Raw genomic sequence first — 54,861 nt, forward strand, 5'->3', positions numbered from 1 at the left:
TGATCCCTCTTGTTTTTTAAACGGAACATTCTCTTTTTTTAGAAATCAAAAAAGTGAGGCAACAATCAGATGTATTTCTGACTATTGTCCCACTCTCCTTATAGAACGTTTAAAAGTTAGGATCAAAACAACATTTTTCTTACTTTACAGAAATGAAATGATTTCGAGTCAACTACTTTTTTCTTTTAAAAAGGAAACGTCTTTTTAATTTATTTCTCTTTTAGTGTCTCCAAATAGTCCAAAGCATCTTGAACTGTTTTTACGGGTACAATTTTCATGGTAGTATTAATTTTTGCGGCCGCTTCTTTAGCCTCTTGATAATTTGTTTTGATTTTCGGTTCTTCTTTTTTCATTTCTTTAGTAATTTCATCATCTGGGGCAAAAAAGATTTCTGCGCCATTTTCGCTAGCAGTAACTACTTTTTTATCGATACCACCAATTCGTCCAACGATCCCTTGACTGTTGATCGTTCCTGTCCCAGCGATGTCATGCCCTTTTCGAATCCCTTTACCTGTTAACTGTTCATAAGTCTCTAAAGTAAACATCAGACCTGCTGATGGACCACCAATATCCCCTGCATTAATTTCTACCGGAATTGAAGGTTTTATCTCAGTATGGTCAGTTAAGCCTATACCAATCCCAGCCTTTTTGTCTGTAGGTAGTTCTATTAATTTTCCTGTTGCTTCTTTTTCGATGCCGTCTTGTAAAAAGCTAATCGTCACTTCTTGTCCAATTTTTTGACTTTTTACGTAATCCATAAATTCTTCACTGCTCTTAAAGTTTTTTCCATCTACACTAATGACCGTATCTCCAACCGAAATTTTCCCATAAAAGTTGGAACTTTTATCGATTCCCAACACATAGACTCCTTTAAAATCCATTTTGTAGGGAACGTCAGCTAACTTCAAAGCTTGTTCAATCGCAGCATTTTTAGAAGAATCCATATAATATTGTTGAATTCGATTGTACTCACTATTTGAGCTAGAGCCCATCAACTCTTCTTTACTAATTAAATCTTCAAATTTTGATAGTTTTGCTTTCGCTGCTGTAAATAATGTTGCTCGTCTCACACTAACTGTCGTTAAGTAAAACGCCCCTGACTGGGTATCCTGTTTATTATCCACTGTAACAAACTGCTTCAAGTTTTCTGTTGTACCTGGCCCTTCTATGTAGTAAGGAAGAGGAATTAATATCCCCCCGATTACTAATAGCGTAAATAATAAGGGCAGCATTGCTTTAATTGACAGCTTTTCTTTGCGATTTTCCATTATTTTTTCATCTCACGATTCTTCTGATTTAGAGCTTCACTGACTACCAAAGGAAGATAAGTCGAAACATCTCCTCCAAATTGTAATACTTCTTTTAATAAACTGGAACTAATATGCGTATATTTTTCATCAGCTAATAGAAAAACCGTTTCTAATTCTGGCGCAAGGTGATGATTCATTGTAGCAATATCTCTCTCATATTCATAATCTTTTACACTACGAATACCACGAATCAGAAAGCTCGCACCTAATTTTTTCGCTGCTTCCACCGTCAAAGTTGATTCTTGTGCAACAACCTCGACATTCGTTAAAAAACTAGTTGCTTGTTTAATCAGCAACATTTTCTCTTCCAAAGAAAACAATGATTTTTTATTTGTATTAACAAAAACACCAATGATCACTTTATCAAATAATTTCGAACTTCTTTCAATTGTATTTAAATGACCATTCGTCAAAGGATCAAAGCTTCCCGGAAATAGAGCAATTCTAGTCATCATTGTCCTCCATTTCATAGATTGTTATTTGAGTAATACCATAGACTGTTTCACGATATTTTTTCAATTGACCGATTTTTTCTGGCAAAACAACTTGCTTGTCGGTTTCACAAACAACGGTAGCTTGCTTTGTTAACAAATCTAGCGTCAACATTTTACTTAGTTGCTTTTCTATTTCCTGTTTCGCATAAGGAGGATCTAAAAGAACTAAATCGAAAGTATAACCATCCAGCTTTAATTGATCTATTGCTTTGTTGGCATCCATTTTTTTTACAATAAACTTTTCTGTTTCTTTAGTCATTAATATATTTTCTTTAATCACTTTAATGGCTGCAAAGTTTTTTTCAATGCAAATAGCTAAATCCATCCCTCTTGACACTGCTTCAATGGCCAAACCACCACTTCCCGCATAAAGATCTAACACCTTACCTCCATCAAAATAAGGACCAATCATGTTATAAATTGATTCTTTCACTTTATCTGTTGTAGGCCGAGTGTTTTCACCATCTAAGGCTTTTAATCTTCGACCTCCATATTCCCCTGAAATAACACGCATCGTATCACGCTCCTTTAAACTGCTCTTAGTATATCAAATATAATGAAAAAAAAGATGAAAAATGTTTGAATTTCTCTAACATTTTTCATCTTTACGTTTATACATTTTCTGCTAAACGAATCTGAGTACCGATCTCTTCCACTTCAAATCCTTCATCTTCGTATTGATAAGCAGCTTTGGTGCCAATTTTTTCCGCAAAATTCATTTCAACATCTGGACGATAAGAACGCTCTACTTTACGAACAAAGTGTAACCCGTTAATTTTTGTTTCTGCCATCTCAATTTCTTCTTCATTCATATAAATCATGACATATTTCATTCTTCGAGAAATATATTGAATTAAACCATAACGTTTCAGCACTTTCAATTGTTTCAAACTATATACCCAAACGACTAGACAGCGTCGCTTTTGAATGACAAATTCCTTTTCTTCATTAACTTGCATGACAATTTCCTCCACAACCATGGTTTCCTTTTTCAAAAAAAGGATTACCGACATCCACTTTGATTTCTTCAGAGATATTCTTAGCAATATTTAAACTAATAGCATCTAAGACTGATTGAACAGCCGTTTCAGAAAAACGAAACTCAGCTACTTCTTCCGTCATGTCCAATGCTCGTTTCGCTTGCCTAACTGCTCGTTGCTTCTTTCGGAAATCAGGTGCATGGTTTCCATAGGCTTCAATTTTTTCAAAATCTTCTTTTGCAGATAAGAAGTCAGCTTGTTTTTTGATAACTTCCGGTGATGCATACATGTTTCTGCGGTTTTTTTTATATGTTTTAAACGTATTGCTTGTCAAAAGGGTCTCTACAAGCTTTTCCGCCTGATCTTCTAATTCAAAAAGTTGTTCTGTAACTATCATGCTATTCACTTTCCTCTGTTGTTTGTGTCTTTTTATTTTCAGCCTCTTGTAATAAGACTAACACACTTTCTTTGGAAAATGCAACGCCGATGTTCTCATTTTCTTGATGAGCGAATCGAGAGTGATATAAAGAATCTGAGAACCAGTAAAGAGCTGTGAAAGAGGGATCAAAAACAGGTTCTGTAAAAATCCCAGTTGCTTTTCTTTGATCTATAGGGCTCATTTTTAGTAACTTCTGATATTCCTCATTTGTTAAAGTAAAGGAAACCGTCGCAAGATTTTCTTGTTGACTTTGATTCCAGTTTTCTAAACGGTCACTTGAAATAATTGATTTTTGATCTTTTTGTAACAGCTCGTATAACATTTTAGCATTTTTTTGACTTTCTGTATTAACGTAATAGGAAGGTAAGCCTTCTCTCATTTTTATAAGGTTAATTACTCGAATTAATTGCTGGCTTTTTTCTGAATTAAGCGACTCATCTGACTTAATTACTTGAACCGATAGCGGCTCTCCTTCGTATAATTGATAAGGCATCAAAGTTAGCAACATTTCATCGTTTAAATAGACTGTTGCAGTTAACTCACCACTACCTTGATTAAAAAATAAAATGGCAAATGTATCGTTATCAAATGCTATCAATGGCCGATAGTTCATATCTTCTTCGGTTAACTCTATATCATATTTTTGACTTTCATATGTAAAAGCAAAGTTGGAATAAATTGTTGTTAGTTCCGATACTTCTGATAAAGTCATATCAAGATTGAAGGGTTTTGTATGTTCCGTCTCATTAAACGCCTTAATAGCTAAAATTCGTTCACTGCGTACATTCACTTCAAGATACTCGCTATCCTGTGTACCATAAATCCAAAGTTCATAGTCAAAATTGGTTGCTTTTTTTTCTTTAGGTTCTCCAAATTTTTCAATGAACTCAGAAGTCTTTCCCTCAACATAAACAGCATATCCCGATGTTCTAATTTTTTCATAAGGTAAAGCATTGTGAGCGGTATCCCGCCCACTGCTTTGTATTTTTGGTTGTTCTTTTTCAGCAGGGAAAAAGACTGGCTGTAAGTAGCCAATCACTAAAACTGTAAAGAATACGGTTATGAAAGCTAAAAGTCGTTTCATCTTTTTCCCCACTTTAGATTATTTTTCTTTCACTTCAATTAACAAGTCTCCAGAACTAATTGCTTCTTCTTCAATAACATAGATATGTTCAATTACCCCATCAAATCTAGCTTCGATGGTCGTTTCCATTTTCATCGCTTCAGTAACCAACAGTGCTTGGCCTTTTTTAACTTTATCCCCTTTTTTAACTAATACTTGAAGGATCGAGCCTGACATAGTTGCACCAATTTGTTCTTTATTGGTTGGTTCAGCTTTACGTTTTGTTTGAACCGTTGATTTAATGGACATATCTTTAATTGAAATTTCCCGTCGTTGTCCATTTAGGTTAAAGAACAACACTCTATTCCCTTCGATATCAGGATCTCCAACTTCATCTAAACGAATAATTAGATTTTTTCCTTTTTCGATTTGAACTTCAACAATTTCTCCTTGACGAATCCCATTAAAGAATGTCGGTGTATCAAGAAGCGTTACATCCCCAAACATTTGATAAGATTTTTGATAATCTAAAAAGACTTGAGGATACATTAAATAACTTAAAACTTCTTCAAATTTTGGCTCAAAACCGATTTTTTCTGCTAATTCTTCTTTCACTTTATCAAATTTAACTGGGGCTGCCAAACTTCCAGGTCGTTCTGTGAATGCTGGTCGACCTTTTAATATGATTTTTTGTAATTCTTTAGGGAAACCACCTACCGGCTGACCTAAATCTCCTTGGAAGAATGTTACAACCGATTCTGGGAAGCTTAATTCATCTCCATGATTGAATATATCCTCTTCAGTTAAATCATTTTGTACCATAAATAGCGCCATATCTCCAACCACTTTAGAAGAAGGAGTTACTTTTACGATATCCCCGAACATCAGGTTGACAGTGTGATACATCTTCTTAATATCATCCCACTTGTTACCAAGCCCAACTGCTTTTGCTTGTTGCTGAAGGTTTGTATACTGTCCTCCTGGCATCTCGTGCATGTATACTTCCGTTTGTGGTGCATTCAAGCCATTTTCAAATGGTTTGTAATACATCCGCACATCTTCCCAGTAATGATTGATTTTTTGGACATTATCAACATTAATATCTGGTGTACGTGCGCCATTTACTAAAGCGTAATACAAACTACTCATACTAGGCTGAGCAGTTGCTCCGCTCATTGCACTAGTTGCTACATCGACAATATCTACTCCTGCTTTAGTCGCTGCAGAGTATGTGATGATACCATTTCCACTTGTATCATGTGTATGCAAATGAATAGGTAAATCGGTGGTCGCTTTCAACTCACTAATTAGTCGATACGCAGCTTGAGGCATTAATAAGCCCGCCATATCTTTAATTGCAATAATATGAGCACCCATTTTTTCAAGTTCTTTCGCCATATTTATATAGTACTGGACGTTATATTTCGCTCTTGTTGGGTCATTAATATCACCAGTATAACAAATTGCCGCTTCAGCAATCTTACCAGTATCTCTGACAGACTGGATGCTTTTCTCCATTTGAGGCAGCCAATTTAAGCTATCAAAAATACGGAAAACATCAATTCCTTGTTTAGCAGATTCTTTAATAAACTCTTCGATAACATTGTCAGGATAGTTTTGATAACCAACTGCGTTTGAGCCTCTAAACAGCATTTGTAACAGTGTATTAGGCATTAAACGACGAATTTTTCTAAGTCTTTGCCAAGGGTCTTCATTTAAGAAACGATACGCCACATCAAAGGTTGCTCCACCCCACATTTCGCTAGAAAATAGTTCTGGAATTCCTTCGTCAGTTAAACGTGCAATTTCTTTGAAATCTTGTGTTCTCACTCTAGTTGCTAACAAGCTTTGATGAGCATCACGGAAAGTTGTATCTGTCAGTAGAACATTTTCTTGTTCTTTTATCCAATTAACAACACCTTGTGCGCCAGATTTATCTAAGATATTTTTTGCTGTAACATAATCTTTACGAAGCTCTAAATCGGTTGGAATTCTAGGAACCTCAAAATATTTTTTCGTTGTTTTTTCAATTCCAGGGAAACCATTTACAGTAACTTCCCCAATGTATTTCATCGTTTTGTTGCCACGATCTCTTACTCTAGGAAATTCGAACAATTGTGGCGTACTATCAATAAAGGTTGTTTTTGCTTCCCCTGTTTCAAATTGACGATGACTGACAACATTTTGTAAAAACGGTACATTGGTTTTTACACCACGAATTCTAAACTCTTTTAAGCAACGTTGCATTTTTTGGATAGCTTTTTCAAAGGTGTGACCATGTGTACATACTTTTACTAGTAAAGAATCAAAATAGGGGGTCACTACTGCCCCTGAATACGCATTCCCCACATCTAATCGAACCCCAAAACCACCTGGCGAACGATACGTATCAATTTTACCTGTATCAGGCATAAAATGATTTAATGGATCTTCTGTCGTAATCCGACACTGAATTGCCGCTCCATTTAACATAATATCGTCTTGTTGTGGAATTTTCATATCCTTATGCAAATCCAACCCTTGAGCGATTTGTAGCTGAGAAACAACAATATCAATATCTGTAATCATTTCTGTAATGGTATGCTCTACTTGAACACGAGGATTAACTTCAATAAAGTAAAAATGATCTCCCTCAACTAAAAACTCTACTGTTCCAGCATTTATATAACCGACATGTTTCATTAATTGAACAGCTGCATCGCAAATTTCTTTTCGTTGCCTCTCATCCATTGAAACACAAGGCGCTACTTCTACGACTTTTTGGTGACGGCGTTGCACAGAGCAATCACGTTCAAACAAATGAATCACATTTCCATGTTTATCTCCTAAAATCTGAACTTCAATATGTTTAGGATTGGAAATATATTTTTCAACATAAACTTCATCAGAACCAAAGGCTGCTTTTGCTTCACTTTTCGCCCGTTCATAGCCATCTCTTGCTTCTTTTTCATCATAAGCAACACGCATCCCTCGACCGCCACCGCCTAAAGCAGCTTTAATCATAATCGGGAATCCATGAGTACTTCCAAAAGCCAACACGTCTTCTACGGAATCAACAGGTCCATCTGATCCTGGGATGGATGCAATACCTGCTGCAACGGCTGCTTCTTTCGCTTTAATCTTATCCCCAAAAATATCTAAATGATGTAACGTTGGACCAACAAAAGTAAGTCCTTCTTGTTCACATCGCTTAGCAAACTCCAAATTCTCAGAAAGGAAACCATAACCAGGATGAATTGCATCTGCACCAGATTTTTTGGCAATTCTAATGATATCATCCATGTCTAAATAAGCCTCAATTGGTTTCTTTCCTTTACCAACTAAATACGATTCATCCGCTTTAAAACGATGAACAGAATATTCATCTTCAGCTGCGTAGATTGCAACTGTCCCGATATGCATTTCTGTGCAGGCTCTAAAAATACGAATGGCAATTTCTCCACGATTTGCTACTAAAACTTTTTTCATTCTTTCACTCCTACCAGTTATTTAACCTTCAATTTATTTTTTTATTGCATTGTTAACATGTGATATTCTTGCTCCATTTTTTGCCTTTTCTCATCGGCACTGATGTTTAGGACAAAACCAACAGAAATTGATGTTATAAGCAAACTATTGCCTCCATGACTTAAGAACGGAAAAGTGATTCCAGTTAATGGAATTATTCCTGTCAGACCTCCTAAGTTAATAAAAACTTGTAACAACATCATTGTACCTATTCCAATACACATTAGTGCATTAAATGGACGTTTTGAACGAACACCTACTAAAATAATACGAGCGATTAAAAACATTAAAATTGCTAAGATAACCAATGCGCCTACTAAACCTAACTCTTCCATAGTAATAGAAAAAATAAAATCAGAATACGCCTCAGGTAAAAAACCTTTTTTCTGGATACTATTTCCCAATCCCTTACCAAACCAACCGCCATTGCTCATCGCATAATATGAATTCGCTAATTGATGCCCTAAATTTCTCTCATCCACAAATGGATTAGTAAATATGGCAAAACGGTTGTAAATATACTTATATTTAGCCGGAATAAAATTACCACCTGACAATATCAATAATTCGATTGCAGCAATACTACCTATAATTCCTACCCCACCTGCAATATACGTATACATATAATTAATGCCACTTGCTAATATAATAACGATCGCAATCAATGTGATAATTGCCGCATTACCAAAGTCAGGTTGAATAGCAACTAAAAAAATTAACGAACCAACTAGAAGCATTGGTCGAAAAACTGCTTTTTTAAATTCTTTATCAATATATCGCTGCCTTCTGGCAAGGATATAAGACAAATACCAAATCACCATGATTTTTAAATACTCCGCCGGCTGCATATTGAAGCTACCAATTGAAATCCACCCATCAGCTCCATTGATATTTGAACCTAACGGAGTAAATTTAACAAGTAACAACAATACAGATACAACTGTAATTGCAAACATAATAAATCCTTTATTTTGAAAGACACTTGTCTTCATCTTATAAATAAAAAATATGGCTATGAGGCTAACTATCCAGAATAAAAATTGATTCGTAACCATTGAAGCCGCTGATTTACCTTGTTTCAGTGCATAGGTTGAAGTTGAACTATAAACCATAATTAATCCAATAATACTCAATAAAATATATGGTATTCCGATACTATAATCTAACAAATGTCGCTTATTAACTTTTTTTGGCAAAGTTTAAACCTCCTTGCCAAGTTCTTTTTTATCTTGTGTTTCTTCATATACATCACTATATAATTGATTCAATTGCTTTTCTAACCTACTAAGCAACTGATGTCCATCCTCTGAACTTAATATTCCAATTCGTATTGCATAAGTAACTTGACGTGAAAAACCATACATTTGGGTATCCACTACTTCCTCAAAAGCTTTACATTGTGAGATACACATACTATTTTTCTGGTTCTTGATCAACATCATAATTCTTTCTGCATCATCATTTAATAGTTGAACGGCAAACTCTTTTGAAATAGATTCCATTTGCACTCAACCTCCCATCTTAATTATGTAATTATAGCATAATTCTTAATCTTATTCACAAAAATTTTCTGAAAAAAATTTGTTTTAAAAATTTCTAACATTCCTACTATCTGATTCTTTTTTGTCTATTTATTTTTTAAAAAGACCGATTTCAGTTATTTCATCTGTCATCAGTCTTCTCATTTTCAATTATTAATTTTTATAAAGGAAATGGAACCGTCACCGATAACTTTCACCAGTCATCTTCCTGTCTTTGACTTCTAGTATTCTTAGCAGTACTTGTAAATCTTTAAGCATAACGTTCTTAACTATCTTCGGAGATATCTACTTTTGTCTTGTCCGTCATTGTGCATTCTTCCTCTTTCTTCTATGGAATACAATCAATCCTTGAAGGTTTTAAGCTTTAAACTAAAAAAATAAGCTTCCGAAACAATTACATTCTATTGTTCTATCATAAAAAAGCACTTTTTCGAGATCCATTTATATTCTAACAGTAATTATCTGCGTTATCTATATTTTATACAAAAAACGATGAGCAAGAGTTACTCATCGCCACTTTCTGGTATTTCAAACTCCTTGATTGCATTCAAAAACTGCTCTCCATATTTATCTAACTTATTTTGTCCAACACCTTTAATTTGCAATAACTGAATGGAATTTTCTGGTAATTTTTCACACATTTCTTTTAAGGTACTATCTGAAAAAATAAGATACGGAGGGACTCCCGCTTCTTGGGCTAAGTCCATCCTCAATGCTCTTAATAGTTCAAAAAGCGCATCATTCAACGCTGTAACTTTTTTGACTTTTCGATCTTCTTTACGAGAAACGGTTTGTTCTCCCTTTAGAACTTTAACCCCTAGAGGAGATACCGACAATAAAGGAAATTGCCCATCTGAAGGAACGAGAAATCTTTCTGCCGTTAAATAATCAATTAATTGATTGACTTCTTTTTGAGTACGATCTTTCATTAGACCGTATGTTGGCAATTTATTAAACTGCCACTGTTCAATTTTTTGATCTTTAGAGCCGGTTAACACTTTACCAACAAGCCCTTTTCCAAATTTTTCTCCCATACGTTTTACACAAGATAAGACTTTTTGAGTATCTACGGTAATATCTACCAAATCTCGATCATCTAAACAATTAGAGCAGCGACCGCAGTTGACGCCCGTTTCGCCAAAGTAGCGTAAGATGTATTTTTGTAAACACATTTGTGCGTTGGCATACTGAGACATTTCTCTAAGTTTCAGATACTCTTTTTGCTTATAATCAATCGTCATCTCCGATTGATCGATAAAATATTGTTGGATTTGTAAATCCTGTGGCGCATAAAGTAAAATGGCATCACTTGGTAATCCATCTCTTCCTGCACGTCCTGCCTCTTGGTAATAAGATTCTATGTTCCCTGGAATTTGCGCATGGATTACAAAACGGACATTACTTTTATTAATTCCCATTCCAAAAGCATTCGTAGCTACCATAACTTGTACTCGATCGAAAAGAAACTGTTCTTGGTTTTCACTCCGCTTTTTTTCAGCCATTCCGCCATGATACATCCCAACAGAGATATTCTTACTTTTTAATAAATGGTAAATTCTTTCCACTTCTTTACGAGTACTGGCATAAACAATTCCTGATTGGTTTTGATTCATTTTTAAATATTCTAATAAAAATACATCTCTATTTTGATCCTTGATTGCTTGAAAAGAAAGATTTTCTCGAGCGAAGCCTGTTTGTACTCGATTATTTTCAGGGATATGCAGTTGCTTCACAATGTCTTCTGCAACGTGCGGTGTCGCTGTAGCAGTTAAAGCAATTACTGTTGGTTTTTGTTGAAACTCTTCAATAATTTCTGCTAATCTTAAATAACTTGGACGAAAATCATGACCCCATTGTGAAATACAGTGAGCCTCATCAACAGCTAACAAATCTATCGGAACATGTAATAGTAATTGCTGAAAATCAAAAGACTCTAATCTTTCTGGCGCTACGTATAGTAGTTTTATTTCTTGGTTGACGGCTTGTTGTATTCGAAGGTTCATTTCTTGTTGCGAAATACTACTATTGATAAATGCAGCTGGTATACCCATCATATTCAAAGCATCCACTTGATCCTTCATTAACGAAATCAACGGCGAAATCACTAACGTCAAGTTTTCTAAAATCAACGCTGGTAGTTGATAACAAATAGATTTCCCGCCACCTGTAGGCATGACACCTAAAACATTCTCTTTATTCAGCACATGATTGATGATTTCTTCTTGTCCTTGACGAAACTCGTCATAACCAAATTTTTCTTTTAATAGTTGTTTCATATCAACCATGAAATAGTCTCCATTCATTTACTCTGTTTGCTATTCTAACATGCAAGTTTCTTGCGTTCAAGTCAATCTCCATCTTATATTCGTGAAACATCTACTCTCTTGTGGAACATCAATTGAACGAACGAAATAATAAATGCCTGTTTAACAAGGTTTCTAATAATAGATTACGCATTTATGTGGATAAGCTATTGAAAGTTATCCACATAACCAATAAAATGAGGTTTTAATCCCAAAATTATCAATGAGGTTCCCCACCGATTATAGGAAGTTTGATTATTGGTTTTTACATATATAATCTCCTTTTTAAATAAGAAACTTATATTTTCTCCCAGATGCTGGCATCAAACAATACTGAACGAGAATAGACAGAACATTAATATAGAAGCTTTTTAATTGATTCCAACAAATTTAGAAAAAAAATCACGGTAAAAAACCTCCAATTAATTTTCATTAGCTCCATTGGATCTCTTTTATCTACTTCCTTTAATGCAAAAAAAGATTGAAACAAAACTAGATCTAGTTTTGTTTCAATCTTTTTCAAAGTGTAGATGACAATTAATCTACGTTCTTTTTCTTTTTACTAGCTTTTTCACGTTCATTTTTATTTAGAATTTGTTTTCTTAGACGAATACTTTCTGGTGTAACTTCACAATACTCATCATCATTTAAGAATTCTAAAGACTCTTCTAACGTCAAAATTTTTGCTTTTTTAATGACAGAAGTTTGATCTTTATTCGCTGAACGAACGTTAGTCATTTGTTTTGCTTTTGTAATATTTACTGTTAAATCATTATCACGATTGTTTTCGCCAACGATCATTCCTTCGTATACATCGGTTGTTGGCTCTACAAATACTGTTCCACGTTCTTCAACACTCATAATACTATACATCGTAGCTTTACCTGTATCAATAGAAACAAGCGCTCCTTGATGACGGCCGCCAATTGTTCCTTTAATCATTGGTAGATATTGATCAAAAGTATGGTGCATAATACCGTAACCACGAGTCATTGATAAGAAATCTGTTGTATACCCAATTAATCCTCGAGCAGGAGCTAAGAAAATCAAACGAATTTGTCCGTTTCCAGTATGAATCATATCTTGCATCTCACCTTTACGTAAGCTCAATGATTCAATTACGCTACCCATATACTCTTCTGGAGTGTCAATTTGAACACGTTCAAAAGGTTCACATTTAATTCCTTCAATATCACGTTCAATTACTTCTGGACGAGATACTTGCAGTTCAAAACCTTCACGACGCATATTCTCAATCAAGATAGACAAATGTAGCTCTCCACGACCGGATACAGTCCAAGCATCTGGGGCAATTGGTTCTACACGAAGTGAAACGTCTGTTTGCAACTCTGCCATCAAACGCTCTTCGATTTTACGCGCAGTAACAAATTTACCTTCGCGCCCTGCAAATGGCGAATTATTTACTAAAAATGTCATTTGTAATGTTGGTTCATCAATGTGCAAGATTGGTAACGCTTCTTGGTGAGCAACGTCAGCAACTGTTTCTCCCACAAAGATATCTTCCATACCAGAAACAGCAATTAAATCGCCAGCTTTAGCTTCATTGATTTCAACGCGTTGTAAACCAAAGAAACCAAAAATTTTAGTAACACGGAAGTTTTTAACACTACCATCTAATTTCATTAAGGCAACTTGATCTCCGACTTTCATTGTTCCACGGAAAACACGACCAATACCGATACGTCCTACATAATCATTGTAGTCTAATAGTGATACTTGGAATTGCAATGGCTCATCTGAATTATCAACTGGCGCTGGCACATGCTGAATGATTTGGTCAAAAATAAACGCCATTGTAGGCTCTTGGTCTTCTGGATTATCAGAATCACTTGAAGTTCCATTTAATGCTGACGCATAAACAACTGGGAAATCCAACTGATCATCATCTGCACCTAATTCAATAAATAATTCTAGAACTTCATCAACAACGTGTTCAGGACGAGCAGATGGTTTGTCAATTTTATTTACGACAACGATTGGTGTCACTTTTTGTTCTAATGCTTTTTTTAATACAAAACGTGTTTGAGGCATGGTTCCTTCATAGGCATCAACAACTAAAACTACACCGTCTACCATTTTCATAATACGTTCTACTTCACCACCGAAATCCGCATGTCCTGGTGTATCTAAAATATTTATACGGGTTCCTTTGTAATCAACGGCTGTATTTTTCGCCAAGATTGTAATTCCACGTTCACTTTCAATGGCGTTTGAATCCATTGCACGCTCTTGTAATTGTGTGTGTCCTTCTAATGTATCAGACTGTTTCAATAATTCATCTACTAATGTTGTTTTTCCGTGGTCAACGTGAGCGATGATTGCTACGTTGCGGATATCTTCTCTGAATTTCAATGTAATTGCTCCTTATCCTTTTGCCTTGCGTCACTTGCTCATTAAATCCGACTGTTTATTATAGCAAATTTTTTTCATGAAATATAGTCTAAAGCATGTAAAAATGATGAAAATTTTACATTTTGTCATTATTTTCATGAAAAACAGCTGATTTTCAAGTGCTTTTTTACTTAAATTATTAAATATTATAGAGGAAAAAATCCCCCTACTAGTATATGTAATAGTATCTCAACTGTTCTTTTTCATAAAAAGCTGAGTGTTAATTTTTTTCATGCCCCATTAACTAACACATAGTGTAAAATTTCTTCATAGGTTTCTGGTGAACCTGCTAAAAAATATTCTCTACCATCAAATGACAGCGGTGTTCCTTTTAAATTAGAATACTTAAACCCAAACTCTTCAAGTAAAACAATTCCCGCAGCATAATCCCACGGACTTAAGTTAGAAAGATAGCCGTTATGATTTCCTTTCAGCATCGCAATCATCTCAAGACCTGCACAACCACTGATTCGAACACCCATGCTTTTATTTCCAAGAACTCTTGCAAAATGGGTATTTTCGCCATACATATGTGCATTTAAACCAAGTAATCCTTCCGATAGCTTTCCGAATGCTGGTTGAGTTAGTCGCGTTTCATTTAAGTAGACCCCTAGTTTTTTGCCACCCCAGTAAAGCTCATTTTTCATTACGTCATAGATAAATCCCAATTGTCCGATACCATTCTCAAAAATCCCTAGCATGATGCAAAAATTTTCTTGTTCCATTACAAAGTTCATCGTACCATCAATTGGATCGATAATCCACACCCGACCCTCCAAAGAATCAATCGTGTTGTACCCTTTTTCTTCTCCTAATATTTTGTCTTCAGGATAATGGCTACGTATTTTATTCATTAAAAATTCTTGCGTCTCTTCATCGATGTTTGTGACTAAATCTGTCCGACCTGATTTCTCCACTACAGTCATAGTGTGATCTAAACTTTCACGAATAAACTGAGCTGCTTCTTCCAGCCACACTCGTACTTCACTTACCATTCTTTTATCTATTGCCATTTCTTTCAGCCCCTATTTTTAAGATGCCTTTTTCTTGTTTCCGTGCTTGTTGAACCGTGCGATATAATGAATAACCAGATGCCTTTTCAAATTCATTTCCTAAACGTTTTTCCTCACCAATACTTTTAACTACTTCTTTAAATAGTTTATATTTTTCTATAAAAGTAGTAATAGGAATCCCCTTCTCGTTGGCTTCCTCCACTGCTGTCCACATATTGGTTACAATCACCATTTCTTCTGTTGTCCAATCCAAATCAATTGGGTATTGATATTCTTTCATTTCACTTCACCTCATGTAAACTAGTTTATCATAGCTTTTCAAAGAATCCTTCATTCTAGCTATTTTCTTTTTTATTTTTTTAACTTTGACCACAAAGGTAAGAAGACTATTCCCTTTTCCACCTCTATTTTTTGAGCTGAGTAAATGCCAGAATTTCCTGAACACATATAACTTATTACACAAATCATAAATAAGAAAACCGCTGCATCACTGCCAAATAGTTCTATTCCCATAATGAAACAAGCTATTGGTGTGTTTGTCGCTCCTGAAAATACTCCGATAAATCCTAAACCTGCTAAAAAAGGAACAGACACATTGAGTAGTAAAGCCAAGCTGCTACCTAAACTAGCCCCAATTTCAAACAACGGAGTGACTTCGCCACCTTGAAACCCAGCACCTAAAGACAACGCTGTAAAAACTAACTTCCCAAGAAAATCAAATAGATAGCCACTTCCGTCAAAAGCTTCTTTTAATAAAGGTAAACTCAAACCTAAATAACGGCTATTTTGCAAAATTACTGCAAGAGTAACAACAACAGCACCTCCAACAAAAGTTTTTACTACTGGATTTTCAAAATAATTGCTATACATTTTCTTTACAAAAACAATCGAACGACTAAACACCCACCCCATAAGTCCAAAACAAATGCCAGCAATAAATATCTTTAAAAATAACAAAACTGTCCAGTCAGGAATAACTCCCATTCCATAATGAGTATGAGTAACACCATAAGACTCTGTCACAAAATTAGCAAAAAAAGCTGCAAAAAAACTAGGAAAAATCGCTTCTCCTCTTAAACGACCTAAAGCTAAAACTTCCAACCCAAAAATAGTACCTGCTAAAGGGGTCCCAAAAACTGAACTAAAGCCAGCACTAATTCCAGTAATAATAACTATTTCGCGTTCTTCCTTTTCTAAACGAAAAATTTTTCCCACAGCACTTGCAATCGCTCCACCCATTTGAACTGCGGTTCCTTCCCGACCAACGGAACCCCCAAATAAATGTGTAGTGATTGTACCAAACAACGTTAAAGGAATCATTTGCAAAGGAATTCTTTCTTCTGCTCCATTTGCCTGATCCAATACTAAATTATTCCCTTTTATTGCTGTATCTCCATATTTTTTGTATAAAAAAGCAAATAGCGCCCCGCTAAAAGGCAAGCCAATTAAAAGCCAAGGATTTTCTATCCGTAGCTTAGTTACAAATTCTAGACTAGTTAAGAAAAACGCTGACAAACTTCCCATGAATAAACTAATAATTGCCGTAATTACCAACCATTTTCCCATATAGATACTCATTTTTATTGGCATAAGCCCTTCTTTTTTCATCCTCATGTCACTCCCCAGTTTTCTAGATAAATAAATAGTTCCAATTCAAAAAGCCTATTGAAGGGACACTTATCCCCTTCAATAGGCGTCATTAATCTATTGTTATTCAATAAATAGTTATCGGCGAACACCATCGCCCTCAGATTATTTAGTTAAAAAAAATATAGCATTACTCTTTTAAAAGTGCAAGAAAAACTCTTAATTTACTCGTAAAAAGATAAAAAAACGCTTAGAAGGAACATTTTAGGTTCCACTAAGCGTCCTATTTTTTACAATCATTAAGCAGATTGCTTTCTGCCAAAAAAATGATTCCATTTTGTCCTTACTGAAGAAGTCATTGGTTCTGACGCTTCTTTAATTGCACAATATTTATCTACCATTGTTACAATATAGCTTTCTTTGTATTTCGGCGGGGCAATTGTTGCTCCCCACATATGTTTGATAATTATATCACGTTCTAAATCTGACAGTTCAGTAATTTTTTCTGCATTTTTTGCAGCAATTCTCGGGTGCATATAGGCATGAGTACCCTCATCAAACTTAGTCGTTCTCCAATCGTAATAGAACAAATCGTGTAACAAGCCTGCACGAGCCGTAGCTTTTGCATTCCCATTCCATTTTTTAGCTAATTTATAACTGTAATAGGAAACACTGATTGAATGATCTAAACGAGTCGAGTGAACATGTTGCGTATAGTCGCCTAAACGCTGAACTTCTTCTGTTGCCAACAAATCTTCTACATAAGACATATATTCTTGATCTTCACGCCATTTTTCAGTCATTAATTCTGGTTCCACCTTTTCTTTAGAAAAGCTAATTTTTAATCTTGACATGAGTATAGCACTTTGATTTCGCAAATACTAGGGGTTCGATCTTGTCGTAAAGAAACTTTAATAATTGACTCTAAGAAAATTATACATGTAAAAAACAAGTAATGATCCCATTTAATAAAGACCATTACTTGTCATTTGTTCATATGAAATTGCTCTAAAGAAAATTTAGATTTATTTACATTTCATTTGGAGCATGTAGACCTAACAAGCGTAAATCTTCTTTTAGAATTGTTGCCATAGCATAAACTAAAGCTAAACGATTTTCCTTTTGTGGGTCCTCAGCTAAAATTTTCACATGAGCATAATATTTGTTAAAAGCTTGTGCTAACTGAATCGCATGCTTAGCGATAACAGATGGTTCATATTTCTCAGCTGCTTGAAGAACAACTTCTGGGAATTTTTGTAGTAACTTAATGACTTCCCAGCTATCTTTGTCATCAAGTACATATTCAGCTTTTTCATCCATTGTGAAATCAGCTTTTCGCAAAATACTCATGGCACGAGCGTGGGTGTATTGAACGTAAGGTCCTGTTTCTCCTTCAAAACGAACAACATCTTCCAAGACAAAGTCAAAATTATTTAACCGATCATTTTTCAAATCGTGGAAAATAACAGAGCCAATCCCTACTTGCTTAGCTACTTCTTCACGGTTGGCTAAATCAGGATTTTTTTCAATAATTTGATTTTCAGCTAATTGAACCGCTTCGTTTAAGACTTCTTCTAACAGAACAATTTTTCCTTTTCGCGTTGATAATTTTTTACCACCTTGAGTAATCAGCCCAAAAGGTACATGCGTCATATCTTGCGACCATTCAAAACCTAATTCATTGATTACCGCTTTTAATTGTTTAAAATGATTGCTTTGTTCATTTCCCACAACATAAATTGCTTTGGCAAAGTCATAGGTCCGTTTACGATAAAGGGCTGCCGCCAAATCACGAGTAATATAAAGTGTAGCTCCATCAGATTTGCGAATCAAGGCCGGGTTCAAATTGTATTCTGTTAAATCAACAATTTCTGCTCCTTGATTTTCTTTTAATAGATGCTTTTCTTCTAGTAAAGTAACAACTTCATCCATTTTGTCATTGTAAAATGCTTCGCCATTGTAAGAATCAAAGCCCACTTCCAACATGGCATATATTTTATCGAATTCTTTTAGGGACTCTTCTCGGAACCATTTCCAAAGTTCAGTCGCTTCTTGGTCGCCTTCTTCTAATTTTTTAAACCATGCCCGAGCTTCGTCGTCCAACTCTGGTTTTTCTTCTGCTTCTTCATGGAAATGAACATACAATCTTAGTAGCTCATTAATCGGTTCCGACTGAACAGCTTCTTCTGAACCCCACTTCTTATAAGCCACAATTAGTTTGCCAAACTGGGTACCCCAATCACCTAGATGGTTGATACGAATAGGTTCATAACCGATTTTTTCTAAAATAAACGCAATTGAGTTACCAATAACTGTTGAGCGAAGATGCCCCATTGAAATTGGTTTCGCAATATTTGGTGAAGACATATCAATAGGAACTGTTCTACCTGCGCCAAGAGTTGTATCTCCATAATGGTTCTTCTCTTGTAAAACTTGTCCAATAATCGCTTGACTCACAACTTTTTTATCCATAAAGAAATTCAGATAAGGACCTACTACTTCAATTTTTTTAAAGTTTCTGTTTTCGATTTTGTCAGCTAGATCTGCGGCGATTTGCTGCGGTGCTTTTCTATAAACTTTTGCTAAAGAAAAAGCTGGAAAAGCGACATCCCCATGATCTACAGATTTAGGATTTTCCAATAATTGTTCCACTTGTTCTAACGATAAATCATCTTTTACAACGTCATAAATAGCTTTGGCTACGATTTCTTTGTTGTTCATCTTTTCATCCTCCTGATAATAAATTACTTGAACGACTTGTCTTGACCAATAAAAAAAGTCTCTAATGTCCTAAGACATCAGAGACGAGATCTTCCCGCGGTACCACTCTTTTTGCTTACTATTAGTAATAATAAGCCTACTTTATCTGATAACGGTAGATAACCGTCTGCCTAAGCAAATTCTATAAAGCGCGTTTCCTTGTGCTATTCACTCTCGGCTTACACCCTCCCGAAATCGCTAAACTGATAGGTAACAAGTACTTTCTCTTTTTTATGAATCGTTCATTAAACTGGGTACATTATAACAAATTTTTTTCAATCTGCCTAGTATTATTCCATCAAATTGTCGTGAAGGATAGACTTGGATCAGCATTCAAGGAGTAGTTAGCAAAATGCTCTTTTTCGGCTTCAACAAAAGCAGCAGCTCCAATCATCGCTGCATTGTCACCACAAAGTTTCAATGGTGGGACAATTAATGTCGTTTCTGGTAAGTCAGTCAAAACCCTTTCACTAAGAGCTGCTCTTAACCCTTGATTTGCTGCTACACCACCAGCAAGAACAAGTTGCTTCACTGGATATTCTTTACATGCTCGTACTGTTTTTTCCACTAATACATCAATCACACTCGCTTGGAAACTAGCAGCTAAATCTTCCTTTACCAACGGTTCGTTTCGTTGCTCCGCATTATGAACGGTATTAATAAAAGAACTCTTTAATCCACTAAAACTGAAATCATAGTTTGCTTCCTTTATCATTGCTCTTGGGAAATGATAGGTGTCGCTACCAATGTTGGCTAATTCATCAATTTCTTTGCCGCTTGGATAACTTAACCCTAGCACACGCCCTACTTTATCATAAGCTTCTCCTGCGGCATCATCTCGGGTCTCTCCAATAATTTCAAAAGCGCCTGATTCTTTCATGTAGACTAATTCAGTATGTCCACCACTCACTAAAAGCGCTAATAAAGGAAACGTCAATGGTTGAACAAACGCAGCAGCATAAATGTGTCCTGCCATGTGATTAACTGGAATCAACGGCAATCCATGTGCCCAAGCAAAAGCTTTCGCTGCCGAAATACCGATTAATAACGCACCAACCAATCCTGGACCAAAAGTGACGGCAACGCCACTTAATTCCTCTGGCTCTACTTGTGCTTCTGCTAATGCATCGTCAATACAGAGGGTGATTTGTTCTACATGGTGACGACTAGCAACTTCAGGTACAACACCGCCAAAACGGCGATGACTTTTCACCTGAGAAGCAACAATATTTGACAGAATTTGATCTCCATTTTCAATAATTGCAACACTGGTTTCATCACAACTACTTTCAATCGCTAATAGTAACTTTCGCTCTTTTTTAAAAAAAGACATTTCCTTCACTTCCTTATTCTATAGCACATAATTAAAGCATCTTCTTTAGGATGCTGATAGTAATTTTTTCTGGTACTGATTTTTTCAAACCCAAACGCTTCATATGCTCTGATTGCTGCAAGATTAGTAGGTCTCACTTCTAAAAAAAGAGTTGTTTTTCCTTTATTCGTTAGTCTGGCCACTAATTCTTCAAGTAATTTTCTACCATAACCACGATGCTGGTAATCTTTCTCAATCACAACATGAGTGATATCTACTTCCTCTAAAACAGAGTAATAGCCAATAAAACCAATCATTTGATTTCCTTCTAAGAGAAAAAGATAGTAACTATTTTCTTGAAAAAGATCACTTTCAAATTGTTCTAGCGACCAAGGTGAACCATAAAAATAACTATTTTCGCTTAACTGCCAAATCTTTTCTGGCAGAGTCAACAGATTCATTTCTTCTTTTTCACAAAACATTATTCACACTTCTTTTAAATAGAGAATCATATCTAACGCATCCTCTTTATTTTCGTCATAATACCCTCGTTTAATCGCATTGGAAACAAATCCCATTCTTCGATAAACACGTTGCGCATTTTTATTACTCATTCGAACTTCTAAAGACATCGTTTCACACTGATGCTTTTCAGCAAATGTTCTTGTCTCATTTAAAAGAAAAGAACCTATTCCTTTCCCTTGATATTTGTTTAAAACAGCTACATTTGTAATATGAGCATCCTTTTCTAATACGCGGCAACCAATAAATCCTATCACCTGTTTGTTGTCTTGAATCAGCAAATATAAATTTTGCGAACTTGCTCTCAGTTCATTCAAAAAAGCAGATTTCGTCCAAGGCAACTCTCCAGCATAGACTTCTCGTTCAATCGCTAGAACATCTTTTATGTCAGAAGGAGTCATTCTTCGTACCAAATAAGATTGATTTGAAATGAGTACTGATTGCATTGAATAATTGTGTTTTTTCAATCGGAAAATAATGCTATTAACAAAAAAGCTAAACTTTTTCCACATAATTTTCTTCCTCAGGAGTATGGTTCTTTAGCCAATTTTCTTCAGCTTCCACTTTTTTCAAATAATTAGGTAAAAAATTATGAACTTCCTTCACAACTTCTGCCGTCCGTCCTAACTGTGCAAGAGCAGCTCCATTAGGTATTTGCCATTGTGAAATATCATTTAATTTTGCTTGCGGAAGTACATCTTCAATTTGACTTCTAAACTTCTCAATATCCTCTCCTACAAAGTAAAGTGCTGGATATTCTTTTAATTGTCCTAACCAATCTTCTAATGAACTATGTTGGTCTTTTATTTGATTAACTAGTGTTCCATTCCTATACTCATACGCACCGGTGTATACATTGTTTCTTCTGGCATCAAAAATCGGAATAATTAATCCCTCAATACCAACACAATTAGCAGCCAACGTTGCTAAACTTGAAATACCGACAAGCTCTTTTTTCAACGTATACGCAAGCGTCTTAGCTGTAGTTACCCCTATTCTCAACCCCGTATAAGAGCCAGGTCCTTCAGCAACAACAAACCGATCAATCTCTTTTGGTGTTAACTCAAGGTTTTTCATTAACTCTGTTACAGCGGGCATTAACGTTAAACTATGGTTTTTCTTTACGGTTGTTGTATATTGTCCTAAAATTTTATTGTCTTCACAAACACCAATACTTAGTGTTTGATTGGATGTATCAATGGCTAAAATTCGCACAAAAAATCCCTATCCTTCCAATCTATAGTCGGTTTATTGTAGCATATTTTTCTGTTTACGTAAAAAAAGACTATTGCATTTCTCCTGACCTAGAAACACAATAGTCTTATAATTATTTCACATTCGCTTCTAAGTAGTCAATTAAAGGCTTACTAATATTAGTTGCGGTATCATTTGCTCTAGAATCTTCTACCATAATAATGGTTAAAAATTGATTGTTACTTCGATCCATCGTCAAAAGAAAACTATTTTCTTTTCCAACTGTATCTTGCTTTTCTTTAATTTCAGCCGTTCCAGTTTTGGCAGCCAAAGAAAAATTAGGATTATACATATTATGAACATAGCCCTCTGCATCTTCTACACTTCCCAAAAGGTCATTCACAATGGTGTTTGCTGCATTTCCGCTAATCACTGCATCTTTTTCTTTCTTTTCTTTTTCTAACTGAATTTTAGGGTATACCAACTTACCATCATTTTGAAAAACGCTGTACATCATTGCCTGTTGAATCGGTGTAATCAACAGTTGTCCTTGCCCGTAGCCGGTATCAGCTAACAAAATATCTGAATGAAAGGTATCTTCATTAGAAATTTGAGCTGGTTTCATCGGAATTGGCAAATCCAACTTCTCATTAAAGGCAAAATTGTTTAAGCCTTTTCTAAAGGTTTCCTCTCCCATACGAAGTGTCTGTTCTGCAAAATAGATGTTATCCGAATTAACTAATGCAGTTCTTAAGTTTACCGGACTCGCTTCCTTGACTCTCGTTACAAAATAATCGCCCCAAGAGGCATCTTTTTGCCATTTCAACCCATTAATTGCTAATTCCTCTTCAGGTTTTAATGTTCCAGCATCTAACCCAATGGCTCCAGTGATTGTTTTAAAAGTTGAACCTGGCGCATAACCTGTTGCAAATCTTGCAGTGAAAGGTAAATTTTTATCATTAGCATATGAATCATATTCTGCTTGAGAAATTCCGTGAGCCATTTTATTCGGATCAAAGGATGGGGAACTAACTGTTGCTAATAAGTCTCCATCTTTAGGTTTCGTGACAACAGCGCTCCCTGGTTTATTTTGGAAAATAGCAAATGCTTCCCCTTGAACATTTTTATCGATTGTTAGTTGAATTTTTTGCCCGTCTTTTTTCTCTATATTTTGTAGTTCACTTTTTATTGTTCCCTTTTCATCAACAATATTTAAGCTACCTCCATCTTGTCCACGCAACTCTTTATCATAGGTTTGTTCCAAACCAACCTTTCCAACAATTCCTGTACTACTTAATTCAGGATTCTTTTCAATGTCTTCAGCAGTAACGGAACCCGTATAGCCAATCAATTGAGCTGCTGCTTCTTTTAACGGATAATAGCGAATAGCGGTTTCCTTTGTAGCTGCTCCTGTCGGTACACTAGTAACCGGCTCATAAGATATTTTAATCGGAACAAAAGAATCTGGTTGAACCCAGCTTTGACCTAATTTTTGATTAATTTCTTTTTCAGAAACACCAAATTGCTCGCTAAAAACTTTAATATTTTGCACTTTTTCGGCTTCAGAACCAAGCTTTCCTGGCACAATCCCAACCTCATCAAATGCTTGATTTACTGCAAGTCCTTCGCCGTTTCGATCTACAATTTCGCCCCTAACTGCTTTCTCTGTTTGAAATGAAACTTTATCATTCCCACTCATTCCAGGAAAGATCAAATTTGGAGCCCACTGAATTTTAAACTTATCATCCATTTTTTTAATCGTAGTTTTGTAGCTTAAATTTTTTAATTCACCTAATGAAGTTGTCATGCTCAATTGATAGGTGAACATAAAGACATCTTTTTCTTTTTTGGACACTGATACTTTATTGCTTTTTATGCCTTCTGCCCCGATACTTGGAAAAATATTTTGATATTTCTCTACAACAGATTGTTTATCATACCCATTTGTTTTAAAAGAAGCTTCATCTAAATTCTCAGGTAATTTGTCAAATTCTTGCTTTGACAAGTGTTTTAAAAAAGCTGTCGCTGTCTTTTTAGCATCTTTAAGTTCCTGTCCTTCCTGCCATTTAGCATATGAATAATAGCCTCCTACAACTAAAACAATCAGAATAACACTAGAGATAATAACGATACTTGTTTTTTTTGAATTTTTTTGCTGTTTCCTTGTCTCCACAAACTTTCTCCTCCATCTATTTGCTCATATTTCTCTACCATTTTATTATAACCAATAGGAAGCACAAAAACGATTAATTTATTCGCAATTAAAAAAATTTAAATTTTTCCTTAGCTAGTTTGACTTTTCTCTTATTATTATGTCATTGGTTTTATTAATCCATGCTTTATTAACTGCTTAATTCACTATTATTTTCTAGCTCTCGTTGACTAATTTTTTCTCCCCAAAAATCATATGAAAAAAAGTCGAAAGAAACACGCGTAGGTGTTTATCTCGACCTTTTCTCCAGTTATTCTTCTACTCATCATCTCTTTAATTCTTCGTCTACCTCATCCAATGTTTTTTATTCAAAAATAACAATACACTTCCTAATAAGAATACAAATACACCAAGTAATGGCGAAAGATACTTTTCTCCAGTTTTAGGTAAGACAGTACGCGTCCCAGATGATTCACTCTTTACTTTCTCATCTGACTTACTGGTTGAGTGATTGTCTTCTGGTGTTACTGGTTTAACAGGAGTGAGCGGATTAGTTGGATTTACTGGTTTTTTAGGGTCTGAATTTTCTTCCCATTGAGCATATAAAGTTACATCGTTCGCAGACATTGCTGTTGTTGCAAAATCCCAAATCAGGCCATTTCCATTTTTTGCTGTGTTCCACCCTTTAAAAATGTAGTTTTTTCTACTTGGATCTGTTGGCTTAATTGCAAGTTGGTCTTTTTCAATTTTTTGAGTTTCAGGTACGACGCCATCCCCACCATTTAAATCAAAGTTTAAATGGTAAAAATAAGCTAGATTGAAATTTTCTGTCCATTGGGCATATAAAGTTACATCATTTGCAGGCATCGCTGTTGCTGTAAAATCCCAGTCTATGCCACTTCCGTCTTGTGCTGTATTCCAACCCAAAAATCTATTCCCTTCTCTGGTCGGCGTTTCAACTGAAGCCGCCAGTTCTCCTTCGGTTAAAAATTGCGTTGCAGGAACTATTCCTGATCCACCATTTAAATCAAACGATAACCCAAATTGATTTGTCTCGAAATTTAACTGAACCGATTCTGTCGTTAAAGCATTATCGCTACTATTCGGAAACAGCCCTTCTCCAGTAACTCTTACTTGGGCATAAACAACACCAGATTTTTTTACTACACCATTTTGAAGATAATCATTTATGTCAACTGCTTGCATGGATTCATCAAGATAATTTTCAAATTGATAAACATGCCCCTCTGATAACCGCTGAGTATAACGTGACCTGATAAAAGTAGTGAAGTCAATAGTATCCATGTCTTGCTGGCTACTGATTTTTATACTTGTTGGTTGACTAAGAAGCACCGATTCTTGCGGATTTCTCATTACTGTAATCCCTAATAATTCGCTCAATAGCAAATCATAGTCGCTAGGTAAAAAATTACTTTGTGCATTAAAATAAGTCATATTAACTAGATTTACCATACTAACTGGTAAACTTGTCAATTGATTGTTATAGACCTCAAATGTTTTCAGAGCGGTTAAATCTCCAATTCTCTCTGGTAACCTTATAAGGCTATTGACACCTATATCAAGATAGATTAGTCCAAACAAATTTCCAATACTTTCAGGAATCACCACTAATCCATTCCTACTTGCATCAAGATACTGTAATTTTGTCAATGCAAATAATCCTTCAGGAAGATTCACTATTTGGTTACTGCTAATATCCAAGTATGTTAAATTAGAAAATATGTCTATCCCATCAATGTTCGTCAAATTGGTTGAATACAAATCTAAGCTAGTTATTGCTATGTCGGCGGAAGTCATTTCATCACTTGGGACTTTATTAAATTGTCTGGCAATAACACTTGCTGTTTGAGCATTTGGAAACTGCTGTTCAAAAGTAATTCCAGGACCCACATACGGAAGAATTGATTCTGCTGATACTTGATTGATCCCTAAATTACTTATGCCAATAAAGACTCCTAAAAACAATAAAACACTTGCTATCATATATCTAAATTTCCCGAAAAATTTCATACTAAGCATACATCCTCCTTTTTATATCAATATTATATATTTAAACAAAAATAAAGTAAATATATATTTCGTATATTATTAATATATAAAATATTAATAACTAAAAATCCTTTACAAGTCAACAAATATTTCTTAGTAGTCAAAAAAATACTCTTAAAATAAAAATAAAAAAACACAATATATATTCATTCCAACTGCTTAATTAGTTTTAATAACATGCTGTATCTACCTATTTATCTTATCTTTTTGTACCTTATCTAACTTAGCATCCAAATAGCTCTATGGTATAATGTTTTCATAAAATACTTTTTTAGGAGGAATTCTATTAATGGGAATTATAAAAGCAGCAACTAGCGCTATCAGCGGTAGTTTAGCGGATCAATGGCTTGAAGTTATTGAACCAAATAATATGAGCGATAATACGGTGATGACAAAAGGTGTGCTTGTTAGACGAGATGCTAAGCGCAGTTCTAATCGAAAAGGAACAGAAGATGTTATTACAGACGGCTCTGTTGTTCATGTATACCCAAATATGATGATGATTCTCGTTGATGGAGGGAAAATTATTGATTACACGGCGGAAGAAGGCTATTATACTGTCCAAAATAATTCTGCTCCTTCTATGTTTAACGGCTCTCTAAATGAAGCGATTTCAGAAAGTTTCGACCGCTTTAAATACGGCGGTATTACACCACAAAAACAACAAGTTTTCTATATCAATTTGCAAGAAATAAAAGGAATTAAATTCGGGACTTCTACACCATTGAATTATTTTGATAATTTTTACAATGCTGAATTGTTTTTGCGCGCTCACGGAAATTATTCAATAAGAATTACTGATCCCTTATTATTCTTTTCAAATGCCATTCCCAGAAACAAGTCACAAGTAACTATTAGCGATATTAATGAACAATATTTAGCTGAATTTTTAACGGCTTTACAAGCAGCCATTAATCAAATGTCGGCAGATGGAGAAAGAATTTCTTATGTCCCTTCAAAAAGCTTAGAACTAAGCAAATACATGTCAAATGTACTTGACGACAATTGGCGTGAATTACGGGGAATGGAAATCGAATCAGTTGCAGTAGCCAGTATTTCTTATACAGATGACTCAACTAAACTAATTAACATGAGAAACCAAGGGGCAATGCTTAGCGATGCAAGTGTTCGTGAAGGCTATGTACAAGGAGCTATGGCTCGTGGTATGGAAGCTGCTGGAAGTAATGAAAGTGGTGCTATGTCTGGCTTTATGGGTGTTGGAATGGGCATGAATACTAGTGGGAATTATTTTGCTCAAGCCTCTCAAACAAATCAACAGCAAATGCACGACAAGCAACAGCAACAGAATATTCAAGCTGTTGGAAATACTTGGATATGTCCAGAGTGTGGGAATGAAAATAATGGGAAGTTTTGCTCGAATTGTGGAACACCCAAACCAACAAGTGACAAACCAAAACTTGAAATGAAATGTACCGAATGCGGAGAAACCGTTGATTTATCAAATGGCATTCCAAAATTCTGTCCTCACTGCGGAAAACCGTTCCAAGGTATCCCTTTATAAAAATTATTCTGTAGCTAGTACAATCCAACCCTTTTACAATATATATAGAGAGAGTTGAAAGCAATAGGAAATTTCTTGTCTATTTCTATTGTGTACTAGCTATCTTTATATTTTTTGGATACAAGTTTTCAATTTACAACTATCATAGTTTCAAAGAAAGGAATTTTTAATTGGATACATTTACACATAAATGCCCAAATTGTGATGGCCCGTTGTTATTTGATCCTAAAGACCAGCAATTTCACTGCGAATATTGTTTAAATATCTATGCAGAAGCTGAGATTTCTAATTACGAGCAAATACAACGGGACGCTCATTTAGAAGATACTTCTAGTTCTAACGAAAACTTGACACTTACTACTGACAACATAAAAAAGGAAGACCATCAAGAAAGCACGCAAAAAAACACTATGGATCTTTTTTTGTGTTCTAGTTGTGGTGCTGAAATTGTTACAGATTCAACTACAGCCGCTACTTACTGCTATTATTGCCACAATCCAGTCGTTCTTTCAGGACGATTGTCAGGAAAATTTTTACCTGATAAGGTCTTGCCTTTTACGGTAGAAAAAGAACAAGCGGTAGAAAAATTTCTCTCTTGGACTAAGAGAAAACGCTTTATTCCAAAAGGATTTTTTGCCAAAGAACAGATTGAAAAGATAACTGGTGTGTATTTCCCTTATTGGGTAGTAGATGTTGAATTTGAAGGTCAGATAAATGCCGTTGGTACTAATTTTCGTATTTGGCGTGCAGGTGATATTGAATATACAGAAACAAAGCAATTTGACATTACGAGAGAGGCAAAAATGACTTTTAAAGAAATCATCAAAAATGCTTTATCAAAAAATACTCAACAAAAGATGATTGAGGATGTTCAACCATATTTATTAGATAAAGCGATTCCATTTAAAAGTCAATACTTAGCGGGGTTTCAAGCAGAAAAAAGAGACATAGAATATAAATCATTCAAAGAAAGCATTGAAACAGAATTAAAAAATTATTCTGAATTACTTTTAAGTGAAACTATCTCTGGATACACTAGATTAACAAAAATTCAAAAAAATGTTTCACTTGCTAATGAACAAATTAATTATATGCTCTTACCTATATGGTTGGTAACCTATCGTAACAAGGATAAAAGTGGAACAACATACTATTATGCAATGAATGGTCAAACAGGAAAAGTAAGCGGTGAGCTCCCAATTGATTATCATAAATTAGGAATCTTCACTTTTGCTATTTTTGTTATTCTAGCAGCCATCTTCTTATTTGGAGGTTGGTTGATATGAAAAAATTCACTTTTAGTATTCTTCTTCTATTTAGCCTACTCTTTTGTTTTGCAGTAAATGTCCAAGCCGCTAGTGATTCTGTAGAAGATTATGCAGGCCTATTTAAACCAGAAGAAATTAGTCAATTTAAGGAACTTATTGCGCCCATTGAAAAAAAATCGAAAGCTAGAGTATTTATTCTAACAACCTATCAAAACAATCAAACTGCCCAAAAATTTGCTGATTTATTTATGTTAGGAAAAATAGGTAAAGATGCTAATGGAGTTACGTTCCTAATTGATATGGATAACCGTGAGTTTTACATCTCCACCTCTGGAAATATGATCGATTACATGGATGATAGCCGAATTGATCAAGCCTTAGATATCATTGAGCCGAACATCAAAAATGGCGATTATTTCCAGGCTGGCACAGTGTTTTTAAAAAGCGTACAAAAAAATTTCGATGCTGGTGTTCCCGGCGGTCACTATCGAGTCGATACGGAGACCGGCAAAATCATCAGATATAAAGTACTTACTGGAAGAGAAATAGACATAGCTTTATTTATGGCTGGTATAATAACTATTATTGTTGTGATAGGGACTGTTTCAAGTTATAACTTAAAATCAGTAATCCATAAATATCCTTTCCGTGAGAAATCTTCTTTAAACTTAATAACAAAAACCGATCATCTATCAAATTCATTTGTAACGACTCGCCGAATTACCAAAAGTAGCTCTAATAGTAGTCATCAGAGCAGCTCTAATAGCAGTAGTAAAAATAGGAGTAAAAGTAGCGTCAAACGTAAAGGTGGCGGTTCAACTCATAAAACTAATGGTGGAACATTTGGTGGAGGTGGCCGCAAATTTTAATCTTTCAAAAATCACTTTATTTATAAACCAGCACTAAAAAAGCAAAATCATATTCAACAATGATGAACATGTCTAAAATGGGCATTTATGATCAATTAATCTCAGAATACGGAGAAAAATTTTCACCTGAAGCAGCCCAATATGCCATTGATAACCTTAAAGCAGATTGGAATGCTAATGCTCTAGCTAAAGCAAAAAGCTATCAAGAATCTATGGCTATGTCTCCTGAAGCTATTAGAGATCAATTAATATCTGAACATGGTGAAAAATTCACACCAGAAGAAGCTGACTACGCCATACAAAACCTAAACTAATAATTAATTAAGTAAAAAATAGCGATTCGAATGGTCTTTAAAACTATTCGAGTTGCTGTTTTTTCTTAAAACAAAAAACGTCTCTACAGTATGTAGAAACGTTGATATTATAAGGTTTTATTCAGACACATGGCGGCACCTACTTAGTGCTGCTTCCTTCCAGATCTGACACGCTTCGTAAGCCCACCATTGTCCTAGCCTTTCGGCAAGATTTAGTATACCGCATTTTCATTCATTTGGCTAGTCTTTCAAAGAACTTTTTTCAAGATTTTTCTTTTTCTGTTTTTCTACTCTTAACTTTCTAAAAAAATTAGTCAGCAACGCTCCACATTCTTCCTCTAAAATACCAGATTCCACATAGGCAACATGGTTAAATCGCTCATCTTGCAAAAGATTCATTAACGTTCCAGCAGTTCCACCTTTCGGATCTGCTGCTCCATAATATACTTCTGCCACTCTAGACAGCATCATCGCACCACTACACATTGGGCATGGTTCTAAGGTTACAAATACTTGTGCTCTTGCTAGCCGCCAATTTTCTAAGGTTTGACAGGCCTCTTTAATAGCGAACATTTCCGCATGAGCAGTGGACTGCAGCGTAGATTCCCTTAGATTGTGTCCTCTGCCAATAATTTTCCCATCTAAAACAACTACCGCACCAATTGGCACTTCAAGCATCGCTTCTGCTTTTTTGGCTTCCTTGATTGCTTCCAACATAAAAAATTCTTTTCCCTCTTGATTTAAAATATCTATTTTTTTGTCCATAGACGGTCACCTTTCATTTTTAACTACCAACGAAACACTTTTTACTCTTTTCATGGTACAATATCTTCGTGAGGTGTGTCTATGACTATTGAAGAATTATTAGAAATATATCCAACTGGTTTCATTTCTGAATCAAAAGCAGCCGGTGATTTTCTGTCCCTTCCCGTTGATAATCGCTATTTCATTCTTTCAAAAGAAATACTTCAAAAAACTGAAATTGCTCTTTTAAGCAAGATGTTTACTAAAAAAAATGGACATATAAGCATTGAACGTCATCCTTGGTATGGCTACTTATTTAAACAAGTTGACATTGATATAGACGGTTCATTTCGAATTATTCACTTTCAACTGCAAAAACCCATCGATTTTATGGAAAAAGAATGGCAGAATAGTATCAAAGAAATGTTTCCTCTCTCCGTTGATTTTTTCTTTCTTACGGAAAATGAAGGTCTTTTGGTTGAGCCTTATAGCAAAAGTCATTATTCCTTAGATGAACTGGAAGGTATCTTTTTAACCTTAGACACTGATTTTGATTCTTCAACTATTGCCTTTATCGGAAAATTTTTCTCTACAAAAGATGAGTTCATCAAGCTATTTCACGAGGAACAACAAATTTTCCACGAGGAACTCTCCTATATCAAGGGGAAATCTGCTTTTTCTTTAACTGATGTTGCGTTACATTATTTTACTAAAGAAAGCCTGAAAAAAAGTTCACTTGTACAAAATTTTAGCAAACAACTAACTTTAAATGATGATATGAAAGAGATTATTCACGCCCTTTGGCATAACCAGGGAAATATCAGTTCCACAGCAAAAGCATTATTCATGCATCGAAATACCTTGCAATATCGCTTAGAAAAATTTTATGAACAAACTGGCTTGTCCTTAAAAAAAATGGACGATTTAATTTTTTGCTACTTATTGATTTCTAAGTAAAAGTAAAACCAGACAGAAACGAGTCAGGTCTCTGTCTGGTTATATTTATTAAATTAATTCTTCAAAAAAGGTCATCAAGCGTCCTTTAGTATTTTCAGCGTTCTCTTTTAAAGATTCTCCATATTCAGAAATCTTTTTACGACTGTCTTTAACTTTTCCTAAAATATTTACTACTGAATCCAATTCATCATCCGATAAATCATCAACAATCGTTAATAATTTTTCATTGCCTGCAAATTTTTCGTTAACAAAACGTTTTGCTTTACAACGATTAGACATGTGGGCAACTTTCTTAATGATTTTTTCTGATGCAACGACAGTCACAGCTACTCCAGCAACCGCCATCACACCTAAACCTAATCCAATTTTTGTAGATGTTTTCATTCGTATCAGCTCCCTCTCTTTTCTAATTTAATCATAACATATCCTAGAAATTACAGGTAATAAAAACTAATTAGTAAAGCTATCCTATCAACTAGCCATCCTTTTAATTGCGACGATTATTACCACCAAATAAAATAATAAGACGTAGTAATTGTAAAAACGTCGCTAATGCTGCTGCAACATAGGTTAGTGCTGCTGCAAAAAGGACTTTTTTTGCCATTGGAACTTCTTCCGCTGTTAACAAATTACCCTCAGATAAAATCTTTATTGCTCGTCGTGAAGCATTGAATTCTACTGGTAGTGTCACTAATTGGAAAAGTAACGCAAAAGAAAATGCAAAGATTCCAACATTAATTAATGTTTGGTTCCAACTAAACAAAACACCCAATAGTATTAGAGGAAATGCTGCAGTTGAACCAATATTAGCAACTGGAACAATCGCTGCTCTAATTTTTAGTGGAATATAGTTTTTATCATCTTGGACGGCGTGTCCACATTCGTGAGCTGCCACACCAATTGCTGCAACAGAAGTTGATTGTCCTGTTGATTGCGATAAGCTTAACATTTTGTCTCTTGAATTGTAGTTATCTGTTAAATCACCAGCAATTTGTTGCACACCAACATCATGAATGTTTTCTTTTTTTAGAATATATTGCGCTGCTTGTGTACCTGTTACATTATTTTTCGTTTTCACTTCATCATATCTATTAAACGTACTTTTTACATATGCTGAAGCAGCCATTGAAATAAGCAAGCCCACAATCACTAGTATGTAAGTTGGATCAAAAATTGGATAAAAAGGTATCATCAAAAACTCCTCCATTCTTTCCTTTATTGTAACATGAGAAGATAAAAAAAGTATAAACGAGCTTTGACTATTCTGTGAATTTTCTTTTTTCTAAAAAGCAAATACAACTCTGACTAACAAAACTGTCACTTTATTTTAAGACGTTTAAATGGAATTTCGTAGATAATTATTGCATACTTATAACACGAGGTGAAAAGATATGAAAAAAATATTATATTTCCTAATTCCATTTCTTTTATTGAGTGGTGGCGTTTGGTTTGGCTATAATTATTACTACGGAGGCACCGATTACTATACAAAAATTGTCACTCCTGGTGAAGTTTCTACAGAGGTTTTAGATTCCGGCGAAAAAGTAACCAAGTACAATTATACTCAAACGGCTTATAGCGCTAAAGGAAAAAAAACGACACAAGAAATGAATGAATTTCGAGATAAACCATTAAAAATGAATGCTTTTATAAAATTAAAAGTGAATGATCGAAAAGGAATAATTAGTTGGGAAGAAGTCCAAGAAAATGAAGTCCCAGCTAAAGCGTTAGAACCATTGAATAAAGAATAATTTTGATAACTTCTCTCTCTCTCAAAGGGAATGTAAAAAAATAAACCGTGTAAGTGACTTTTATCTTTTTGATAGGTTACTTTACGGTTTTTTTGACTGTTCGTTCTTGTTAGTATTCCGAGAAAATCATTGAATGACCAAGTGCCGTTGGAAATATATGAGAATTGTATGTATAAGGACAATTCATCCAACTTAGTTTCTCGAATGAGAAGACTAAAAAATAGCTTTCAAAATTTTTTAGAAGTATTCGCTCCAACTAAAATTCAATATTTTCTACCTATAAAATAGCTTTATATAGAAAAAAGATGCTTAATTAGCATCTTTTTGAGGTATTTAATTAAATTATTTCCAATTCTTTAAAGTCACTTAAAATTTCAACATCTTGAGATACACTAACAAAAGCAGAAGGATCAATCACTTTCATGATTTCCTTTAAAATTTCCATTTCATAGCGGGTAATCACAGTAATTAGTATTGCTTGGTCTTTTTGCTGATAGGCTCCTTTAGCATGATATATTACTGTAATTCCTCGTGATAATTTTTCCTGTAATTTTTCAATAACAAGTTCAGGTTTTTGAGTGATGATCATTACTTGAACTTTTTTATGTTTTACATAAACCAAGTCAGTCGCCTTAGCACCAACAAAGATTGATAGAAGGCTATAAAAAGCATGAGGCCAACCAAAAATAAACCCCGCAGTCAATACAATAATGCCATTAATAATCATCGAAATCCGACCGACACTTTTGCCTGTCAGTTTTCTTAGACTAAGCAAAACAATGTCCATTCCACCAGTTGATAGGCCGTTTTTTAAAGCTAGACCTAAAGAATAGCCACTTATTGCTCCACCAAAAACAGCACAAATAATCGGATCATTCGTTAATTGAATGACTGGCATAATTTCAATCGCAAAAGATGCAAAAGTAACGCCGATAACAGTAAACAAAACAAATTTACGATCCACCACAAACCAACCTAGTAAAAAAAGTGGGATATTTAAGACATAATACACTATAGCAATCGGAATTGGCTGTCCAGTAATATTTTCTAAAACGGTGGTTATGATTTGTGAAATCCCTGTAATTCCGCCTGCATAAATGTTGCCATTTCGCCAGAATATATTCAATGCCACTGAATACATAAAAGCATAAATGACTAGAATAAACAATTTTGTTCCATAATCTTGAATCTGCTTTTTACTTCCTAATACCCAATCTATCATTCGTCATCACTCAATCTATAAATTAATCATTGTAGAATATATACTTAAAAAATCTTCTCTAACTTTCGTTAACAAGAAATACTTTTCTTTACCTGTTCTCATATTTTTGATTTTTATTTTTCCCGAACCTAGTTCATCTTTGCCAACAATCATGACTAGGGAAGCATTCAGCTTAGCCGCTTGTCTCATGTGAGAGTGAATACTTCGGGCAGAATAATCACATTTAGCGCTCAATGTGTTTTTTCGAGCCAAATGTGCTAACTCTAAACTAACAGTTCCCGATTCATTAGTCAAATCTGCAATGTAAAAATCTGGATTCTCCGAGCTTGCTAACAACCCATTTTCAGCTGCCATCGCAATCAAAGTACGCTCAATACCAATAGCAAAACCAAAACCATTATCGACTTCTTCTGGTCCTTCAAATTCACGAATGAGACCATCATAACGTCCCCCAGCACAAATAGTTGTTTGGACACCACCAAAACCAGGTGCTTCACTCATGATTTCAAAAACCGTATGATTATAATAATCCAACCCCCTTACCATAAAAGGGTCCACAACAAATGGAATATTAAGATGTACGAGCAACTTTTGTATTTCTTTAAAGAAAATCTGACTCTCTTCATCTAAATAGTCAAGTATTGACGGTGCATGTTTTATAATTTCCTGATCTTCCGAATCTTTACTGTCTAAAATTCTTAATGGATTTTGAAGCAAGCGTCTTTTTGAATTTTCACTTAACTTGCTTTCAAACGGCAGTAAATAATCAATTAAGGCTTGACGGTATTGTTGTCGATTCTCACGACTTCCTAATGAATTAATAACCAACTTAGTTTCTGTAATATTTAGATTTTTAAAAAAATCTAGTGCCATTGAAATTGTTTCAACATCACTAATTGGTCGTTGACTCCCAATAACCTCAACACCGATTTGGTGAAATTGACGTAAGCGACCAGATTGTGGTCGTTCGTATCGAAACATCGGACCTATATAATAGGTTTTAAAAGGATGCTGATGCTCTGGGCCATAGAGTTTATTTTCAACATAACTTCTAACCACCGGTGCTGTCGCTTCTGGTCTAAGCGTAATGTGACGTCCACCTTTGTCATAAAAATCATACATTTCTTTAGAAACAATATCTGTCGATTCTCCAACACCTCTTGAAATAACTTCAAAATGTTCAAAAATAGGTGTTCTAATTTCATGAAAATCATATCTTTTAAAAATGTTCCTAGCCGTCTTTTCGATGTACTGCCAATAAATTATTTCATTTGGTAGTATATCTGTCGTTCCTTTTGGTCTCTGATAGCTCATCTCAACTTCCTCCTGTAATCGTTCTTTTAAAAACAAATAGAACTATATTTTTCACATTTCTTACTGTCAAAAAAATTACTTGTATAGTCTTCAACTTTTAATCTATTGTCTTTATCGACAGGCTAAGAAACATGTCATAATCAGTCACAAAGAATCTTTTTCTCAGTAACTAATCTTCTATTCCATAAAAAATATGAAATCTTTGCTCGATAGAAAAAAATATTCACCCTCGTTACTCAAATTCCTACCAAACTAACTAGTTTAGTTAAAATAAGTGCCTAGGGTGAACAGTTCATACTATTTTGAAATCTGATAAATTAACGTTAAACTAACTTATTGATATTGAATGTCTAAAGGAACTTGATTTTCAACTTCTTTTAAGAAATCTCCTTTAATTAGGACTTCTGTAGCTTTTTCTAGTTCATCATACATTTCAATCTCTTTATCATTTTCTAAAAATTTTACTTGCTGACGGAATGCTTCATAAGCAATTTTTGTCCCCTCTCCTAAAGAACCTCGATCTAAAATAAAATCAATTGCTTGGCAAGCTGCCATGATCTCCGTTGCTAAGATTCGACGAGAATTTTTCACAATTTCTCGAGCAGTTCTAGCAGCTGTAGTTCCCATACTAACAAAGTCTTCTTGATTCTCACAGGAAGTGATGGAATCCACACTGGCTGGATGAGCCAAAATTTTATTTTCTGAAGCTAGTGAAGCAGCAGCATATTGCGTAATCATAAAACCTGAGTTTACGCCAGGATGTTTCACTAAAAATGACGGCAAGCCACTTAAATTTGTATTTACTAATCGCTCTACCCGTCTTTCCGATACGTTCCCAATTTCGGCAACGCCAATTCCTAAAAAGTCAAAGGGTTGCGCTAATGGTTCCCCGTGGAAGTTACCACCCGAAATGACATCGCCACTTCTTGTTATGATTGGATTATCTGTAACTGAATTCAATTCAATGTCTACTTTTTCTTTCACATAAGCAATGGTGTCTTTGCTTGCCCCATGAATTTGTGGCATACAACGTAAAGTATAGGGATCTTGTACACGATCTGCTGTAGCAGGTGTTGTTAAGGTGCTACCTTTTAATAAATGGCGAATATTTCTAGCGGTTGCCAACTGCCCATTTTGTGGACGAATAATATGCAACTCTTCATCAAAAGCACTGATAATTCCATTATGAACTTCTAATGACAGAGCGCCAGCAATATCCGATAATTTTAACAATTCAATGGCATCGTAGGTTGCTAACGCACCGATCCCAGTCAAAACTGTTGTCCCATTGATTAAAGCTAACCCCTCTTTTGCTTCCAAATGGATTGTAGGAATTCCTGCTTGTTCCATGGCTTTGCGTCCAGCCATCAGCTCACCACGAAAATATGCTTTTCCTAAACCAAGCATTGGCAAGACCATGTGAGATAATTGAGCCAAGTCACCAGAAGCTCCCAAAGAACCTTTTTCTGGAATAAAAGGTACAACCCTATTGTTTAACATACTCATGAGTGTTTCAATAGTTGATAATCGTATTCCTGAATATCCTTTCAACAAAGAATTGATTCTTATCAACATGATTGCTCGAACTTCTTCTTCTTTTAAAGGATCACCAAAACCACTTGAATGAGTGCGTATCAAATTTTCTTGTAATTGCCTAGTTTCCTCTTGTGGAATACTAACTTTAACCAACGAACCAAATCCTGTATTGACTCCATATGTTACTTTTTTACTTGCTACAATATCATCAACGATTTTTCTTGAAGCTTTCACTGCATCAACCGCATGATCAGAAATTGTAACTTGAGTATGATTTCTTGCTACTTCTACCACCTGATCTAATGTCAAGTTTTTACCATCTAAAATAATCTGTCTATTCAATGTCTATCAGACCTTTCCTAAAGCTACGCTCTCTTATCCTCTTAATTTGTTGCTTTTTTATTTCCGTTTAGAACAAAATATAGTATACCTGCTACGACAATACCTACACCTCCAGCAATTAAGCTGACTGCATTAGCACCCGTTAGCAACATCCAGACACTTACTGTAATCGCTAATATTGGAATGAACGGACCAAAAGGCAATTTAAAGGCTGGAACAGAATCCATATCTTTTTTACGTAGCCAAATAACTGCTAACGCTGTAGGTATATACTGGATAAAGCGGAAAACCACACTAAGTTCTGCTAGTTGTTCAAAACTACCGCTTAATAATAATAAACTCGTTAAGATACAAGAAATAATGATTGAAATGTAAGGAGCTTTCTTTTTATTTTTTTTAGCAATTACTTTTGGTAATAAGCCTTCATCAGAAATGGAGGCTCCATAACGTGGTATCATCATTGAATCACCAACATTTAAGCCGAGGATTGAAATTAATGCTCCAATTGAAATAATCCACTTCCCAGCGGGTCCAATCATCAGTGCAAAAGCATCCTGAACAGGAGCATCTGTTTCTAAGATACCAACGCCTAGCATTGCAATTGTTCCTGCAATAATAATAAAATATAAAATTGAGACAATACTAATTGATCCAATAATTGCTTTAGGTACATTTTTCTTTGCGTTTCGCATTTCCCCGGCAACTACAGGTAATGCTTCAAACCCAATAAAAGCATAGAAAATTGTTAACGATGTTGAAGCCATTGCCTTTGAAAGAGTCATTCCTTCTTTTAATTGTAGAAACGGCGTGAAATGACCAGCATTAAATCCATGTTTAATAAAGAAAATACTACATAAAGTAAACGCAACGATTGGGATCAATTTAGCAATAGTAATAGAAATCGTAAAAATTTTAGATGTTTTTAAGCCAGTGCTATTAATAACTGACAAAGCAACAACTAAAGCAATACTAATTAAGGTGTTATTTCCTTCCAATGAGGGGAACGTCACGATTAAAAGTTTTGCAAAACCAGCTGCCATTGCAGACCAAGCTATGATTGTTACAAACCAACCTAAAAGACCTACAATAAATCCTACAAAGTCACCAAATGCCGATTTAGAATACTGAAACGCACCTCCATTTTTATTAAAATAACAGGCAACTTCAGCAAAACAGACTGCTAGCAACAATACTAAAATGGCATCAAAAATCATTGCTAATAAGGAGGCTGGACCTAAATCTTGATAAATTGTTCTAGGTAACAGAAATATTCCTGATCCAATAACAGCATTGATTCCATAAAGCGTGGCACCACTCAAACTAAATTTCGATTTTTCATTTACATCATGCAAATCAGTTACCTCTAACTTTTTTTCCATGAGTTTCTCCTTTCGATAATAACCTATCTAACTATTTACCCACCAAAAGAAAGCGATTACAAAATAGTTAAAATCATCAAATTTAAACAACACTTGCCACGACTGCTATTGGTATCTCTGCTCTTTCTTGCCCAATTAATAGTAATTGATACCTCTTGGCAACCTTTTCTAACACAATTGTATCGTTATTATACAAATGACAACTTTTTACTTTTTCTACTCCTTGATAAAAATCAATAATCAGTTCTTTTAGTGCAAAAATGATATATTTCTGATTAGAAGAGATACTTAATGATTCTTTATGTCGATATGCTTTTAGCTCTCCTGCCAGTTCTTCTTTATAAATCAAATTAAAATCCGTACATTTACCTATTGATTCTGTCTGTTCTTTCCCTAAAAAATAATGGGATTCAAAAGGAATCAACAATACTTTTTCTCGACGCTGATTGTGTATATGATTTAATGTCAATGGTTGATCTAATGACATAATTAATCTTTTATATCCTGGTAACACAGTGAAAACAGTTTTTTCTAATTGAACGTTGGCAGTTGATACTCTAAAATCAAATTTTCCAATGTCATAAGTCCCCTGAATAGGGAAGAGATAAATTTCCGTTGTCTCTCCCCCACTCCAAGTAGACATTTTATAATTATTTTTATGCAACTTAGTTAATTTCATCGTCATAAATTAAAATAATCCAGAAATAACACCTTGCTCATCGACATCAATTCTTTCAGCTGCAGGAGATTTTGGTAACCCAGGCATTGTCATAACTGTACCTGTTAAAGCAACAATAAAGCCTGCACCTGCTGATATTTTCATATTTCTAATCGTTACTGTAAAATCTTTTGGTGCTCCAATCAAAGTTGCGTCGTCCGAAAACGAATATTGTGTTTTAGCCATACAAATCGGATAATTTCCAAAGCCCAAGCGTTCTAAATCTTGCATTTCTCGACGAGCTGCCTTAGTTATTTCAACACCTTTACCACCGTATACTTTTTGCACAATTTTAGTTAATTTTTCCTCAATACTATCTTCTAAGTCATAAACATAGCTGAAACTATTTGGTTGCTCTGCTAATTCAATCACTTTTTCTGCCAGTGAAATAGCTCCTTCGCCTCCTTTTTCCCAAACTTCAGAAAGAACTACTTCGACGTTACGTTTTTTGCACGCCTCTTCAACTGCAGTTAGTTCAGCCTGTGTGTCAGTTGGAAACTTATTGATTGCAACCACAACAGGTAATCCATATACTTCTTGAATATTAATCAAGTGTTTTTCTAAATTTGGAAACCCATCTATCACAGCTTTTACATTTTCATCCCCAAGAGCATTTTTAGGAACACCGCCATGCATTTTCAATGCTCGGATCGTTGCAACTAACACAACTGCATCTGGCTTAATATCTGCTAATCGACATTTAATATCAATAAATTTTTCCGCACCTAAATCCGCACCAAAACCGGCTTCGGTAATCGTATAGTCAGCATACTTCATGGACATTTTAGTTGCTAATACACTATTACAACCATGAGCAATATTTGCAAAAGGCCCACCATGAATAAGCGCTGGCGTATGTTCTAATGTCTGAACTAAATTAGGATGAATAGCCTCTTTCAACAATGCTGTTAACGCACCTTCAGCTTTTAAATCTCCTGCTGTTACAGGATCGCCTGCAAAATTGTACGCCACAATAATTTTTCTTAACTTTTCTTTTAAATCAATAATATTATTGGCTAGACACAAGATAGCCATGATCTCTGAAGCAACAGTAATATCATACCCATCTTCACGTGGTACACCGTTGACTTTTCCTTGCAAGCCATCGACAATATAACGTAATTGACGATCATTCATATCCACTACTCGTTTCCAAGTAATTCTGCGACTGTCAATTTGTAAAGTGTTGCCATGATGAATATGGTTATCCAATAAAGCTGCTAACAGATTATTGGCAGCCCCAATTGCATGAAAATCTCCTGTGAAATGTAAGTTGATATCTTCCATCGGAACAACTTGAGCATAGCCACCACCCGCAGCCCCTCCTTTAACCCCAAATACCGGACCTAAAGAAGGTTCTCGCAAAGCAAGCATTGCTTTCTTACCAATTTTTGTTAGCCCGTCTGCTAAGCCAACAGAAGTGGTTGTTTTTCCTTCCCCAGCTGGTGTAGGGGTGATAGCTGTTACTAAGATCAATTTCCCATCTTGACGATCTTTCATTTTTTCTAGCTCATGAGCATCTAATTTTGCTTTAAATTTTCCATATAACTCATAATCGTCTTCAGTTAAGTTTAGTGACTCTGCTACCTCTTTAATTGGTTTCATTGTCACTTGGTTTGCAATTTCAATATCTGATAAATAGGCCATAATAACTAATTAACTTCCTTTCTATTTAAGCTTTATTTAAACTAGGGTCAATATTTCCTCATAAATACTATCAGCTAATTCACAACCATCTTTTAATAGTTCCTCTCCTTTAGCACGGTATACTTCTACAAAGCCTTGATCTTTAATACCTGAAAGGTTAATTAAGACATTTAGCCAAGCGCCTTGTAAACCAGATTTTAGATTTAATGCCGCGACTCCTAGATCACTTGCGGCGTTAAGATTTGACTTGCCAACCGCTTTTTTAGTTATTTTTAGCGCCTGAATAATTGTTTCCATCATTTCATACGGAGAAACTGCTGCTCCTTTCAAAGCCTGTTGCATTGCATCACGTCTAGCTGCTTTTTCCTCTTCAGTTTCTTTTGGCATAGAAAAGACAGCTGAAACTACGTTAAAGGCTTCTGTGTCCTTATCAATGGCTTCCAGCAACTCAATTTGTAATCGACTGGCCTCAGATAATACCCCTTGAATCAGATTCTCATGTTCAGCATACTTCTTTTTACCAGTTGTCAGTTCTGCTACCATTTTCACTAAGGAAATACCCATTGCAGCGGCTAATGCTGATGCTGAACCACCACCCGGAGCTGGCTCATCCGAACCTAATACTGTCATAAATTCATTGACTTTCAGTTCAACTAATTTCATTTTCTTTCCTCCACTTTTATTTACTTTTCTATAATCGGCATTTATATAAATTTTTCTTTCTGACTATCTTTTTGCACAATCATAAAATGATTCATCCAATTGGAATGTTTAGTTTAACAGGTGGTTTTCCAATACTTGTTTGCCATAATCAAATGCTTCAATTTGCAAGTAATATTCAGCCGTATCAATTAAGGCTTTTGCTGGTGTTAAACCAATCACTTCACTACCAATAATGTTTACACCATAACGTTTTGCTTCAAAACGAATCGTTTCAAATGCCCGATAAAGTGGGGTTCCTTCAAAATTAACCATATTCATAGAAACTTGGGCAATATTTCGATCTTCTAACATAACTCCGATACCTTTACAATACTTGAACCCGCCACCAGAACCACGAACAATCTTCGCTATCTTATTTGCAATCGTAATATCGGAAGTATCTAAGTTCACATTAAAAGCAACTAATGGCATTCTCGCACCAACAGCAGTTACCCCAGCTGTTGGATGAATTTTTCTTTCGCCAAAATCTGGTGCCCATTCTTCTAGTTGTAGTTTTTCAGACATTCCTTCAAATTGACCTTTTCTAACACGCGCCAAATTTACTCGATCTGGTGATGATGCCGACTCTTCATATAAAAAGATTGGAATATTCAACTCATCGTTAATTCTTTTTGCTACTTTTTTAGATATTTCAACACATTCTTCAGTTGTGATATCTTTGATTGGTACAAAAGGAACTACATCCGTCGCCCCCATTCGAGGATGTTCCCCTGTTTGTTTTGTCATATCAATGTGTTCACTTGCATAACGAACCAATTTGAAAGCCACTTCTTGAATTCCATCAACATCACCGACTAAAGTAAAAACACTACGATTGTGATTAGAATCAGAAGAATAATCAAGCAAGGTTACTCCATTGACACTTTTAGCCACTTCAACTAACCCGTTGATAACGTTCTCATTTCTACCTTCACTAAAATTTGGAATACATTCTACTAATTTTGCCATTTGACTACATCCTTTCAATCCATATAATAATATTTATCATTCATCTTGCTAGACAACAATCATGCTTTCGCTAAGATGTATAATTCTTATTTACTCATTTCCATTACGCTTACTAACGAAGTTTTATTAAATAGGTAATGACTTAACAAAATATTGAGAGGTAATAACACACTCTCTTTTAACAAACGGACAGGTAATAATTCAATAATAGGTATTTTAAACAGCATATTCAGCCAAATTGGGGTTAAAAAAAGACTAATGGAAAGTGCAATGAGTAATTGAGCTGTAATATTTCGTTTAAGCGTGATGTCTTTTTTATAAAAAAAGCAGCCATAAATAAACGGAATTAAAAAAGCATTTAATGTAAATCCGGGGAAAAACATTGCCTTGGGAAAAATCATCATCCCAATTAGGTCACCAGCCACTCCCCCTAACCCGGCCAACCAAGGTCCAAATAGATGCCCCATCAACATTAATGGAAGAAATGAAAAACTGATTCTAATAAATGAATTTTCAATTGCAAAAAAACGAGTAATAATAACCTCTACTGCAATTAACACACCCAATAAAGCAATATCTTTCGTATGAATTTTTAGAACATGTTTTTGTTTCAAAAGATTCTTTCCCTCCTTTTATTCTTTGTGCGCTTGGCACCTTGATGAGTTATTTGATTCGTAAATAATTCCATCAAATTTCTTAGTTCTACTAAAAGTTAACATCCTTCTACACCCCTGTCAAACCCCGTTAAATCAAGCTTTTTAGAGTGTTTTAGTTGTTTTTTCGACTATCTAATTTACCTCTACAATTGCTACTAGTTGGCTGGAGTAAATTCATTTGACACTTATTTGACTCAGAAATTTTATACTATTAGGCGTCGGTGTTCGACAACTTGAATTTAGCAATAAATATGGACTGATCAACACTTAATTTAAAGTACTTGGTCTTTTTTTATGGCTAAAAAGCAGATGCCCTTAAAAAAGGAGTTTAACTTGATAAATACATATTGAAATCTATCCTATGAAATAAGACACTATTTTTTACTTATTTTGATTCAAAAAATGGGAATTTGACGTTTAATAGATTTGTATAATTCATTTTTGACTATCAAATTTTATCAAAAACCAATTGTTTATTCATCTAATTTTAATCTAGAAAGAGAGGCTATGTACCTATGTCGAATAATATCTTACTACTAGACTTTGGCAGCACTTATACAAAAGCAAATTTGATTGACTTAAAAAATGAGGTGGTCCAGAGTCAAGCTATTGTTAAAACTAGTATTAAAACAGACTTGATGGATAGTTACCAGGAAGTTACAAAGATAATAAAAACGAATCTTGGTGTTAAGACACTGACAATTGACAAAACATTTGTTTGTTCTTCAGCATTTGGAGGATTTAAGATGGTTGCGATTGGTTTGACTCACAGCCTAACTGCTTCAGCTGCAAAAAAAGCCGCTTTAGGGGCAGGAACTAGAATATTAAAAACCTACGCCTATGACTTAACTTCAAACGATGTTGACGAAATCAATAAGTTGGAGCCCGATGTGATTTTGTTAACTGGTGGAACAGACGGAGGAAACAGTCACTTCATTTTAAACTGCGTTTCTCAGTTGGTAGAATTAGAAAAAGATATTCCCGTAATTGTTGCAGGAAATAACCAAGTAGTCCCTTCAATTAAACGCCTTTTCCCACCTGATAAAACCTACTATATTACTGAAAATGTGATGCCTAAAATTAATCTACTAAAAACAGACGAGATTCGGAAGATTCTTCGACAAATATTTTTTGAAAAAATAATTTACGCCAAAGGATTAGAACGAGTGGCAGAACTAACCGATTATCCTATCATCCCAACCCCCACAGCTGTATTGTCTGCAGCAAATTTACTTTCTAAAGGAACAAAAAAAGTAACTGGTCTTGGCGATTTAGTCGTGATTGATGTCGGTGGGGCAACAACGGACATTCACTCTATTTCTGAAAGCGTTTCAGGGAAGCAAGAAGTTATCTATGAAGGCTTGGAAGAACCTTTATTAAAAAGAACAGTTGAAGGTGATTTAGGTATGCGTTATTCAGCCATCAGTTTATATGAAGCAGCGACTACAGCACTTTTTAACCACTACTCACTAAAAAAATTAGACGATAAAACAATTGTGTCTTCTTGTGAAAGACGAGTGACTAATCCAGAATTTATTCCTACTTCTTCAAATGAGAAAAACTTTGATACTGTTATGGCAAAAATAGCTATTGATCTCGCAATAGAGCGACATGCAGGGAAGTTGAGACGACATCAAACAGCAACTCATGATTCTTTTTATCAAGCCGGAAAAGACCTTAGATATATTGCTGCACTAATTGGTACAGGTGGTGTTATTATCAATAATTCTGATCCTAAATATCTCCTCCATTCTTCCCTACAAAAAGAGGAAGAAACCTTAAGACCAATTAATCCCATCTTTTATTCGGATAGCTCCTACCTCTTATCAACTCTTGGTCTTTTAGGAGAGCATTACCCAGATATTGCCTTAAGAATAATGAAAAGAGAGCTCCGCACACTTTAAAAAAATGGACAAAAAAGACTTAGGACAAAAAAATTTTTTGATCATCCTAAGTCTTTTCAATTTTTAATTCTTTACTTTCAAATTTCTTTTCATAATAATTTACAGTAACCAACGAGTTCCACTTAAGTGTAAGTCTGCAATAGCAATGATTCCTCATCAACTCTTGGTTAACTCTTCTTCTAGAAATGTCCGTTTCAACAAATTAGTCTCTAATTTATTCCGATTAGGGCTAAGGTATTCTAGTGCTTTTTGATAATAATACCCCTCATCCTGATCTAGCAATTCATACAACTTATGGTCGTGATGATTTTCTCGAACCAACTGACGTTTAATCATGGCAGCAGCAAAACAAAAAGTACCTATATCTTTAGGGTTAGAAAAACGTTCCATATATTTTTTTGAACTAATTAAATATACAAACACAGCTTGATAGTTCCCCTGATAAAGGTTAATTAATGACATATAAGCATCCAGTTGCGGACGTTTCCATAAGGATGAAAATTTATCATAAATAGCATACGCTTCATTAAAAACAACTTTTGCCTTTTCATATTTTTTTTCTGCAAACAATATAATCCCCATGTTGATATAAAAAACTGACAAACTAGAGTAAGCAGCTTTATTCTCACATAAATCAATCGCTCGCTGCTGCAGTTCAATGGCTTCATCATATTTTTCTTCAATACTACGAATCTCCGCTAAATAGTCGTATGCAGCAGCGATATTCACACTATACTTCTCTTTGATTGATTCAGTAATTGTAAAAGTATTGATTGACTCATGAAATTGTTTTTCTGCTAAAGAAAGCTTACCCGTCATTAAATAATTGACCCCTTTTAAGCGCAACAAAATACCGATTGATTCATGGTTATTACTACTAATTGCTTCATTTAAAGCTAACTCAATATAGTCATACATCTCCTTACTAGCATCAATCTGAATATAATAGTTAATCATCTGCTTATATCCCTCTAGTAAGAAATAGCTTTCCTTCATTTCTTTTGCCATTTTAATTACATTTTGAATATCAATTACACCTTGTTCATATTTTCCTTGTTTAATAAAAAAACGACCTTCAAGATTATAAAATCTCATCAGTAATAAACGGTAGTCTTGATCGCTATGATAGTCTGCTTCTAACTCCGCCAATTTTAATCGAATTTTATCAAATTCTTCGATAGCTCCTTTTTTCCACTCACTTCTTTTTACTGTTATCTGATCATTAGAGTAGGTATTGACCGGGAACAATTCATGGTAAAACTTGAAATAGCTTTGCAAATAGCGTAATTGAAAATCAAGTGATTTTAGCCATTCCCTTGCTTCTTCATAATGATACGCAATTTTCGCAAAAATTAAGTAGTCATTATGTTCAGTAATTTTTGATTTTTCCAAAAGATAAGCAATTTCTTTATTTAATAAGCGTTTTTTGGAAGCAATTTGGTTCATATAAACAAACTCTCTCAGACGACTATGGCTAAATGAAAGCACTACTTCATCATTCATTAAATTTTCTACTAAAATACCCTTATTTAATAATTTTTCAACACCATTAACTAATTCTAATGCTTGAATGTTAACAATTTCAGTTAATAATTGAATGGAAACATAGTCATAAAAATAAGAAACAACTTCAACAATTTGAGTTTCTTGTTCAGACAAATGAATAAAACGATCTCTTAAAGCATCTTGCATGCGTAAATTCATTAGATCAAGTTTATCATCATTTCGAATCATATTAATATATTCTGTTAAAAAGAAAAAATTTCCTTCTGTCAAAGTATACAGCTCTATAATTTTGGTCTCGGAAACCGTTTGAGCAGCCAATTCATATTCACAAAACAATCTAGTTTCATCAAAATTCAAAGGTAGCAACTTGACTTCTGTTAACAATTCATAAGAATTAATTGTCGTTAGAAAATGATCAACGCTTAAACTAGCCTCCTCACGTTGAGTAAAAATAAATATCGCTTCTTTATTTTTCAAATGTAATAAAACACTGGTCAATAGCTGAAAACTCATCTCATCAAGCCATTGAATATCTTCGAAGACAATGACTAGCTTTTGAGATTGACTAATTTTTCTAATCGCTTCGATTAGGACTTGCGATAAAATATTCAAGTCAATGTATTTTTGGTCTTCAAAAGCTGAATTTCCTTGAATAAAATCATCCATAGTTGGAAAAAAACGGTTGATTGTAGCTTGCCAATAATCTGGCTTATTTAGTTTAAAGTCTTCAAACAAGTGTGAAATTTGATTAATAATTTTACGCCAAGGTCTTAAATCGTAAGAACTTTCTACTTCGTAACACTGTGTTTCTAAAATATGAAACCGATTCTGTACATTGTCTAATACGCGATTTACTAAGCTAGTCTTGCCACAACCAACTTCTCCTTTGACAAGAATTGAATAACACTGATCATCATGATAAAAACTACTAAAGTTTGTCTCCAAGATTTTTATTTCTTCTAAGCGGCCAAAGAAACGGGTTGTAAAGCGACTATTTGCAACTTGTGTCTGTTGGTTAACAATCATCACAGAGCGTTCAAAAATAATTCTACTCTCCTTGCTGGGACCAATTCCTAATTCAGTGTTCAAAGTATCAGCTAATTCATAATAGACTTCAATCACTTTTTCATGGCGTTCTATTTCTTGATAATAATTCATTAACAACTGATAATTTCGTTCATCGTATTCATCAATACTGATAAGTTGATGCAAATTTTTTTCAACATCCTCGTACTGCTGGGCTTGGATATCCTGAGAAACTTTACGGTAACACTCATTTATAAATTTTTTTTCGAAAAAATTACGCATTTTAATCATCCATAAATCAAATTCTTCAGAATCCTTCAAAAAAAAGCCTTTTAGAAAAGAATCTTGATAGAGAGATAAATTTTCAAGAGGATTATCTTTAAAAATTTCTACATCACTAGAGATTGGTAGGTTTTCGTTTAACATCAACAGCACTTTGTTAGGTGAACATATATAATCATTCCCCAACATTTTGTTGGCTTGATAAATTGTGTTTCGTAAATTTTTCTTAGCATTTTTTTCATTCATCTCTGGCCATAATAATCCTGCAACTTCATCTCGACTAACTGTCTTATTCACAATTAAATAATAGAGCAACGCATTAATTTTTGAGAAAGAAAAAAGTATCGTTTCACCATTCAATAAAATTTTAGGGGTTCCAAATAATTGCCCGTAAACAGCCCCATCCATTACTTCACCTTCCTTCAGATAGTCTTCACAACCACTTAAATATTAACACGAAAATAAGAACCTTTATAACAGTTTTACAGTATATTGTCATTCTAATATAAAACGCTTCCAAAAAGAAGTACCTTTTTAAGGTTTTAACAACTAAAATTGAACGCTCATCATTTATTGCAGCTCTATGTCAAAACTAATTATAATCGAACAAAATCTTTTACTACTTGCTCTCCATTTTTATAAACATCCATCACAAGATTAGTAGCAAAAAAGTAGAGCGGATAGTCTACGTTAGTCGCATCAAAAATCGTAATATCTGCTTGTTTCCCTTGATCTAAACTACCAATTTTTTCTCCTCTTCCAACGGCGTAGGCTGCATTAATTGTCACGGCATTGAACACTTGAATAGGGGTTAAAAACATTTTAAAACAACCCAGTTGCATGATAAACTGAATATTAGCTGTTGGACAACTACCTGGATTACTATCGGTTGAAAGCGTAATAGCCATTCCTGCTTCTAACATTTTTTTGGCTGGTGCATAGGTATCCGCCATCAAGCTAAATGTTGTGCCTGGAAGTAAATTACCGATCACATGTGCCTTACTCATTTTCTCGATTCCTTCATCAGTTGCCGCCATTAAATGCTCAGCTGTTAGAGTCTGAAGCTCAGCTGCTACATCCACACCGCCAATAGAATCAATTTCATCAGCATGAATTCTTAACTTAAACCCTAGTTCTTTTGCTGCAGTAAGCAATTTACGGGATTGTTCTGCTGTAAAAACACCCGTTTCGCAAAAAATATCACAAAATTCAGCTAAGTTTTCTACTTTCACTTTAGGCAGCATTTCATCAATAATTAACTGGATAAAAGCATCTGGATTTTCCTGATATTCTTTCGGTATAGCGTGGGCAGCCATAAATGTTGACACTAATTCTATCGGATGATTTTCATTTAATGCTTTGGTTACCTCCAACTGTCTTTTTTCAGTTTCCCAATACAAACCATAGCCACTTTTTGCTTCAACGGTTGTCACACCATACACAAGCATTTTGTCTAATAAACGTTTGGTCTTATCAAAGAGGACGGAAAAACTCGATTCTCTCGTCGCTTTAACGGTACTTAGTATCCCTCCCCCTTCTTTTAAAATATCTAAGTAACTGACACCATTTAACTTTTTAGCAAACTCTCCTTCTCTACTACCTCCATATACAAGGTGAGTATGACAATCAATTAAACCTGGTGAAGCTAGTTTGCCTGAATAATCAATTATTTCCGTGTAGCCATTGATTAACTTTTGATCCGGATTACCACTACCAACCTCAAGAATTTTTCCATCTTTTATTGCAATATATCCGTCTTCAATAATCAACGCCTCTGACATTTCTTCTCCTCTTAACGGCCGTCCTTTATCAATAGGACTGAAAATCTGACTAAAATTCACTAAAATTTTATCTGCAAACATCTTATCACCTTTTCCCTCTTTTTTATTCTCTTCATTATAAGGTTGTTCGGTCAAATTTCCGTCTAAATTAGACGCTTACTAGTTTTTACTAAGATATTTCGTAAAATTCATTTTATAGACACTCCATTGACTATGCCAAGCTAAAATGAATTTATCACATTTACCTTCACTATATCACAAACGATGGCTACGATTAGAAAAACAAGCATAAGGATTGTAAAAAAACACGAATAATAAGGAGGAACAAAAATGATTAGCAATGTTGAAATTGGGAATGCGATGACCATTAAGCTTGATGACGTATTACCAGAAATGCCAAAATTTCAAGAAGGAATTAGACGGGCGCCAGACAGAGGGTTTCGCCTAACCAAGGCGCAAGCCACATTAGCTTTAAAAAATGCTTTACGATACATTCCAGAAAAATACCATGAGCAAGTGATTCCAGAATTTTTAAACGAATTAAAGACACGCGGTCGAATTTACGGTTATCGTTGGTATCCTAAAGAGCGAATCTATGGGAAACCAATCGAAGAGTATAAAGGAAAATGCGTGGCTGCAAAAGCCATGCAAGTTATGATTGACAATAACTTAGATTTTGATGTGGCTTTATATCCCTATGAATTAGTAACTTACGGTGAAACTGGACAACTTTGCTCTAACTGGATGCAATATCACTTAATTAAACGTTATCTAGAGGAAATGACTGATGAACAAACACTAGTGGTTGAATCAGGACACCCTTTAGGCCTGTTTCAATCGAAGAAAGATGCGCCTAGAGTTATTATTACAAACGGCTTACTTATCGGTGAATACGATAACATTGAAGACTGGGAAATTGCTGAACAAATGGGGGTAACTAATTATGGGCAAATGACTGCAGGAGGCTGGATGTATATCGGTCCACAAGGCATCGTTCATGGAACTTTTAACACGTTATTAAATGCTGGACGTTTGAAATTGGGCATACCTGACGAAGGCGATTTGACTGGCAAGTTATTTGTGACTTCTGGATTAGGTGGAATGAGCGGCGCTCAAGGAAAAGCCGGAGAAATTGCTAAATCTGTTTCGATTGTTGCTGAAGTTGATTTATCTAGAATTGACACTCGCTTAGAACAAGGGTGGATCAGTAACTTAGCAAAAACACCTGAAGAAGCTGTAACAATTGCTCAAAAATATTTAAACAACAAGGAAGCAACCTCCATTGCCTATCATGGAAATATTGTCGACTTATTAGAATACATGGATCAACAGAATATTCCTATTGATTTATTATCAGATCAAACTTCTTGTCATAATGTTTATGAAGGCGGTTATTGCCCGGTCGGAATCACATTCGAAGAAAGAACCGAACTATTAGCAAACGATCAAACAAAATTTAGACAACTTATTGATCAAACCTTAGCTCGTCATTTCAACGTGATTAAATCACTTACAGCAAAAGGAACCTATTTCTTTGACTACGGTAACTCATTCATGAAAGCAATATATGATTCAGGTATTAAAGAGATTTCAAAAAATGGTATAGATGATAAGGATGGCTTCATTTGGCCATCTTATGTGGAAGACATCATGGGCCCTATGCTTTTTGACTACGGCTATGGTCCGTTCCGTTGGGTTTGTTTAAGTGGGAAACACGAAGATTTGATGGCAACAGACCGTGCAGCAATGGAGGCAATTGATCCAACTCGTCGTTATCAAGATCGTGACAACTATAACTGGATTCGAGATGCAGAAAAAAACCAACTGGTCGTAGGAACAGAAGCTAGAATTCTTTATCAAGATGCAACGGGTCGTGTTAATATTGCGTTAAAATTCAATCAATTGATTCGTGAAGGAAAAATTGGACCCGTTATGCTAGGACGAGACCATCATGATGTTTCAGGAACAGATTCACCCTTTAGAGAAACCTCCAATATTAAAGATGGCAGTAACGTAACTGCCGATATGGCTACTCAATGTTTTGCTGGAAATGCGGCTCGTGGCATGAGTTTGATTGCTCTCCATAATGGCGGCGGAGTCGGAATCGGCAAGTCAATCAATGGTGGGTTTGGAATGGTTTTAGACGGCAGTGAATTGTGCGATGAGATTATTAAATCAGCGATTTCTTGGGATACAATGGGGGGCGTTGCACGAAGAAACTGGGCTAGAAACGAACATGCAATTGAAACATCTATTGAACATAACGATAGGAATGCTGGAAAAGATCATATTACGATTCCATATCTTGCAAATGAACAAAAAGTAGCCTCAGCAATTTCAGAATTGTTTAAATAGAGGCAAAAAAAATATTATTGATTTATTTCTAAACGAAGAGGATGAAACAAAACTGATTTTTAGTTTTGTTTCATCCTCTAAATTCGAATTAACGGTGGTCAAAAGTCTGGGTCTTAGGAAATTCCCCGCAAAGCACTCAATTAAAGCGTATTGTACGCTTTGCGGTCTGATTTCTCGCCTCAAAACGACTTCTGTCTCAACCTTCTTTTGGTAATGATCCTAAAAGTCATATATCTTTTTCCAACTTCTACTTTTTACAGCTGATTACTAATCTTCTCAATATTTTTTAAAGTGATTGATACTGTCCCATCTGGATTATTAACAAATTCAATTAAATCACCATTTCGATATACATCAATCGGTACAATCAATTCGATTCCATTGCTCATTTTTAATTTTTGTTTCCCAAATTTTTTCTCAGAAATTTCTCTAGCTTCACGAATTGGTGGTGTTTTGTCAACAAATTTTGATTCATTTACTTCTTCTTGATAAGCCATTCGAGCAGAGATATTCTCTTTGAAAACTTGTTCAGCTATTTGTTCATTATCAATAGTCCCTGTTTCTTCAATACTTTCATAAACAGCTTCTTTTACTGAAGCAATTAATTCAAATTCATCTTCATTGAATTTTTTACCAATGCGTTTTACAGCTTTTTTGATTTCCTTCATATTCTCTTCAATTGAAGGAGCTGGTTCTGATTCAATTACTTTTTCAGAAAAATACCAGACTTTTTCACCAGAAAATTCATATCTTTTTTCTAATAACTCGTAAGCCATTGTATCTAAATTAACTGTGATTCCTTCATCTGGTTTCTGAGACTTAGAAGGCAAAATCGCTCTATTGATAATTAGCTTATTGTAAACAGCTTCTTCTACATAGTCAACATAATGAGTATAGTTTTCTTTAAAATTCAATTTAATCATAGCTAAATGCATCACAGTATCTAACTCATAGAGAACAAAAATTACATCCGCACTAGGAGCATCTTCGCTTCCTGAATAAACATCGTACCAATGCTGAGCAACTTCTTTACTTTTCCCAATAAAATCAGAAGGAATTCCGCGCATTTTCTCAACAAATTGACTATGCTCTGCTAAAATTCCTGTTTTAGTTTGTGCTGTTGACAATTTGGTAATTTTACTAGTCAAATAGGTACGGATATGCTCAGTTGTTAAATCAAGTTCTTTTTCTGAAAAAACAGGTGTCCCTGTTTCACGGTCAATAATATGCAAAATTGCATTTTTTAAATAAATGTCCATTTACTCGTCTCCCTTTTTCTAAACCCTATTTAGTCTACATGAAAATCGAAAAAAAATCCAAGACTTTTTTGTTTTTTAGTAATTTGATTTGTCAAATTAAGCTGGACAAATGCTTATCATTTACGTAACTCAAAAATACCTCTAATGGTGTCTGATACTTTAATGATTTTCTTGGTATA

Annotated in this window: 43 protein-coding genes, 1 other RNA gene, 2 pseudogenes, 1 riboswitch and 1 other annotated feature; of the genes and pseudogenes, 8 read left to right on the forward strand and 38 right to left on the reverse strand. The window is 34.8% G+C overall.

Annotation, left to right across the window (positions count from 1 at the left end):
* Positions 1–209: 209 nt before the first annotated feature.
* The 22 genes and pseudogenes from BCR26_RS07510 to BCR26_RS07615 all read right to left on the reverse strand — a co-directional run bounded on the left by BCR26_RS07510 (position 210) and on the right by BCR26_RS07615 (position 26,629).
* Positions 210–1,268 carry a SepM family pheromone-processing serine protease gene (locus BCR26_RS07510; RefSeq protein WP_069698367.1) on the reverse strand — a complete coding sequence of 353 codons (1,059 nt, stop codon included), beginning with the start codon at positions 1,266–1,268 and terminating at the stop codon, positions 210–212.
* Positions 1,268–1,762 (reverse strand): pantetheine-phosphate adenylyltransferase, encoded by a 495-nt coding sequence (gene coaD / locus BCR26_RS07515; RefSeq protein WP_069698368.1) that lies wholly within the window; start codon positions 1,760–1,762, stop codon positions 1,268–1,270. Before coaD ends, BCR26_RS07510 begins: the two co-directional genes overlap by 1 nt.
* A pseudogene (gene rsmD / locus BCR26_RS07520) lies at positions 1,755–2,324 on the reverse strand (16S rRNA (guanine(966)-N(2))-methyltransferase RsmD); the annotation flags it as partial. The gene coaD and the pseudogene rsmD, both read right to left, overlap by 8 nt.
* A 91-nt stretch (positions 2,325–2,415) precedes the next feature.
* Positions 2,416–2,763 carry a YlbG family protein gene (locus BCR26_RS07525; protein WP_069698370.1) on the reverse strand — a complete coding sequence of 116 codons (348 nt, stop codon included), beginning with the start codon at positions 2,761–2,763 and terminating at the stop codon, positions 2,416–2,418.
* Positions 2,753–3,181, reverse strand: coding sequence for a YlbF/YmcA family competence regulator (locus tag BCR26_RS07530; protein WP_069698371.1), 429 nt, complete (start codon positions 3,179–3,181; stop codon positions 2,753–2,755). Before BCR26_RS07530 ends, BCR26_RS07525 begins: the two co-directional genes overlap by 11 nt.
* 1 nt (position 3,182) lies before the next feature.
* A complete protein-coding gene (locus BCR26_RS07535; protein ID WP_069698372.1) occupies positions 3,183–4,307 on the reverse strand; it encodes a CAP-associated domain-containing protein in 1,125 nt (374 codons plus the stop codon).
* 18 nt (positions 4,308–4,325) lie between these two features.
* The gene (locus BCR26_RS07540; protein ID WP_069698373.1) at positions 4,326–7,754 is read right to left on the reverse strand and encodes a pyruvate carboxylase; all 3,429 of its coding nucleotides are present in this window, start codon (positions 7,752–7,754) and stop codon (positions 4,326–4,328) included.
* Positions 7,755–7,795: 41 nt separating this feature from the next.
* Positions 7,796–8,989: an FtsW/RodA/SpoVE family cell cycle protein gene (locus BCR26_RS07545; protein WP_069698374.1), complete on the reverse strand. Its 1,194-nt coding sequence runs from the start codon at positions 8,987–8,989 to the stop codon at positions 7,796–7,798.
* 3 nt (positions 8,990–8,992) lie between these two features.
* Positions 8,993–9,295 (reverse strand): Fpa/YlaN family protein, encoded by a 303-nt coding sequence (locus tag BCR26_RS07550; RefSeq protein WP_069698375.1) that lies wholly within the window; start codon positions 9,293–9,295, stop codon positions 8,993–8,995.
* Between the two features lie 542 nt (positions 9,296–9,837).
* A complete protein-coding gene (gene recQ / locus BCR26_RS07555; RefSeq protein WP_069698376.1) occupies positions 9,838–11,619 on the reverse strand; it encodes a DNA helicase RecQ in 1,782 nt (593 codons plus the stop codon).
* Positions 11,620–12,174: 555 nt separating this feature from the next.
* Positions 12,175–14,010, reverse strand: coding sequence for a translational GTPase TypA (typA, locus tag BCR26_RS07560; RefSeq protein WP_069698377.1), 1,836 nt, complete (start codon positions 14,008–14,010; stop codon positions 12,175–12,177).
* A 269-nt stretch (positions 14,011–14,279) separates the two neighbouring features.
* Entirely contained in the window at positions 14,280–15,062 is a 783-nt protein-coding gene (locus BCR26_RS07565; protein WP_084387060.1) for an inositol monophosphatase family protein, read from the reverse strand.
* Positions 15,049–15,342, reverse strand: a complete 294-nt coding sequence (locus tag BCR26_RS07570; RefSeq protein ID WP_069698378.1) for a UPF0223 family protein — start codon at positions 15,340–15,342, stop codon at positions 15,049–15,051. Before BCR26_RS07570 ends, BCR26_RS07565 begins: the two co-directional genes overlap by 14 nt.
* A gap of 71 nt (positions 15,343–15,413) precedes the next feature.
* Positions 15,414–16,670, reverse strand: a complete 1,257-nt coding sequence (locus BCR26_RS07575; RefSeq protein ID WP_069698379.1) for a chloride channel protein — start codon at positions 16,668–16,670, stop codon at positions 15,414–15,416.
* Between the two features lie 75 nt (positions 16,671–16,745).
* A riboswitch (Fluoride riboswitch) is annotated at positions 16,746–16,817 on the reverse strand.
* Between the two features lie 131 nt (positions 16,818–16,948).
* A complete protein-coding gene (locus BCR26_RS07580) occupies positions 16,949–17,452 on the reverse strand; it encodes an HD domain-containing protein (protein WP_069698409.1) in 504 nt (167 codons plus the stop codon).
* A 226-nt stretch (positions 17,453–17,678) separates the two neighbouring features.
* Positions 17,679–19,370 carry an arginine--tRNA ligase gene (gene argS, locus BCR26_RS07585; protein WP_069698380.1) on the reverse strand — a complete coding sequence of 564 codons (1,692 nt, stop codon included), beginning with the start codon at positions 19,368–19,370 and terminating at the stop codon, positions 17,679–17,681.
* A 76-nt stretch (positions 19,371–19,446) separates the two neighbouring features.
* Positions 19,447–19,652, reverse strand: a binding site (T-box leader).
* Positions 19,653–19,707: 55 nt separating this feature from the next.
* The gene (gene tsaD / locus BCR26_RS07590) at positions 19,708–20,742 is read right to left on the reverse strand and encodes a tRNA (adenosine(37)-N6)-threonylcarbamoyltransferase complex transferase subunit TsaD (RefSeq protein ID WP_069698381.1); all 1,035 of its coding nucleotides are present in this window, start codon (positions 20,740–20,742) and stop codon (positions 19,708–19,710) included.
* Positions 20,743–20,747: 5 nt separating this feature from the next.
* Positions 20,748–21,182, reverse strand: a complete 435-nt coding sequence (rimI, locus tag BCR26_RS07595; RefSeq protein WP_211272290.1) for a ribosomal protein S18-alanine N-acetyltransferase — start codon at positions 21,180–21,182, stop codon at positions 20,748–20,750.
* Positions 21,183–21,206: 24 nt separating this feature from the next.
* Positions 21,207–21,755 carry a ribosomal protein S18-alanine N-acetyltransferase gene (gene rimI, locus BCR26_RS07600; protein WP_069698383.1) on the reverse strand — a complete coding sequence of 183 codons (549 nt, stop codon included), beginning with the start codon at positions 21,753–21,755 and terminating at the stop codon, positions 21,207–21,209.
* On the reverse strand, positions 21,739–22,458 hold the full coding sequence (gene tsaB, locus BCR26_RS07605) for a tRNA (adenosine(37)-N6)-threonylcarbamoyltransferase complex dimerization subunit type 1 TsaB (protein ID WP_069698384.1): 720 nt from the start codon (positions 22,456–22,458) through the stop codon (positions 21,739–21,741). Before tsaB ends, rimI (BCR26_RS07600) begins: the two co-directional genes overlap by 17 nt.
* A gap of 112 nt (positions 22,459–22,570) precedes the next feature.
* Complete coding sequence (gene pbp4 / locus BCR26_RS07610; protein ID WP_069698385.1) at positions 22,571–24,610, reverse strand: penicillin-binding protein PBP4(5); 2,040 nt, start codon at positions 24,608–24,610, stop codon at positions 22,571–22,573.
* 324 nt (positions 24,611–24,934) lie between these two features.
* Complete coding sequence (locus tag BCR26_RS07615; RefSeq protein ID WP_084387061.1) at positions 24,935–26,629, reverse strand: InlB B-repeat-containing protein; 1,695 nt, start codon at positions 26,627–26,629, stop codon at positions 24,935–24,937.
* 319 nt (positions 26,630–26,948) lie between these two features.
* Here BCR26_RS07615 and BCR26_RS07620 point away from each other — a divergent pair, with 319 nt between their 5' ends.
* The 4 genes and pseudogenes from BCR26_RS07620 to BCR26_RS07635 all read left to right on the forward strand — a co-directional run.
* Entirely contained in the window at positions 26,949–28,181 is a 1,233-nt protein-coding gene (locus BCR26_RS07620) for an SPFH domain-containing protein (protein WP_069698387.1), read from the forward strand.
* Between the two features lie 170 nt (positions 28,182–28,351).
* On the forward strand, positions 28,352–29,467 hold the full coding sequence (locus BCR26_RS07625) for an ATP-binding protein (RefSeq protein ID WP_069698388.1): 1,116 nt from the start codon (positions 28,352–28,354) through the stop codon (positions 29,465–29,467).
* Positions 29,464–30,318, forward strand: a complete 855-nt coding sequence (locus BCR26_RS07630; RefSeq protein ID WP_069698389.1) for a TPM domain-containing protein — start codon at positions 29,464–29,466, stop codon at positions 30,316–30,318. The genes BCR26_RS07625 and BCR26_RS07630 overlap by 4 nt, the downstream gene beginning before the upstream one ends.
* A 35-nt stretch (positions 30,319–30,353) precedes the next feature.
* Positions 30,354–30,632, forward strand: a pseudogene (locus tag BCR26_RS07635) (Ltp family lipoprotein); the annotation flags it as partial.
* Positions 30,633–30,737: 105 nt separating this feature from the next.
* Here the strand turns inward: BCR26_RS07635 and ffs are convergent.
* An RNA gene (gene ffs / locus BCR26_RS07640) (signal recognition particle sRNA small type) lies at positions 30,738–30,837 on the reverse strand.
* Positions 30,838–30,872: 35 nt separating this feature from the next.
* Positions 30,873–31,397: a tRNA adenosine(34) deaminase TadA gene (gene tadA, locus BCR26_RS07645; RefSeq protein ID WP_069698390.1), complete on the reverse strand. Its 525-nt coding sequence runs from the start codon at positions 31,395–31,397 to the stop codon at positions 30,873–30,875.
* Between the two features lie 81 nt (positions 31,398–31,478).
* On the opposite strand from tadA, the gene BCR26_RS07650 reads away from it, so the two are divergent.
* On the forward strand, positions 31,479–32,333 hold the full coding sequence (locus BCR26_RS07650; protein ID WP_069698391.1) for a helix-turn-helix domain-containing protein: 855 nt from the start codon (positions 31,479–31,481) through the stop codon (positions 32,331–32,333).
* A 48-nt stretch (positions 32,334–32,381) separates the two neighbouring features.
* On the opposite strand, the gene BCR26_RS07655 is transcribed toward BCR26_RS07650, so the two are convergent.
* Both BCR26_RS07655 and BCR26_RS07660 read right to left on the reverse strand, forming a co-directional pair.
* Positions 32,382–32,717, reverse strand: coding sequence for a hypothetical protein (locus BCR26_RS07655; protein ID WP_069698392.1), 336 nt, complete (start codon positions 32,715–32,717; stop codon positions 32,382–32,384).
* Positions 32,718–32,820: 103 nt separating this feature from the next.
* Positions 32,821–33,525: a zinc metallopeptidase gene (locus BCR26_RS07660; RefSeq protein WP_069698393.1), complete on the reverse strand. Its 705-nt coding sequence runs from the start codon at positions 33,523–33,525 to the stop codon at positions 32,821–32,823.
* A 199-nt stretch (positions 33,526–33,724) separates the two neighbouring features.
* Here BCR26_RS07660 and BCR26_RS07665 point away from each other — a divergent pair, with 199 nt between their 5' ends.
* Positions 33,725–34,084 carry a YxeA family protein gene (locus BCR26_RS07665; RefSeq protein ID WP_069698394.1) on the forward strand — a complete coding sequence of 120 codons (360 nt, stop codon included), beginning with the start codon at positions 33,725–33,727 and terminating at the stop codon, positions 34,082–34,084.
* A 337-nt stretch (positions 34,085–34,421) separates the two neighbouring features.
* On the opposite strand, the gene BCR26_RS07670 is transcribed toward BCR26_RS07665, so the two are convergent.
* The 9 genes from BCR26_RS07670 to BCR26_RS07710 all read right to left on the reverse strand — a co-directional run bounded on the left by BCR26_RS07670 (position 34,422) and on the right by BCR26_RS07710 (position 44,527).
* Entirely contained in the window at positions 34,422–35,306 is an 885-nt protein-coding gene (locus BCR26_RS07670) for a YitT family protein (protein WP_069698395.1), read from the reverse strand.
* A 15-nt stretch (positions 35,307–35,321) separates the two neighbouring features.
* Positions 35,322–36,620, reverse strand: coding sequence for a histidine--tRNA ligase (hisS, locus tag BCR26_RS07675; RefSeq protein WP_069698396.1), 1,299 nt, complete (start codon positions 36,618–36,620; stop codon positions 35,322–35,324).
* A 333-nt stretch (positions 36,621–36,953) separates the two neighbouring features.
* Complete coding sequence (hutH, locus tag BCR26_RS07680; RefSeq protein WP_069698397.1) at positions 36,954–38,498, reverse strand: histidine ammonia-lyase; 1,545 nt, start codon at positions 38,496–38,498, stop codon at positions 36,954–36,956.
* Between the two features lie 41 nt (positions 38,499–38,539).
* Positions 38,540–39,877, reverse strand: a complete 1,338-nt coding sequence (locus tag BCR26_RS07685) for an APC family permease (RefSeq protein ID WP_069698398.1) — start codon at positions 39,875–39,877, stop codon at positions 38,540–38,542.
* Between the two features lie 82 nt (positions 39,878–39,959).
* Positions 39,960–40,562, reverse strand: coding sequence for a HutD family protein (locus BCR26_RS07690; RefSeq protein ID WP_069698399.1), 603 nt, complete (start codon positions 40,560–40,562; stop codon positions 39,960–39,962).
* A gap of 3 nt (positions 40,563–40,565) precedes the next feature.
* Complete coding sequence (locus BCR26_RS07695; protein ID WP_069698400.1) at positions 40,566–42,242, reverse strand: formate--tetrahydrofolate ligase; 1,677 nt, start codon at positions 42,240–42,242, stop codon at positions 40,566–40,568.
* A 36-nt stretch (positions 42,243–42,278) separates the two neighbouring features.
* The gene (locus tag BCR26_RS07700) at positions 42,279–42,905 is read right to left on the reverse strand and encodes a cyclodeaminase/cyclohydrolase family protein (RefSeq protein WP_069698401.1); all 627 of its coding nucleotides are present in this window, start codon (positions 42,903–42,905) and stop codon (positions 42,279–42,281) included.
* 108 nt (positions 42,906–43,013) lie between these two features.
* Complete coding sequence (gene ftcD / locus BCR26_RS07705; RefSeq protein ID WP_069698402.1) at positions 43,014–43,913, reverse strand: glutamate formimidoyltransferase; 900 nt, start codon at positions 43,911–43,913, stop codon at positions 43,014–43,016.
* Positions 43,914–43,999: 86 nt separating this feature from the next.
* Complete coding sequence (locus BCR26_RS07710) at positions 44,000–44,527, reverse strand: folate family ECF transporter S component (protein ID WP_069698403.1); 528 nt, start codon at positions 44,525–44,527, stop codon at positions 44,000–44,002.
* A 557-nt stretch (positions 44,528–45,084) separates the two neighbouring features.
* Here BCR26_RS07710 and glmL point away from each other — a divergent pair.
* Entirely contained in the window at positions 45,085–46,473 is a 1,389-nt protein-coding gene (gene glmL, locus BCR26_RS07715; RefSeq protein ID WP_069698404.1) for a methylaspartate mutase accessory protein GlmL, read from the forward strand.
* Positions 46,474–46,629: 156 nt separating this feature from the next.
* Here glmL and BCR26_RS07720 read toward each other — a convergent pair whose 3' ends face one another.
* Together BCR26_RS07720 and hutI are read right to left on the reverse strand one after the other, a co-directional pair.
* A complete protein-coding gene (locus BCR26_RS07720; RefSeq protein ID WP_069698405.1) occupies positions 46,630–49,695 on the reverse strand; it encodes an ATP-binding protein in 3,066 nt (1,021 codons plus the stop codon).
* Positions 49,696–49,883: 188 nt separating this feature from the next.
* Positions 49,884–51,149, reverse strand: coding sequence for an imidazolonepropionase (gene hutI, locus BCR26_RS07725; protein ID WP_069698410.1), 1,266 nt, complete (start codon positions 51,147–51,149; stop codon positions 49,884–49,886).
* Positions 51,150–51,398: 249 nt separating this feature from the next.
* Between hutI and BCR26_RS07730 the strand changes: the two genes are divergently transcribed.
* Positions 51,399–53,423: a urocanate hydratase gene (locus BCR26_RS07730; RefSeq protein ID WP_069698406.1), complete on the forward strand. Its 2,025-nt coding sequence runs from the start codon at positions 51,399–51,401 to the stop codon at positions 53,421–53,423.
* A gap of 254 nt (positions 53,424–53,677) precedes the next feature.
* On the opposite strand, the gene BCR26_RS07735 is transcribed toward BCR26_RS07730, so the two are convergent.
* Positions 53,678–54,682, reverse strand: coding sequence for a nucleoid-associated protein (locus tag BCR26_RS07735; protein ID WP_069698407.1), 1,005 nt, complete (start codon positions 54,680–54,682; stop codon positions 53,678–53,680).
* Positions 54,683–54,861 lie beyond the last annotated feature (179 nt).

The sequence above is a fragment of the Enterococcus rivorum genome (assembly GCF_001742285.1).
Lineage (GTDB): Bacteria > Bacillota > Bacilli > Lactobacillales > Enterococcaceae > Enterococcus_L > Enterococcus_L rivorum.

Bases quoted from the DNA above. Each gene is read 5' to 3' on its own strand.
- BCR26_RS07510 (WP_069698367.1), bottom strand. From the start codon at position 1,268: ATGGAAAATCGCAAAGAAAAGCTGTCAATTAAAGCAATGCTGCCCTTA.
- coaD (WP_069698368.1), bottom strand. From the start codon at position 1,762: ATGACTAGAATTGCTCTATTTCCGGGAAGCTTTGATCCTTTGACGAAT.
- BCR26_RS07525 (WP_069698370.1), bottom strand. From the start codon at position 2,763: ATGCAAGTTAATGAAGAAAAGGAATTTGTCATTCAAAAGCGACGCTGT.
- BCR26_RS07530 (WP_069698371.1), bottom strand. From the start codon at position 3,181: ATGATAGTTACAGAACAACTTTTTGAATTAGAAGATCAGGCGGAAAAG.
- BCR26_RS07535 (WP_069698372.1), bottom strand. From the start codon at position 4,307: ATGAAACGACTTTTAGCTTTCATAACCGTATTCTTTACAGTTTTAGTG.
- BCR26_RS07540 (WP_069698373.1), bottom strand. From the start codon at position 7,754: ATGAAAAAAGTTTTAGTAGCAAATCGTGGAGAAATTGCCATTCGTATT.
- BCR26_RS07550 (WP_069698375.1), bottom strand. From the start codon at position 9,295: ATGGAATCTATTTCAAAAGAGTTTGCCGTTCAACTATTAAATGATGAT.
- recQ (WP_069698376.1), bottom strand. From the start codon at position 11,619: ATGGTTGATATGAAACAACTATTAAAAGAAAAATTTGGTTATGACGAG.
- BCR26_RS07565 (WP_084387060.1), bottom strand. From the start codon at position 15,062: ATGGCAATAGATAAAAGAATGGTAAGTGAAGTACGAGTGTGGCTGGAA.
- BCR26_RS07570 (WP_069698378.1), bottom strand. From the start codon at position 15,342: ATGAAAGAATATCAATACCCAATTGATTTGGATTGGACAACAGAAGAA.
- BCR26_RS07575 (WP_069698379.1), bottom strand. From the start codon at position 16,670: ATGAAAAAAGAAGGGCTTATGCCAATAAAAATGAGTATCTATATGGGA.
- BCR26_RS07580 (WP_069698409.1), bottom strand. From the start codon at position 17,452: ATGACTGAAAAATGGCGTGAAGATCAAGAATATATGTCTTATGTAGAA.
- argS (WP_069698380.1), bottom strand. From the start codon at position 19,370: ATGAACAACAAAGAAATCGTAGCCAAAGCTATTTATGACGTTGTAAAA.
- tsaD (WP_069698381.1), bottom strand. From the start codon at position 20,742: ATGTCTTTTTTTAAAAAAGAGCGAAAGTTACTATTAGCGATTGAAAGT.
- rimI (WP_211272290.1), bottom strand. From the start codon at position 21,182: ATGAATCTGTTGACTCTGCCAGAAAAGATTTGGCAGTTAAGCGAAAAT.
- rimI (WP_069698383.1), bottom strand. From the start codon at position 21,755: ATGTGGAAAAAGTTTAGCTTTTTTGTTAATAGCATTATTTTCCGATTG.
- BCR26_RS07615 (WP_084387061.1), bottom strand. From the start codon at position 26,629: ATGCTTAGTATGAAATTTTTCGGGAAATTTAGATATATGATAGCAAGT.
- BCR26_RS07620 (WP_069698387.1), top strand. From the start codon at position 26,949: ATGGGAATTATAAAAGCAGCAACTAGCGCTATCAGCGGTAGTTTAGCG.
- BCR26_RS07630 (WP_069698389.1), top strand. From the start codon at position 29,464: ATGAAAAAATTCACTTTTAGTATTCTTCTTCTATTTAGCCTACTCTTT.
- tadA (WP_069698390.1), bottom strand. From the start codon at position 31,397: ATGGACAAAAAAATAGATATTTTAAATCAAGAGGGAAAAGAATTTTTT.
- BCR26_RS07650 (WP_069698391.1), top strand. From the start codon at position 31,479: ATGACTATTGAAGAATTATTAGAAATATATCCAACTGGTTTCATTTCT.
- BCR26_RS07655 (WP_069698392.1), bottom strand. From the start codon at position 32,717: ATGAAAACATCTACAAAAATTGGATTAGGTTTAGGTGTGATGGCGGTT.
- BCR26_RS07660 (WP_069698393.1), bottom strand. From the start codon at position 33,525: ATGATACCTTTTTATCCAATTTTTGATCCAACTTACATACTAGTGATT.
- BCR26_RS07665 (WP_069698394.1), top strand. From the start codon at position 33,725: ATGAAAAAAATATTATATTTCCTAATTCCATTTCTTTTATTGAGTGGT.
- BCR26_RS07670 (WP_069698395.1), bottom strand. From the start codon at position 35,306: ATGATAGATTGGGTATTAGGAAGTAAAAAGCAGATTCAAGATTATGGA.
- hisS (WP_069698396.1), bottom strand. From the start codon at position 36,620: ATGAGCTATCAGAGACCAAAAGGAACGACAGATATACTACCAAATGAA.
- BCR26_RS07685 (WP_069698398.1), bottom strand. From the start codon at position 39,877: ATGGAAAAAAAGTTAGAGGTAACTGATTTGCATGATGTAAATGAAAAA.
- BCR26_RS07690 (WP_069698399.1), bottom strand. From the start codon at position 40,562: ATGACGATGAAATTAACTAAGTTGCATAAAAATAATTATAAAATGTCT.
- BCR26_RS07695 (WP_069698400.1), bottom strand. From the start codon at position 42,242: ATGGCCTATTTATCAGATATTGAAATTGCAAACCAAGTGACAATGAAA.
- BCR26_RS07700 (WP_069698401.1), bottom strand. From the start codon at position 42,905: ATGAAATTAGTTGAACTGAAAGTCAATGAATTTATGACAGTATTAGGT.
- ftcD (WP_069698402.1), bottom strand. From the start codon at position 43,913: ATGGCAAAATTAGTAGAATGTATTCCAAATTTTAGTGAAGGTAGAAAT.
- glmL (WP_069698404.1), top strand. From the start codon at position 45,085: ATGTCGAATAATATCTTACTACTAGACTTTGGCAGCACTTATACAAAA.
- BCR26_RS07720 (WP_069698405.1), bottom strand. From the start codon at position 49,695: ATGGATGGGGCTGTTTACGGGCAATTATTTGGAACCCCTAAAATTTTA.
- hutI (WP_069698410.1), bottom strand. From the start codon at position 51,149: ATGTTTGCAGATAAAATTTTAGTGAATTTTAGTCAGATTTTCAGTCCT.
- BCR26_RS07730 (WP_069698406.1), top strand. From the start codon at position 51,399: ATGATTAGCAATGTTGAAATTGGGAATGCGATGACCATTAAGCTTGAT.
- BCR26_RS07735 (WP_069698407.1), bottom strand. From the start codon at position 54,682: ATGGACATTTATTTAAAAAATGCAATTTTGCATATTATTGACCGTGAA.